This is a genomic window from Leucothrix mucor DSM 2157 (assembly GCF_000419525.1).
In the GTDB taxonomy this organism is placed as follows: domain Bacteria; phylum Pseudomonadota; class Gammaproteobacteria; order Thiotrichales; family Thiotrichaceae; genus Leucothrix; species Leucothrix mucor.
In genome coordinates, this window is the sequence record NZ_ATTE01000001.1 from 1,841,129 (window position 1) to 1,898,799 (window position 57,671).

General features: G+C 46.7%; 48 protein-coding genes (2 of these 48 running past the window's edge). 21 read left to right on the forward strand and 27 right to left on the reverse strand.

Features of this window, described 5'->3' with window-relative positions; translation table 11 throughout:
* Positions 1 to 370 carry the 3' end of a peptidase gene (locus LEUMU_RS25170; RefSeq protein ID WP_022951803.1) on the forward strand. It extends 1,100 nt beyond the left edge of the window, so the window shows 370 of its 1,470 coding nt (coding positions 1,101–1,470); its start codon lies off the left edge, out of view; the stop codon is at positions 368 to 370.
* 108 nt (positions 371 to 478) lie between these two features.
* Here LEUMU_RS25170 and LEUMU_RS25175 read toward each other — a convergent pair whose 3' ends face one another.
* The 3 genes from LEUMU_RS25175 to LEUMU_RS0108215 form a co-directional block, all read right to left on the reverse strand.
* The gene (locus LEUMU_RS25175; RefSeq protein WP_022951804.1) at positions 479 to 4,699 is read right to left on the reverse strand and encodes an MFS transporter; all 4,221 of its coding nucleotides are present in this window, start codon (positions 4,697 to 4,699) and stop codon (positions 479 to 481) included.
* 90 nt (positions 4,700 to 4,789) lie between these two features.
* Positions 4,790 to 5,515, reverse strand: a complete 726-nt coding sequence (locus LEUMU_RS0108210; RefSeq protein WP_022951805.1) for a response regulator transcription factor — start codon at positions 5,513 to 5,515, stop codon at positions 4,790 to 4,792.
* A gap of 22 nt (positions 5,516 to 5,537) precedes the next feature.
* Positions 5,538 to 7,967 carry a cache domain-containing protein gene (locus tag LEUMU_RS0108215; protein WP_022951806.1) on the reverse strand — a complete coding sequence of 810 codons (2,430 nt, stop codon included), beginning with the start codon at positions 7,965 to 7,967 and terminating at the stop codon, positions 5,538 to 5,540.
* A 170-nt stretch (positions 7,968 to 8,137) separates the two neighbouring features.
* On the opposite strand from LEUMU_RS0108215, the gene LEUMU_RS0108220 reads away from it, so the two are divergent.
* Positions 8,138 to 9,763, forward strand: a complete 1,626-nt coding sequence (locus LEUMU_RS0108220; RefSeq protein ID WP_022951807.1) for an acyl-CoA synthetase — start codon at positions 8,138 to 8,140, stop codon at positions 9,761 to 9,763.
* 78 nt (positions 9,764 to 9,841) lie between these two features.
* On the opposite strand, the gene LEUMU_RS0108225 is transcribed toward LEUMU_RS0108220, so the two are convergent.
* The 3 genes from LEUMU_RS0108225 to LEUMU_RS0108235 all read right to left on the reverse strand — a co-directional run bounded on the left by LEUMU_RS0108225 (position 9,842) and on the right by LEUMU_RS0108235 (position 12,018).
* The gene (locus tag LEUMU_RS0108225) at positions 9,842 to 10,339 is read right to left on the reverse strand and encodes a hypothetical protein (protein ID WP_022951808.1); all 498 of its coding nucleotides are present in this window, start codon (positions 10,337 to 10,339) and stop codon (positions 9,842 to 9,844) included.
* Between the two features lie 309 nt (positions 10,340 to 10,648).
* Positions 10,649 to 11,521: a fumarylacetoacetate hydrolase family protein gene (locus tag LEUMU_RS0108230; protein ID WP_022951809.1), complete on the reverse strand. Its 873-nt coding sequence runs from the start codon at positions 11,519 to 11,521 to the stop codon at positions 10,649 to 10,651.
* A 20-nt stretch (positions 11,522 to 11,541) separates the two neighbouring features.
* Entirely contained in the window at positions 11,542 to 12,018 is a 477-nt protein-coding gene (locus LEUMU_RS0108235) for a hypothetical protein (protein ID WP_022951810.1), read from the reverse strand.
* 220 nt (positions 12,019 to 12,238) lie between these two features.
* Here LEUMU_RS0108235 and LEUMU_RS25180 point away from each other — a divergent pair, with 220 nt between their 5' ends.
* Positions 12,239 to 12,820: a GlcG/HbpS family heme-binding protein gene (locus LEUMU_RS25180; RefSeq protein WP_022951811.1), complete on the forward strand. Its 582-nt coding sequence runs from the start codon at positions 12,239 to 12,241 to the stop codon at positions 12,818 to 12,820.
* Positions 12,821 to 12,835: 15 nt separating this feature from the next.
* Here the strand turns inward: LEUMU_RS25180 and LEUMU_RS0108245 are convergent, their stop codons facing one another.
* The 3 genes from LEUMU_RS0108245 to LEUMU_RS0108255 all read right to left on the reverse strand — a co-directional run bounded on the left by LEUMU_RS0108245 (position 12,836) and on the right by LEUMU_RS0108255 (position 15,518).
* Positions 12,836 to 13,174 (reverse strand): hypothetical protein, encoded by a 339-nt coding sequence (locus tag LEUMU_RS0108245; RefSeq protein WP_157474289.1) that lies wholly within the window; start codon positions 13,172 to 13,174, stop codon positions 12,836 to 12,838.
* 249 nt (positions 13,175 to 13,423) lie between these two features.
* Positions 13,424 to 14,389: a hypothetical protein gene (locus LEUMU_RS0108250; protein ID WP_022951813.1), complete on the reverse strand. Its 966-nt coding sequence runs from the start codon at positions 14,387 to 14,389 to the stop codon at positions 13,424 to 13,426.
* A 169-nt stretch (positions 14,390 to 14,558) separates the two neighbouring features.
* Positions 14,559 to 15,518 (reverse strand): MBL fold metallo-hydrolase, encoded by a 960-nt coding sequence (locus tag LEUMU_RS0108255; RefSeq protein ID WP_022951814.1) that lies wholly within the window; start codon positions 15,516 to 15,518, stop codon positions 14,559 to 14,561.
* 93 nt (positions 15,519 to 15,611) lie between these two features.
* Here LEUMU_RS0108255 and LEUMU_RS0108260 point away from each other — a divergent pair, with 93 nt between their 5' ends.
* Both LEUMU_RS0108260 and ppsA read left to right on the forward strand, forming a co-directional pair.
* Complete coding sequence (locus LEUMU_RS0108260; protein ID WP_022951815.1) at positions 15,612 to 16,430, forward strand: pyruvate, water dikinase regulatory protein; 819 nt, start codon at positions 15,612 to 15,614, stop codon at positions 16,428 to 16,430.
* A 109-nt stretch (positions 16,431 to 16,539) separates the two neighbouring features.
* Positions 16,540 to 18,912 carry a phosphoenolpyruvate synthase gene (ppsA, locus tag LEUMU_RS0108265; RefSeq protein ID WP_022951816.1) on the forward strand — a complete coding sequence of 791 codons (2,373 nt, stop codon included), beginning with the start codon at positions 16,540 to 16,542 and terminating at the stop codon, positions 18,910 to 18,912.
* Between the two features lie 10 nt (positions 18,913 to 18,922).
* On the opposite strand, the gene aat is transcribed toward ppsA, so the two are convergent.
* Both aat and trxB read right to left on the reverse strand, forming a co-directional pair.
* Positions 18,923 to 19,666 (reverse strand): leucyl/phenylalanyl-tRNA--protein transferase, encoded by a 744-nt coding sequence (gene aat, locus LEUMU_RS0108270; protein WP_022951817.1) that lies wholly within the window; start codon positions 19,664 to 19,666, stop codon positions 18,923 to 18,925.
* Between the two features lie 17 nt (positions 19,667 to 19,683).
* Entirely contained in the window at positions 19,684 to 20,643 is a 960-nt protein-coding gene (gene trxB / locus LEUMU_RS0108275) for a thioredoxin-disulfide reductase (RefSeq protein WP_022951818.1), read from the reverse strand.
* Positions 20,644 to 20,860: 217 nt separating this feature from the next.
* Here trxB and LEUMU_RS28535 point away from each other — a divergent pair, with 217 nt between their 5' ends.
* Together LEUMU_RS28535 and lolA are read left to right on the forward strand one after the other, a co-directional pair.
* Positions 20,861 to 23,632 carry a DNA translocase FtsK gene (locus tag LEUMU_RS28535; protein WP_022951819.1) on the forward strand — a complete coding sequence of 924 codons (2,772 nt, stop codon included), beginning with the start codon at positions 20,861 to 20,863 and terminating at the stop codon, positions 23,630 to 23,632.
* Positions 23,633 to 23,640: 8 nt separating this feature from the next.
* Positions 23,641 to 24,267: an outer membrane lipoprotein periplasmic chaperone LolA gene (gene lolA / locus LEUMU_RS0108285; RefSeq protein WP_022951820.1), complete on the forward strand. Its 627-nt coding sequence runs from the start codon at positions 23,641 to 23,643 to the stop codon at positions 24,265 to 24,267.
* A 78-nt stretch (positions 24,268 to 24,345) separates the two neighbouring features.
* On the opposite strand, the gene LEUMU_RS0108290 is transcribed toward lolA, so the two are convergent.
* On the reverse strand, positions 24,346 to 25,638 hold the full coding sequence (locus LEUMU_RS0108290) for a pyridoxal phosphate-dependent aminotransferase (RefSeq protein WP_022951821.1): 1,293 nt from the start codon (positions 25,636 to 25,638) through the stop codon (positions 24,346 to 24,348).
* A 194-nt stretch (positions 25,639 to 25,832) separates the two neighbouring features.
* Here LEUMU_RS0108290 and apbC point away from each other — a divergent pair, with 194 nt between their 5' ends.
* The 5 genes from apbC (at position 25,833) to LEUMU_RS0108315 (ending at position 30,173) form a co-directional block, all read left to right on the forward strand.
* A complete protein-coding gene (apbC, locus tag LEUMU_RS0108295; RefSeq protein WP_022951822.1) occupies positions 25,833 to 26,918 on the forward strand; it encodes an iron-sulfur cluster carrier protein ApbC in 1,086 nt (361 codons plus the stop codon).
* A gap of 71 nt (positions 26,919 to 26,989) precedes the next feature.
* Positions 26,990 to 27,448 (forward strand): LEA/WHy family protein, encoded by a 459-nt coding sequence (locus LEUMU_RS0108300; protein ID WP_022951823.1) that lies wholly within the window; start codon positions 26,990 to 26,992, stop codon positions 27,446 to 27,448.
* Between the two features lie 3 nt (positions 27,449 to 27,451).
* A complete protein-coding gene (dcd, locus tag LEUMU_RS0108305; RefSeq protein WP_022951824.1) occupies positions 27,452 to 28,018 on the forward strand; it encodes a dCTP deaminase in 567 nt (188 codons plus the stop codon).
* A 40-nt stretch (positions 28,019 to 28,058) separates the two neighbouring features.
* Positions 28,059 to 28,442, forward strand: a complete 384-nt coding sequence (locus LEUMU_RS0108310; protein WP_022951825.1) for a DUF6394 family protein — start codon at positions 28,059 to 28,061, stop codon at positions 28,440 to 28,442.
* 15 nt (positions 28,443 to 28,457) lie between these two features.
* Positions 28,458 to 30,173 carry a potassium channel family protein gene (locus tag LEUMU_RS0108315; protein ID WP_022951826.1) on the forward strand — a complete coding sequence of 572 codons (1,716 nt, stop codon included), beginning with the start codon at positions 28,458 to 28,460 and terminating at the stop codon, positions 30,171 to 30,173.
* 25 nt (positions 30,174 to 30,198) lie between these two features.
* Here LEUMU_RS0108315 and LEUMU_RS0108320 read toward each other — a convergent pair whose 3' ends face one another.
* Both LEUMU_RS0108320 and LEUMU_RS25185 read right to left on the reverse strand, forming a co-directional pair.
* Positions 30,199 to 30,861, reverse strand: coding sequence for a hypothetical protein (locus tag LEUMU_RS0108320; protein ID WP_022951827.1), 663 nt, complete (start codon positions 30,859 to 30,861; stop codon positions 30,199 to 30,201).
* 211 nt (positions 30,862 to 31,072) lie between these two features.
* A complete protein-coding gene (locus LEUMU_RS25185; RefSeq protein ID WP_022951828.1) occupies positions 31,073 to 34,612 on the reverse strand; it encodes an Rne/Rng family ribonuclease in 3,540 nt (1,179 codons plus the stop codon).
* A 563-nt stretch (positions 34,613 to 35,175) separates the two neighbouring features.
* Between LEUMU_RS25185 and LEUMU_RS25190 the strand changes: the two genes are divergently transcribed.
* Positions 35,176 to 36,147, forward strand: a complete 972-nt coding sequence (locus LEUMU_RS25190) for an RluA family pseudouridine synthase (RefSeq protein ID WP_022951829.1) — start codon at positions 35,176 to 35,178, stop codon at positions 36,145 to 36,147.
* 7 nt (positions 36,148 to 36,154) lie between these two features.
* Positions 36,155 to 37,123 carry a S49 family peptidase gene (locus LEUMU_RS0108335; RefSeq protein WP_022951830.1) on the forward strand — a complete coding sequence of 323 codons (969 nt, stop codon included), beginning with the start codon at positions 36,155 to 36,157 and terminating at the stop codon, positions 37,121 to 37,123.
* 1,029 nt (positions 37,124 to 38,152) lie between these two features.
* Here the strand turns inward: LEUMU_RS0108335 and LEUMU_RS0108340 are convergent.
* The 8 genes from LEUMU_RS0108340 to fabD form a co-directional block, all read right to left on the reverse strand.
* A complete protein-coding gene (locus LEUMU_RS0108340) occupies positions 38,153 to 38,512 on the reverse strand; it encodes a PilZ domain-containing protein (RefSeq protein WP_022951831.1) in 360 nt (119 codons plus the stop codon).
* 39 nt (positions 38,513 to 38,551) lie between these two features.
* The gene (holB, locus tag LEUMU_RS25195; RefSeq protein ID WP_022951832.1) at positions 38,552 to 39,523 is read right to left on the reverse strand and encodes a DNA polymerase III subunit delta'; all 972 of its coding nucleotides are present in this window, start codon (positions 39,521 to 39,523) and stop codon (positions 38,552 to 38,554) included.
* A complete protein-coding gene (gene tmk, locus LEUMU_RS0108350) occupies positions 39,520 to 40,164 on the reverse strand; it encodes a dTMP kinase (protein ID WP_022951833.1) in 645 nt (214 codons plus the stop codon). The genes holB and tmk overlap by 4 nt, the downstream gene beginning before the upstream one ends.
* Positions 40,161 to 41,192: an endolytic transglycosylase MltG gene (mltG, locus tag LEUMU_RS0108355; RefSeq protein WP_022951834.1), complete on the reverse strand. Its 1,032-nt coding sequence runs from the start codon at positions 41,190 to 41,192 to the stop codon at positions 40,161 to 40,163. The genes tmk and mltG overlap by 4 nt, the downstream gene beginning before the upstream one ends.
* Positions 41,193 to 41,223: 31 nt before the next feature.
* Complete coding sequence (fabF, locus tag LEUMU_RS0108360) at positions 41,224 to 42,468, reverse strand: beta-ketoacyl-ACP synthase II (protein ID WP_022951835.1); 1,245 nt, start codon at positions 42,466 to 42,468, stop codon at positions 41,224 to 41,226.
* 128 nt (positions 42,469 to 42,596) lie between these two features.
* Positions 42,597 to 42,833 (reverse strand): acyl carrier protein, encoded by a 237-nt coding sequence (gene acpP / locus LEUMU_RS0108365; RefSeq protein ID WP_022951836.1) that lies wholly within the window; start codon positions 42,831 to 42,833, stop codon positions 42,597 to 42,599.
* 86 nt (positions 42,834 to 42,919) lie between these two features.
* The gene (fabG, locus tag LEUMU_RS0108370) at positions 42,920 to 43,675 is read right to left on the reverse strand and encodes a 3-oxoacyl-ACP reductase FabG (protein WP_022951837.1); all 756 of its coding nucleotides are present in this window, start codon (positions 43,673 to 43,675) and stop codon (positions 42,920 to 42,922) included.
* A gap of 3 nt (positions 43,676 to 43,678) precedes the next feature.
* Positions 43,679 to 44,614, reverse strand: a complete 936-nt coding sequence (gene fabD / locus LEUMU_RS0108375; RefSeq protein WP_022951838.1) for an ACP S-malonyltransferase — start codon at positions 44,612 to 44,614, stop codon at positions 43,679 to 43,681.
* Positions 44,615 to 44,846: 232 nt separating this feature from the next.
* Here fabD and infA point away from each other — a divergent pair, with 232 nt between their 5' ends.
* Entirely contained in the window at positions 44,847 to 45,065 is a 219-nt protein-coding gene (infA, locus tag LEUMU_RS0108380) for a translation initiation factor IF-1 (RefSeq protein ID WP_022951839.1), read from the forward strand.
* A gap of 102 nt (positions 45,066 to 45,167) precedes the next feature.
* On the opposite strand, the gene clpA is transcribed toward infA, so the two are convergent.
* Genes clpA through icd form a run of 3 tightly spaced genes read right to left on the reverse strand, consistent with a single transcriptional unit; the run spans position 45,168 to position 49,080 of the window.
* On the reverse strand, positions 45,168 to 47,465 hold the full coding sequence (gene clpA, locus LEUMU_RS0108385; protein ID WP_022951840.1) for an ATP-dependent Clp protease ATP-binding subunit ClpA: 2,298 nt from the start codon (positions 47,463 to 47,465) through the stop codon (positions 45,168 to 45,170).
* 11 nt (positions 47,466 to 47,476) lie between these two features.
* Positions 47,477 to 47,797 carry an ATP-dependent Clp protease adapter ClpS gene (gene clpS, locus LEUMU_RS0108390; protein WP_022951841.1) on the reverse strand — a complete coding sequence of 107 codons (321 nt, stop codon included), beginning with the start codon at positions 47,795 to 47,797 and terminating at the stop codon, positions 47,477 to 47,479.
* 26 nt (positions 47,798 to 47,823) lie between these two features.
* A complete protein-coding gene (gene icd / locus LEUMU_RS0108395; protein ID WP_022951842.1) occupies positions 47,824 to 49,080 on the reverse strand; it encodes an NADP-dependent isocitrate dehydrogenase in 1,257 nt (418 codons plus the stop codon).
* Between the two features lie 214 nt (positions 49,081 to 49,294).
* On the opposite strand from icd, the gene LEUMU_RS0108400 reads away from it, so the two are divergent.
* The gene (locus tag LEUMU_RS0108400) at positions 49,295 to 50,287 is read left to right on the forward strand and encodes an adenosine kinase (RefSeq protein WP_022951843.1); all 993 of its coding nucleotides are present in this window, start codon (positions 49,295 to 49,297) and stop codon (positions 50,285 to 50,287) included.
* A 20-nt stretch (positions 50,288 to 50,307) separates the two neighbouring features.
* Positions 50,308 to 52,341, forward strand: coding sequence for a methionine--tRNA ligase (gene metG / locus LEUMU_RS0108405; RefSeq protein WP_022951844.1), 2,034 nt, complete (start codon positions 50,308 to 50,310; stop codon positions 52,339 to 52,341).
* A 19-nt stretch (positions 52,342 to 52,360) separates the two neighbouring features.
* Here the strand turns inward: metG and LEUMU_RS25200 are convergent, their stop codons facing one another.
* Together LEUMU_RS25200 and LEUMU_RS0108415 are read right to left on the reverse strand one after the other, a co-directional pair.
* Positions 52,361 to 52,990 carry a DUF4124 domain-containing protein gene (locus tag LEUMU_RS25200; RefSeq protein ID WP_022951845.1) on the reverse strand — a complete coding sequence of 210 codons (630 nt, stop codon included), beginning with the start codon at positions 52,988 to 52,990 and terminating at the stop codon, positions 52,361 to 52,363.
* Between the two features lie 36 nt (positions 52,991 to 53,026).
* Positions 53,027 to 53,644 carry a DUF4124 domain-containing protein gene (locus tag LEUMU_RS0108415; RefSeq protein WP_022951846.1) on the reverse strand — a complete coding sequence of 206 codons (618 nt, stop codon included), beginning with the start codon at positions 53,642 to 53,644 and terminating at the stop codon, positions 53,027 to 53,029.
* Between the two features lie 103 nt (positions 53,645 to 53,747).
* On the opposite strand from LEUMU_RS0108415, the gene uvrB reads away from it, so the two are divergent.
* The 4 genes from uvrB to trpE all read left to right on the forward strand — a co-directional run.
* Positions 53,748 to 55,757, forward strand: coding sequence for an excinuclease ABC subunit UvrB (gene uvrB, locus LEUMU_RS0108420; protein WP_022951847.1), 2,010 nt, complete (start codon positions 53,748 to 53,750; stop codon positions 55,755 to 55,757).
* A gap of 146 nt (positions 55,758 to 55,903) precedes the next feature.
* Complete coding sequence (locus LEUMU_RS27850) at positions 55,904 to 56,494, forward strand: outer membrane beta-barrel protein (protein ID WP_022951848.1); 591 nt, start codon at positions 55,904 to 55,906, stop codon at positions 56,492 to 56,494.
* Positions 56,495 to 56,616: 122 nt separating this feature from the next.
* The gene (rpe, locus tag LEUMU_RS0108430; RefSeq protein ID WP_022951849.1) at positions 56,617 to 57,315 is read left to right on the forward strand and encodes a ribulose-phosphate 3-epimerase; all 699 of its coding nucleotides are present in this window, start codon (positions 56,617 to 56,619) and stop codon (positions 57,313 to 57,315) included.
* 160 nt (positions 57,316 to 57,475) lie between these two features.
* Positions 57,476 to 57,671: the 5' end (the start) of an anthranilate synthase component I gene (gene trpE / locus LEUMU_RS0108435; RefSeq protein WP_022951850.1), read on the forward strand. Its footprint extends 1,286 nt past the window's final position; the window shows 196 of its 1,482 coding nt (coding positions 1–196); it begins with the start codon at positions 57,476 to 57,478; its stop codon lies off the right edge, out of view.

A 57,671-nucleotide genomic window follows, 5' to 3' on the forward strand; every position in this document is an offset into this window, starting at 1 on the left:
TACCAGCAGCTTGGTGGGTATTCAAATGGAGCTGTCGTATGTGGTGGAAACCAGTCCTTCGCAAAATGAGGAGGATGACCCAAGTCGCGACTCGATTGATACGGTTGGATATCTTTATGATTTGGAATTGGATGCCAGCGGTAAGGTGATTGGTGGCGAGTGGTATATGAACCCGCATCCTGATTTTTTATGGACGCCGCCCAAAGGTGCCCGCGCCGAAACTCGCTATGATTATTTAGCGACGGGAAAATGGAAAAAAGGCAAGAAGGTACCTAAGCAATGGCGGGAGGCGGCTAAGCAAGCGTCATCGTCAGATAGCGCGCCATTGGCGGCGATTGTTGAGCGTTTGATTGATTTATCGCGAGCTTAAGTTAAGAACATTTTGGGCTGTGTGGTTTCAGTCCTTGCAAGTAAAAAGGCAGTACAAACCGAAATCTGTACTGCCTTTTTTATGGCTCGTATTAATGAGCTTTACGACTTACTCAGATTCTGAGCCAGGCGTGGGTTTGACAGGCTCAGCCTTAGCGCTACTAGCCTCAACAGCTTCAACGGGCTTACTCGTTTCAGGCTGTGCAGCGGCTTTTTTCCGGCCAAACCAACCACCCGATCCAGAGCTCGGTGCTTTAGGTGGGCGGCTCATCCACACGCCACCCACATTCATAGACTGCCAGCCCCAGCGTAACCAACCCAGTACTGAGATCGCCAGCCACAAAGCCCAAGCCAACATCAGGCCGCGATACAACCACAAAGGCACACTCAGCAGCGATGGCTGCGGCAAGATTGCATCGGCTCGATCCTGATACCAATTCAAGTTGTATGACGAGGAGAAGTTGCCCACAATCTGCATATCCGGACTACCCAGCAAGCCATTAGCCACCGCTGCCATCAACACCAATAAGGCCACCAGCGTTAAGCCAGCCAAACCCACTTGCATGGCATTAAACTGCGCATAGTCTAGCGACTTATTGAGTTTTGCCCGCAGCGCAATTGCGAATAACCAAGCAATCACCAGAACCATTAAGAAGGTTTCAGTTTGGCTCAGACCAATACCCAGCAAGAACCACTGCCACGTTTTTAGTGGTGTAAGTTTAGAAGCGGCCAAGGCAAATGACACAATCAATAAAGCCAGTAACACACCCCAGAACAAAATAGCAGGCCCCATGGTTGGGCCATCCACCCAAAGTACCCAGCGGTCAGCAGGCAAGCCAATTTCAAAACGCGCATTCACGCTGGGCAAGCCCAAGTCAATTGCTGGAAACTCATAGCTGGCTCCTAGCGCTTCGGCCTCGCGCCATTCCACCACCACGGTTTGTTTGCCGGGCTTTAGGCTTAGGCTCAGTGCATTCTCGGTACTTTGAATTCGCTGCGCCACGCCATCAATTTTAACCTGCTGTAACTCGGCGGTTTCAGGCAGTTTGATGGTATGCAGTACGCCACGACTACTCAGAATATTCAGCGTTAGCGTCACATCAGTCGCCCGTTTTCCCGTGGTGATCTTGGTATTGCTGGATAGCAAGGTTACGGTTTGCCCAGCCCCCCCTTCAGGTCGGGTCATGGCCAGATTCAATGTTTCACCAGGCCACGGATACCACACAGGAATCGTCTGACTCGCTTGATTAAGATATTGATTCACCGGAATCCCGTTACTTTCAAGGTGCCAAACCGGACTGGTCGCCACTTGCCAAGTTTCCAGAAAGTCAGAACTGGAAGTGGCCTTTAACACCAACTGCTCGCTAGCGGTTAAACGTGATGACCAGCTAGCCTGACGCTGCTGCGCATTCAAATTAATTTTGATGTGCTGATCTTTAATCGTGAGCTGCTCACTCATTGGTTGCTCATTGGCTAGCAACGGAATGCTCAAACTCAGCGGCGTATTAAGCGGTGCCAATCGAGTAACCGTGGTTTCAACCGTCCAATCCAGCCCAATATTTAAATGACGCTCGATTTTGACAAAAGCCGGCAGAATGCTTTGCTCTTGCTCCTGAAGCGCTTTGTCATCTTTACTTAAGATGCGATTGATCTGCAACTGTGACTCGGTGCTGCCGTTGTCTTTCACGCCATCCAGCGTCCACCCCTTATCGCTACTTTGCCAGCTCACAGAGTGAGGTTTAAGTGGTAGAGGCAGCGGCACGCTATTGCGTTTTGGCAGCGGACCACTTAATATCAAGTCACTTTGCCCCTGCGGAATCGCGACCCACAATTGCTGCGAGGCATCCCGTTGAATCGCCAGTGCAGGCTCGCCATTTAATATAATGCGCTGACTCAGCCAAGTATCCTGACTGCCGGGTAGCGGAATCGCGGTATCAATAACAGCATGTACCCGTAAGCGTGCTTGTAGCGCATTATCGGCAATCGAAATTTGCATTTGCTCGATCTGCGCGCATTCCGGTAAGCAGTCCGGCGTACGAGTCAGCCGCTCTTTAAGCTCCGCTAACATTGCAGGATCAGGAATGGTTTCAGCCTGTACTGGCTCATGACTACTGAGCAGTATCGGCAATAACAACACAGCCAACACCGTTGCCACACCACGCTTAAACCACTGCTTAGGATTCCAGCTAAAGCCTTTACTTAAGCTCAGTAAGCGCCATGAAAGCCCCAGTAATAATGCAATTCCAGCAAACTTCATCAGCATATTCATCCACGGATTAATCAGTAATAAGTAGCTGGTTTCGTCGGCTTTTACCGGACCTGACCACTCAAAATATACGCGTTGATAGCCACGCCAGTCAGGTAAACCTGGGCCGGTTTGGATCATGCTATTCGGGTCAATGGCTTGTAGGTCTGCCGGGCTTTTCATTTTAGGAGCAGGGCGCTGAACCATACCGGTGGCATAGCTGCTATCCGACATTTTCTTGAGCACACGTGATTGCACCATCGGCGCTTGAACCGCCATCGTATTTTCTGCTTGCTCCATCATCACCATATCGTTTTCACTGTCCAGATTACTGAGCATTGATGTGGAGGGTGATAACATCGCGAAACGATTATCGAGCTGCGGATATAAACCGGTGCGAATGGTGTCGACGGTATAAGGCAACATAAATAGCACCAACGCCAGCAAACTCATCCAGCGATAGCCATTCATAGTGCGCTTAAACCAGCTATCGGGCAGTACTTTTAATAGTGCAATGGCGGCTAATAAATTTAGCCAGATATAACGTGGCGCATTAGGCTCATGCCAAGTCAGCACTAAAGTCAGCAGCGCAAAGCCACCCCAAAAGCCGCCGTACAAATAGGCAACCGACAGCGCAATAATTAGCACCAGAAAGAAGTCTAACAAGCTCCACTGCGTGACCCAACTATTGGGCAAATTATCTGCGCCACTGGTGGATAGCAAACGCCAGCCGGGTGGAATGTGTAAGGTCGTGCTGACCTTCTGCAAATCATGCTGCCAACCACTCACCGGTGGCTCAGAGCGGGAACCGGTAAAGCGACTTTCTGCATTTAAATTGATTTGATCGCGACGAATTTCAACGCCTGATTCTCCGGCTGTTGCTTCGCGGGTAATGAATTGATCTTGCCCATCAATACTGACGCGTCCCAGCTCAATTTCGGGCCGTACATTTAAGCGTGATTGTTGCTGTGCGGTGCCGCTGAGTGTGTCTTTGAAGGTATAACCTTTGCCATCGTAGTCCAGCCACATTTCACGCTTTAGGGCGAGCGTATCACGCCCAACTTGAGTGGCTCCACGATGCATTACATCCAGCGATAAAGTTTTTTCAGGCATTAGCAAATAAGCGGGCAACGACTTCCAGTTGCGAGGCAATTGCGTTTGGTTAGGATCAATACTATTCACACCAGTCACTTGCACCTGACGCATTTTAGGGTCAGCCTGAAAGACCCAAACTTCCTGATCTGGCCAAGGTTGTTGGCGCAGTGGCGAGGTAAATTCAGTGATGTCGCTTGGTGCACGGCCTGTTACTTCCAAAGTCCATTCACCAGGGCGTAGCTGCACTTGCAGTTGTTTTTTGCCTTGTTTGTTTTCAATACGCGCGGGTAGCTTGCTACTAATGCTTAGGGCGGTAAAGCCATCTAACAGGACTGGCGACAAGGTGGTGTTACGTTGCTTGCCGGATACCCGTAATTTGATCTGGGTAACTACCTGAATAGGGTGGCTGTCGATGATTTTGCGAAAGACCTGAATATCCAGATTATCTTCACTCAGCACCTCGCCACTGCCTTGCGTTAGCCAGAGCTGGCCTTGCTGATTAAACTGCGGCTGTTGAATGAGTTTGCCATTGAGCTGCAGCTCAATTAAGCCAGACTCTGGTGCGACGGGTAGGGACTTTGGAAGTTTGTTCCAGCGAAATAAACCACGTACCCGATGCGTGCCAGCGCTGAGTTTGACATAAGGCATGCCTTTAACCGATTGCACCAGTAATTCGCCTTGGTCAGATTGCACATTCTGCGGCCAGTAGTCGCCATCTCCCGGCAAACGAATCAGCATTTCTTCATACACCTGCCATTGCTGGCTAAAGGTGCCACCATTATCACTGAGCAGAAGCTGTAATTGAGAAGGCCAGCTACAGGTTCGATTCGCCTGATTATATTGATAAGGGCAGTCCAGCTGCTTAGCATCCTGCAGCACCCAGCCAACCCATGGCTTGAGTGGCTCGGGGACTTGTTCTGGGCTGAGAGGGTCTGCCTGCGACGCCAAGGGCAGCAGCAGGCAAAGCGACAATAGAATCCGTTTTAACATGGCACACCTGTTATTGTGTTTATTGATGATTTAAGTGTATGCGAGTGAGCTGGGCTTTATGTAAAAACTTTGTAAAACGAGAGTTTGGGCTTAATGAGACGCCCACTGCACCTCGCTGGTAAACATATAGCCTGCGCCATACACCGTTTTAATGAATTTGGGTGATTTTGGGTTTGGCTCGATTTTTTTACGGATGCGCGACATACGCACATCAATGCAGCGATCAAAGGCATTCGTGCGGGCATTCATTAACTGATCGCGGGAAAGGATCTGGCGAGGGGCTTGTAGTAATGACAGCAGAAGTTCAGCTTCGGCGGCACTGAGTAACTCAGTCCGACCATCGTTATTGCTCAAAGTCAGGGTCGCCACATCAAAACACCAATCATCAAAATGGGCTTGTCGCGATAGGTTATTGGTGACCGAGCTTTCATGGCTGGAAGCTTTTTCAATGCGACGGATAATGCTATTGACCCGTGCGATCAGTTCGCGTGGCTCGAAGGGTTTGCTAATGTAGTCATCGGCCCCCAACTCTAACCCTAAGACTTTATCGGGCAAGCTGCCGCGCCCTGAAAGAATAATCACGCCCGTCTGGCAGTTATCCATTAATTCACGCACCAACTGCAATCCATCCATATCCGGCAGGCCAAGATCTACAATGCATAAGTCTGGTACTTCGCGGGCAATCGCCGCACGCGCCGTCGCACCGGTCTGAAAGGCTTGCGTCGAATAGCCATAAGCGGCCAGTTGCGTCTGCAATAGCTCGCAAATCGCGACCTCATCATCGACGATGTAGATCAAGTGATGCTTGTTTGACACATTTCCTCCCTGAGTTTCTAAGCTATGGTCTGGCGGCTAGCAAGGCCTCGCACAAAGCTTGTTTGTCGAACGGTTTTCGTAGCAGCGGGAACTCCCGATGCTGGTCACTACTTAATTGATCCGTGTAGCCGCTAATTAATAGAATAGTACGATCTGCCTGTTGTTGGTAGAACTGTTCTGCTAATTTCGGACCTTCTGTCACCCCGGCAAGACGAATATCCGAGACTAAAATATCCAAGTTCGGCAAATTATCAATTAAATCACGCGCCTCGGCTGCGGTCGTTGCTTCCAGCACCTGTAAATCCAGACTGATTAATTGCTCACGCACCACGCGCCGGACTTCATCATTATCTTCAATTAATAATAGCAGTTTACCTGCTAAAGATGAGATATCACCGAGCCGTTCTGGCTTTTCAGACGTTTCCAATACTGCCGTCACAGCAGGTAGTAACAAGCTAATACTCGCACCACCTTCAGGCGGGCTATGAATCCCGATATAGCCATTAGACTGTTTCACAAAGCCATACACCATACTTAGGCCAAGGCCGGAGTTATCCGAATCCTGCTTGGTGGTGAAGAATGGCTCAAAAGCTTTTTTACTGGAATCCGCGCTAAAGCCGCAGCCGGTATCGCTTACGACAATTTCAATGTAGTCACCTGCAGATACGGTTTCATCATAGCCATCAAGCGGCTCTACCAATGTGCGCTCTGCTGACTCAATGCGTAACTGGCCACCTTTCGGCATGGCATCGCGGGCGTTAAGGGCCATATTGATCAATGCACTTTCCATGTGTGCGGGATCGACATTGACCTTTTTATCGGTGGGCGCTGCTTGGTAGTCCAGCTGGATGGAGGAAGATAAGGAGCCTCGTAATAGGGTGCAGGTCTCGCTTAGTAATTGCTGCACATCAAGGGTAACTGGTTGCAAAGGTTGTTTGCGGGAAAACGCCAAAAGCCGATGAGTAATATCAGAGCCGCGCCTAGAAGCTTGAATCGCTGGCTCCAAAAACGCATTCAGTCCCTTATTTTCAGGATAGCGCTCCTGCATTAACAACAAATTGCCCTGAATAATGGAGAGTAGATTATTAAAATCATGCGCTAAGCCGCCCGCTAATTGTCCCACCGCATTCATGCGCTGTGCATGGGCATGGGCTTCCAGCAACTCATCACTTCGTTGCTTAACTTGCGAGTCCAGCGTTTCGATATTGTGCTCCAGTCGCTGTACCATGCCATCAAAACTGCTGGCTAGCGTGCCGACTTCATCATCACCACTTAAGCCACTGCGCGCCGATAGATCACCATCCTGGACTTGCTGTGCGGTGCTGGCTAATTGTTCCAATGGTCGCGTGATGCGATTCACAAAAAACAGCGCAAACAGCAGCGAGCCAAGTAGCGTTAAGACCGCGAGCATCATCAATCGATTGGCGAGTAATTCAGAGCTACTGCGTAATTCGTCCAAATAGATAGAAGAGCAAATATACCAGTCAAATCCCGGAAGATAGCGTACTAATGAGAGCTTTTCATAACTATAGTTATCGGGGTCTTCCGGCTTATCCCAGAGATAAGTCAGCTCTTTTCCAGTATCTGCCAGCGCCATTAATTCATCAGCAATTGAGCTATTGGTGAGTGGATTTTTCAAGCTATTAAACTGCACACCATCCAAGTTTGAATTAGGATGAATCAGCATTTTTTTCTGTGAATCAAAAATATACAGGTAGCCGGTTTTAGCCAGCGTAATATCTTGTAGCGCGGTGCGCAAATCAGACAACACCTTCTCTTTGCGCTGTAACACCTCTTTTTCTAAATCATCCAAATACACGCCGGAGCCAACCACAATCCCCCAGTCCGGATAGCTTTTTACAAAGGCCACTTTATCCAACACATCGGTTTTCGATAAGCGATGCCAGCGATAGGGGTAGAAGCCTTCGCCATCCTGCGAGACCTTTTGCACAATATCATTGAGAAATGAGGCTTCCGTATCTGCCAAAATCGCAGTGGAAGGGTTTCCATGAAAACGGGAATCGGGATGCGATAACAACTTGCCATCAAAACTGGCGACCCAGATGTAATCATTATTGCCATACCTGAAATCACGCAGAGATTCGAATATTTGCTGACGTACTTCGGCATCGGGCACGCTATTTTTCTTAGCATCCTGAAAGCGGCTGCGAATAAAGGACTCGGTGAGCGATACAGCGACCCGCAATTCCTGCTGATGGCTATCCAGCACTTGGGTTCGGTATTCCTCAACATTGCTGTACATGCTACTGGCTAACTCAACCACATTATCCAAAATTAAACGGCTGGAATGGCGTTCAATTTCAAATACTTGCTGTTTAATCAGCGGCACCGAAAACAAGTAGATCACACTAAAGGTGGCTACGGTTATTGCCAATAAGGTTAGCAGGAAGCGTCGGGAGAGCTTTGAGGTTACGGCTCGAACTAAGGCCAATCAGTCACTCCTTGGTTACAATTCGATACAATTGGGAAATGATAGCGCAATGATCAGGGAATACTATCCTGCCACAGCCGACCCATAAGTCAAATTATGATGTGCTGATTTTACGGGGTTAACCTATTATCAGTTAGCTTGAGCATTGCAAAGAGAGAGGAGAGAAGTCGATGGTTTCACATACGATCTACGAACAGGGATTAGAACAGGTTCCTGCCAATTTTGAGGCGCTTAGTCCCTTAACGTTTTTGGAACGCGCCGCCTCGGTCTATCCATATAAAACGGCGGTCGTGTATAACGATGTGCGTCGTAACTGGCAGGATACATATACTCGCTGTCGCCGTCTGGCCAGCGCTTTACAGCGTCGTGGTGTGAAAAAAGGTGAGACTGTTTCCATTATCTGCCCGAATATCCCTGAGCATTTTGAAGCTCACTTTGCTATTCCCATGCTAGGCGCAGTCCTCAACTCCATTAACACTCGTTTGGACGCCAGCGCAGTCGCTTTCATTTTAGAGCATGCCGAAGCTAAGGTGCTGTTTACCGATCCTGAAATGACAGAGATCACCAAGCAAGCCGTCAAAATGCTGGGCCGCAAAATCCTAGTCATTGATATTGATGATCCTTCTTTTGAAGGTGGCGAGCTACTCGGCGAGCTAACTTATGAAGAGTTACTGGCAGAAGGCGATCCTGACTTTGAATGGCATACACCTGAAAATGAGTGGAATGCCATCAGCTTAAACTACACCTCCGGTACCACGGGCAATCCAAAAGGTGTGGTCTATCACCATCGCGGCGCTTATTTAAATGCGGTGAGCAATGTCATGTCATGGGGCATGCCCAACCACGCTAAGTACCTATGGACGCTACCGATGTTCCATTGTAATGGCTGGTGCTTCCCTTGGACGATTGCAGCAATTGCTGGTGTGAATGTCTGCTTACGCCATGTACGTGCTGATGAGATTATCAGTCTGATTAAATCGGAACAGGTTGATCACTTCTGCGGTGCACCGATTGTATTAGGCATGATTAATGCACTACCTGAATCTGATAAAGCTGGTATTGACCATGCGGTTAAAGTAATGACTGCCGGCGCTCCACCACCAGCTTCTGTGATTCAGGATATGGAAGCGATGGGTTTTGTGGTGACACATGTTTATGGTTTGACAGAGACTTATGGTCCTTGCGTAGTCTGCGAGTGGAATAATGAATGGGATGATCAAACGCCAGAACAAAAAGCCAAACTGAAATCGCGCCAAGGGGTGCGAGTACCCATGCAAGCAGGCTTGATGGTTGCCGATCCGGATACATTAGTCCCTGTACCCAGAGATGGTAAAACCATGGGTGAAGTCTTCTTGCGCGGCAATATTGTAATGAAAGGCTACCTGAAAAACCCATCAACCACTGAAGAGTCTTTTGATGGTGGCTGGTTCCATTCCGGCGATTTAGCCGTTTGGCATGATGATGCTTATATCGAACTAAAAGATCGTTCCAAAGACATTATCATTTCTGGTGGAGAGAATATTTCCAGCATTGAAGTGGAAGACGTGCTGTATCGTCATCCTGCTGTCGAAGATGTTGCGGTTGTTGCGAAAAAGGATGAGAAGTGGGGCGAAGTACCCTGTGCCTTTATCAAGCTCAAAGCAGATAAGCAAGTCACTCATGAAGAGCTTACTGAGTACTGCCGCAATAACTTAGCGCGCTTTAAAGTGCCTAAGCAGTTTATTTTTGGTGATTTGCCTCGGACTTCAACTGGCAAGATTCAGAAGTTCGTATTACGCGAATGGGCTGATGCTTAAATAAGAAATTAAGAAATAGGGCAGTTGTTTAGCCATGCAGTTTAGGTTTAGCCGATTGCATGGCTTTTTTGTGCCTGACTACCAGTCGATGGTAAACGTCATATAGTAGCTGTCTTGATTATTCAGCGGATAGAGCATGCGATAGCTGTGTCCGGTGTTGCCGATGAAGTCTGTTTGCTGGATTTTGGTATTGCGGTTATTGAGTGCAACATCCTGGAAGATTCGACGGTTGGTCTCTTTAAGACCATACAGCTTAATCAGCTGTGACATGATTTGGCTCTGGGAGAACAACACGCGACCATTACGCTTTAGCAGCACGTCGGTTGTGCAATCATGATTTTGTGGCGTGACCGCGTAATCAACACTTCCAACAAATATCTCATAAGCATCTTCAAACTGCGGATTTCGAAATTTACCCGACCGTTCAAGATTTTTCTCAGCCGAAGCAGCATTACGATCTTTAAAAGCGTAGCAATACTTATGGAAGATATTAACGAAGTCAGTGCCGCCTGAGCCTTGGTCGGCAGAGGCAACCAATGAAGTCAGGAGCAATACGATGGTATATAACACTTTCATTACCGATTTTTCCTGAGTAAGAGGTAGCACGTTTTGAAGGCTCGACACGGGGTTTGCATTTTATGGATAAACCAATAAATTTGCACTGAGTTTGCCACTCAGGTGCATTGTAATTTCTTATAGATTGGTACAGATTCGACTAATATAGTTCATTTAAGAAGCAACTTCATCTTAAAAAACCCAGCGCTCTATGACAAATAGTCAAAACCGTTTAATTTATATTCAAACATTAGTTATATATAAACGCGCCAAGTTCATATGAAGTTTTGATATAAATGAACTGCTTTTCAGCTGCTAGTCTCTGTGCAATTAAACGACTGGATTCCGCAAAATGCCAATCGATTCAATTTCACACTCAACCACATCACCAGACCTTAAAAACTCAGGTGGCTTACGGGCAAAGCCAACGCCATCAGGGGTTCCGGTGGCGATTACATCACCAGCTTCCAGCGTCATACTGCGAGACAGTATGGACACAATCGAGGGAATGTCGAAAATCATTTGTGCCGTGGAACCGGCTTGTTTTTCAACGCCATTCACCCGACAGGTCAACGCCAGCGCTTGTGGATCGGCAATCTCATCTGAGGTGACCATTACTGGCCCCATTGGGCAGCCGCCATCGATACTTTTGCCAATATAGAACTGCTTATGCGCAAACTGTAAATCGCGGGCGCTAATGTCATTAACGATGGTATAAGCAAAAATATGCTCATGCACTTTATCGAGTGGGATTTTTTTACCAGTTTTACCAATGATAATCGCCAGCTCAACTTCCCAGTCCAGCTGTTCGCTCACTTCAGGATCATCTGGAATCGGGCTATCCGGCCCAATTACACAGGCATTGGATTTAGTGAATACGATGGGTGCAGTTGGTTTTTTGGCATTGCGCCCGGCAAAATCTGCAGCTTCGGCAATGTGATCAAAGTAGTTTAGCCCCATGCAAATAATATTTTTGTTAGGGCGTGGCAGCGGGGCGAGCAGGGTGATGTCGTCAACCTGCATATCCGCACTCAGCTCAAGCGCGGATAACAGGCTATCACGCTGCGGGTGTGCAATTAAGGTCTGCAAACTACGCCATTCATCACCAGTATTTTCAGCAACCAGAGCAGGCAAATAATAATGCCCCTCTCGCTCGATAAAAACATAGTGTTCATTGTGATGAAGACAAGTTCCCAGACGCATAATTGCTCCCTAAATTTGAATTAACGCACTTTCTTAACCGACAGGCGATCTGCATTGCCAGAAGCATAGCGATGAGCCGGCTTAATGCTTTTGGTGAGTGTATCAATAATTTCGTTGCTAAGCTTCAATGTTTCCATCGCGGCATCTTGGTTAGCCTGCATCAATTGCACTGGGATATGCATCAAGTCTAATGGCTGAGTCACTGGCTTAATTTGGGAATAACGCGCCGTGCTGTCAGTCGCCGTTTTCAGGATGCTCTGATTAATTTTATTCAGGCCCTTCCAGAGTACTTCAGCGCCTTGACCAGCTGCATCCACTTTTTCCATCGTCATAGTATGTGCTTCTTTTTGCTGCCAATTACTAGAAGCAGCGCCGTGCTGCATAAAAGCAGTGCGGTAAGCGATGGTTTGCGCCGATACTGAGCCAAGGTTAGCAACAGCCATTCCTAAGTCAGTCATTTTTTGAAGTGTTTTTAGGCTTTCAAAGAAAACTTGCATAATGTGTATTTCCTGTTCACGATTTATCTGGTAATCGTTTGTTAGTGTAGCGGTACGCCTTTAGTGAGTAAGACTATAACTGAAATGCGAATAGGTCGCTTCAATTATTTTTGTGCAATGCAGCATTTTTATTAAACGACTGATTTTTACAGATAATATGAACCCGCTCAGCCACACAGAGACTAACGGGTTTAGGGCCTTCTACGGGGAAAACAAATAAATGAATTACAAGAAAAGTCTCATTATTGCCGCTTTAGCGAGCACCATGCTGCCTGTGATGGCGCAGGACGATAGTACAACTAAGAATAATGTTCGGGTTGACCAATTAAGCTTGGCTTCTGCCGTACAAGCCGCTCAGGTTAGCATTAATACTTGTCGGGAAGCAGGGGCTAAAGTCAGCGCTGCAGTGGTTGATCGCAATGGCCTGACACAGGTTATCTTAAGAGATACCTTTTCAAGCCCGATCTCAGTCGAACTAAGCCGTAAAAAAGCCTTTACTGCGGCTAACTTCTCTAAAAACACCACACAACTGGCTAACTTATCTGATACTGCGGTAGGCCGTACTGATGGGGTATTAATGTCTGCTGGTGGGGTATTGATCAAGCTGGATGATACTATTTACGGTGCGATCGGAGTGAGTGGCGCAGAGACTGGCGCAATTGATGACAACTGCGCCAAAGCCGGTGCCAAAGCTATCACCGATGCAATTACGGCTGACAAAGCCTTGGCGTTAGAGCTAGAAGCTGCGAAAGAAAAAGAGACCGGCGAGAAAGCCGCTGAAGGCGAGACTCAAAAGCCTTAAGTGAAACGGTAAATCTTAAGCATCATCCATGACTGCGTGGCTGGTAATCCGGTTTCGCAGTAGGCGATTGATATGATTGCGCGCCTCCTCCAGCATTTCAAACAACACTCTTAGCTCGTCGCCATCCAATTCGCCATCCTCAGCCAAGGTGTGTTCTATCGCCACAATGGTTTGCTGCTGTTCTTTGAGCTTCTCTGCTTCTCTAGGGGTAATGCGTCCGTGGCGGATGCCTTGCTCAATCGATATCGCTTGCTGACTTTGAACGGTGCTGACAGTTTGCTCGGTAATGTATACCTGATCATCAGCAAACACAGAAGCACTTAACTGCGCCATGGCGACAAGCAGGATACTCACAAATAGATAATATTTCCTCACAACGCTCTCCTAACAATAATTCCTAAGTGCTCAATAATTTGCCCGCTTTGGGACACTTCAAAGTGTGCAAAAGTTCCTCATTAATGAGAAAATACACCTTGTTTGATGTTTATATTGATTGATACTAGGTTATTTTAGGACAGTAAGGAATAAAAAATGCGGAATAAAGTTAATTATTCCGCAAATTATTATTTGTATCGAGATTTTTTTATTTATTCAGTGCTAAATTCACTTTTTATCGTAGCTATGCTGCGAGTGCTTGCCATGAGATTGTCCATGCTTTGACTGCTGCTGACCTTTCCAGGCCATATGATGTGCAGCCTGTTGACGCTTAGCTTGACGATGTCCGGAATGACTCCGCTCACCACCATTGCCACCGACTTTGTAGTTACCGTACGACTTTCCCGTATGATTATACTGCTTCGCTTGCTGGTGTTTAGCCTGCTGATACTTCGCTTGCAGGTGTTGCACAACGGCTTTCTGACGTGGGTAATGCTTGGTATGAACTTGCTTTACCGGCTTAGAAACTCTGTGAAAACTAGAGCGACTTCCGTGATCACCACCATTACCGCCGCCAACACTCACTGAAATATAAGAGTTAGTAGGCGTGTAGGTGGTACGTGGTGGCGCATAATAAACCGGTGCCTGATAAACAACAGGGGCTGGCGCTTGGTAATAAACCACTGGCTGTACATACGTTGGTTGTACATATTGCTGTTGAACAACTGGCGCAGTGTAGCGAACGACTTGCTTAACTGGCGCAGCAGGGCGTACATAACGCGCCGCTTGTTGTGCTTGTAATTTTGCTTGTCTGGCACGAGCCTGAGCGGCCTGCTGGCGTGCTTGTTGAGCGCGCTGCGCGGCTAAACGTTGCAATTGTATCTGTCGGGCTTTCTGAGCGGCAATTTGCTGCTGCTTTTGAAGTGCCTGAGCACGACGCTGCTGATTGATGCGCTGCTGGTTCGCTAAAGCCTTTTGCTGTCTGGCACGCTGCTGCTGTAAGTAGCGCGCTTGATTAGGGTTATGAGCGGCAGGCTGTTGTACGATACGCGGAACGGTATAAGCCTGATTGTGAGTATGTCCTATAGCACGCCCTTGGGGGGAATCGGGTGCACAAATGACATGACTAAATGCTGAGGTCGAGGCAAGCAAAGCCACCGTGCTTACACTCAGAATAGTCAGGGGTTTAAGCATTTTATTATCTCCATGATTGTTGTCGCTTTGTATCCATTTACGGCAGCACATCCTGTGCCGCTCACTCTCTGTGACGCTTGGGGTGCTTACAAGTTCAAGCTTGGATAAAATTGATACAACTTATTGATAATAAAATGCTATTTGTTATTTTTTATACAAAATTAATGCTCTATTTTTGCGCTTTAAGCGACAACCAAACATCTAAACCCTGAGCATTGAGTTTGCTATCCATGGCAATCACCTCCAGGAATTTCTCATCCGATTGGGTACCGCCCAAAGCCTGATAGCAGCCCAGCAAATAGTCACGAATTTGCTGGTCGATATGAGCCACCCGATCTTCAGTAACAGACTCTGCTTGTTCTGCAACCGCGACAAACTTATCGATACTGTCATGCAACTGCTTAACCACCGCGTCAGTCGCGACAATGCGGCCAAAGTGAGTTAAATTAAATGCAGCCGGCTTGACTGACAATAATCGCGCAATACTGGCACGCAAGGCATCAGGATCAAATTGCACCGGAGTTGTTGTCGCAAAAATAAAGCGCTCCGAAGTCGTTTCCAGCTGAGGGTAGCCAATACCGAAGGTATCACCAGAGAAAATGGTATTGCTTTTCAAGTCATGTACACAAAAGTGATGACGCGCATGGCCCGGTGTATCGTAAAAACGTAACACGCGCTCTCCGAGGGTGACTTCGAAGTTATCCGGAGCCTCAACGACACGAGCCGCATCAACGGGAATCAGTTCACCATACAGCTCTTCAAACGCCGCTTCGCCATAGACTGCTTTTACGCCAATGCTCAACTTCTCAGGGGAGATCATGTGCCGCGCACCTTTAGGGTGCACCACCAGCTCCGCATTGGGGCAGATTTTCATCAGCTGGCCAACACCGCCCGCATGATCCAAATGAACATGAGTCGGGATCACATATCGGACATTTTCTTCCGTTAGGCCATTTGCCTTCAATACGTCCAAAATATGTGGCACGGTATGAAACGTGCCGGTTTCAATAATGGCGCACTCGTCATTTTCGATCAGTACATATACCGAGGCAATTCCCGGACTCAGGTACTCCGCATCAAGATGTAGAATGCCATCACCAAGTGAATTAAAAATGGGTTGTTTGATCATTATATTTGCTCCTGATTGCTGAAGAATAGTGTTGTCCTATGCTAGGATTACGCGATCATAACAAAGTCTTTTGACCAACCGGAAAGTAATCCTATGCGTTGCGATGTCTACTTTATATCAGAGAGTACCGGTATCACCGCTGATGAACTCGGGAGCAGCCTGCTGTCTCAGTTCCCACAGGTGAGTTTCAAAAAGCGCTATCATCCCTTCATTGACACTATCGAAAAGGCTGATGCATTGGTTCAGAAAATCAATGATCAGGCCGCCTCCGAACCCATGCTACCGCTGGTGTTTGCCACCATGGCCAATAAAGAAATCAATGAAGTCCTTTCCAAAGTAAATGCCCATTACTATGAGCTATTTGATAACTATTTGGATAAAATATCAGCCAATTTAGGCGTAGAAGCGCGCCGCGAGTCAGGCTTGATGCATGGCTTAGTCAATGAATTGCAATATGACGCCCGAATCGATGCGGTGAATTACACCTTGTCGCACGACGACGGGATGATTCTAAAGAGCTTAGATGAGGCCGATATTATTATGGTCGGCGTCTCTCGTTCCGGAAAAACGCCGACCTGTCTCTATCTTGCGCTTAAGTTTGGTATAAAAGCGGCTAACTACCCGTTAACCGAAGATGACTTTGAACGTTACTGCTTCCCCAAAGAGATTCTGGCGCACAAAGAAAAATTGATCGTAACGACCATTAGTCCGCAGCGCTTGCACCATATTAGGGAGAAAAGACGCCCCGGAAGTCGCTACTCGTCGATGTCAACGTGCACCTCCGAAATTAAGATGGCCAGTGACCTTTATGATCGCTATGGTCTGATTCCACTTGACGTGACCTCACAATCAGTCGAAGAATTAGCAACGCAAATTGCACGGATTTATCGCAAGACCATGGGCAATGACTAACGCATTGCTACCAAGCAAGACCCGACCACGGCAGATTCCACCGGTAACTGCCGCGCTCATTTTTCTAATCAAAGGTTTCGTACCTTGCTAATTGTTTAAAAGGTAAATAATGAAGCAGCAGTACATCGTTTGGCTGAACCAGCTTGGCATTAATGACATCGATCACGTGGGAGGCAAAAACGCCTCGCTAGGTGAGATGATCCAGAATCTTAGTAATCTTGGTGTGAAAGTACCGGGTGGTTTTGCGACGACCTCGCATGCATACAGGGAGTTTTTGGAGCATGAAGGCTTAGGAGATCGTATCAACGCCGTTCTGGAAACGCTGGATGTTGATAACATCGCAGAGCTGAGCAAAGCCGGCAGCCAGATTCGCGAATGGATTATGAGTATTCCATTACAGGAAGGGTTTGAGCAAAGCATTAACGAAGCTTATGTCAAACTTGAGCAGGAATATGGTGAGGAAGTGACGTGGGCCGTGCGCTCATCCGCAACCGCCGAAGATTTGCCCGATGCCTCGTTCGCAGGCCAGCAAGAAACCTTCTTAAATGTACATGGACTAGAATCGATAAAACTGGCGATTCGCCGCGTATTTGCGTCTTTGTTTACCGACCGTGCGATTGCTTACCGCGTGCATCAGGGATTTGATCACAGCTTGGTTGCGTTGTCTGCCGGTATCCAAAAAATGGTCCGCTCTGATATCGCAGCCAGTGGCGTTATGTTTACGCTGGATACCGAGTCAGGCTTCGATAAAGTAGTACTAATCACTGGTAGCTATGGCTTGGGTGAAATGGTCGTGCAGGGTGCGGTTAACCCGGATGAGTTTTACGTTCACAAGCAAACGCTCGAAGCGGGAAGACCGGCGGTATTACGTAGAACACTGGGCAGCAAGCTGATTCAGATGACTTACTCTGAAGCCGGTGCTGAAGACCCCGTTAAAATTATCGATAACGATCCAGAGAAAAGCCGTCGCTTCTGCATTAACGATGCACAAGTCGAAGAGCTCGCTCGTCAAGCCATGACCATCGAAAAACATTATGGCCGCCCAATGGATATTGAGTGGGCACTGGATGGTAATGATGGTGAGCTGTACATTGTACAAGCGCGCCCTGAAACTGTTCAGAGTCAATCTGGCAATGTGATGGAACGCTATGACCTTAAAGGCAAAGCAACACCCATTATCGAAGGTCGCTCTATCGGCTCTAAGATTGGTTCAGGCACTGCCAAAGTCATTCTAAGTATTGATGACATGGATCACATCAAGCCTGGCGATGTACTGATTACTGACATGACGGACCCTGATTGGGAGCCGATCATGAAGCGTGCCTCTGCGATTGTGACTAACCGTGGCGGACGTACTTGCCATGCAGCAATCATTGCTCGTGAATTAGGCGTGCCCGCAGTGGTTGGTTGTGGCGATGCAACCTCGCTAATCAGCGATGGCACGGAAGTCACCGTGTCTTGTGCCGAAGGTGATACCGGCTATGTATACCCCGGTATTATTCCGTTTGAAGTGACGCGCACTGAGTTGCAGGATATGCCAGAGTTGCCGCTTAAAGTGATGATGAACGTCGGTAACCCAGACCGTGCCTTTGACTTCTGTCAGGTTCCAAATCACGGTGTTGGCTTGGCTCGCATGGAATTCATTATCAACAATATGATTGGTATTCATCCACGCGCTTTGCTAGAGCTAGATAAACAATCTGAAGCCTTACAAACAATTATTAAGAAACGTACGGATGCTTATGAAAGCCCTGAAGAATTCTTCATTAATAAGATCGTAGAAGGTGTTTCCAGCATTGCGGCAGCATTCCACCCTAAACCTGTTATTTTGCGTATGTCCGACTTTAAGTCGAATGAGTATGCCAACTTAATTGCGGGTGAAGCGTACGAGCCACACGAAGAAAATCCAATGATTGGCTTCCGTGGTGCGGCCCGTTATATCGACCCGGAATTCCGTCGCTGCTTTGAAATGGAGTGCGAAGCCATTAAGCGCGTGCGTAATGTCATGGGACTGACCAATGTTGAAGTCATGATTCCATTCGTACGTACCTTGAAAGAAGCAAAAGGCGTGACTGAATTGCTGGCAGAGAATGGTCTGGCTCGTGGTGATAATGGCTTACGTCATATTATGATGTGTGAGCTGCCATCGAATGCGGTATTGGCTGAAGATTTCCTTGAGTACTTTGACGGATTCTCTATCGGCTCAAATGATATGACTCAGCTAACGCTTGGCTTAGATCGTGATTCTGGCTTAGTGGCAGAAGGCTTTGATGAGCGTGATCCTGCGGTGAAAGCGATGCTGAAGATGGCAATTGAAGCCTGTAAGAAGCAGGGCAAGTATGTCGGCATTTGCGGACAAGGCCCTTCAGATCACGAAGATCTGGCAGAGTGGTTAATGGATCAGGGAATTGATAGTGTCTCCCTGAACCCGGATACCGTGGTAAGCACTTGGCTAGATCTAGCTGAGCACGGCAAAGCGTAATCGTCAGTCGTTAATCGGTTTGGCCTGGCTCCCAGCGAGACAGGTCAACCGATTGATCAAATACCCAGTCTGCCTGCTCAGGCTCGGGCGCTGAGCGCAGGACGGTCATATAATCTTTTCTTGAAATACTCGTCGAGCCCAGACTCAGCAAATGTGAGTTTTCCAGCTGGCAGTCAATCAAGGTATATCCCACATGCTGCGCATACCAAGCTAAGGCGATAAAGGCAATCTTGGATGTATTTGGCTCAGTGCTAAACATCGACTCACCACAAAATACACCGCCGCTGCTAATGCCATACAGGCCACCCACCAGCACATCATCCTTATTATAGACTTCTACCGAATGCGCGACGCCAGCGTCATGTAAGCGGCAATATGCCTGTTGCATTTCGGGAGAGATCCAAGTGCCGGAGCTATACGAGCGCGGTGCTGCGCAAGCGGCGATCACCTGTTTAAAATTATGATCAAAAACAACCTTGTAGCCTTTATTTCTAATCGTCTTTCTAAGGCTTCGACTGAAGTTAACCATCTCTGGAAGCAGCACTGCACGCGGGTCTGGATTCCACCAATAAATTGGCTCCCCCGGATTAAACCAGGGGAAAATCCCAGAGCGGTAAGCATTGATAAGCCTTGGAACTGACAAATCGCCCCCGATGGCAATTAAGCCATTGGGCTCATCCCACGCCATTTCTGCGGGTGGGAAGGGCTCATCATGGGCACCGGGTTCAAGAAATGTCAGCTCTTGAGGCGTCATAGGGCTAGATTTCCGACTCAGGCTTCACCAAGTGCATCAAGATACTTTTCAGCATCCAGTGCAGCCATGCAGCCAGTGCCCGCAGAAGTAATGGCTTGACGGTATACGTGATCCATTACATCGCCAGACGCAAATACACCCGGTACGCTCGTTGCTGTTGCATTACCTGCAGAGCCACTGTTAACCGTAATGTAGCCGCCGTTCATATCCAGCTGACCTTCAAACATTGCCGTGTTTGGCTTGTGACCAATGGCAATGAATACGCCATGGACATCAACCGCTTGGACTTCACCGGTCTTAGTATGCTTTAAGCGCAAGCCGGTCACACCCGCATTGTCACCCGTGACTTCTTCCAGCGTGTGATCCCACATCAATGTGATATTGCCGTTCTTCGCTTTTTCGAACAGCTGGTCTTGCAAAATCTTCTCTGCTTTCAAAAAGTCACGGCGATGTACTAAGATAACTTCTGAAGCAATATTGGATAAGTACAGCGCTTCTTCAACCGCAGTATTACCACCACCGATCACTGCCACTTTTTGCTTACGGTAGAAGAAACCATCACACGTAGCACAAGCGGATACACCACGACCTTTGAACTTCTCTTCAGACTCAAGCCCCAGATACATCGCAGAAGCACCAGTTGAAATAATCAGTGCATCGCAGGTATACGCCCCGGTATCGCCTTTTAACTTAAAGGGGCGCTCGCTGAAGTCTACGCTTTGAATGTGGTCAATAATGATTTCAGTATTAAAGCGTTCCGCGTGCTTCTTCATGCGCTCCATGAGCTCTGGGCCTTGAACGCCATCATTATCACCAGGCCAATTATCCACGTCGGTCGTTGTGGTTAGCTGTCCGCCTTGCTCCATTCCAGTGATTAAAACCGGATTAAGGTTAGCACGGGCTGCGTATACGGCAGCGGTATAACCCGCAGGTCCGGAGCCCAGAATTAATAGGCGGCTGTGTCTTGTTTCTTGCATGGAGGTGATCCTGATTTAGGTATTAATGATTCATATGCTAAGTAATGGGGAGCATAAGGTAAAGCAACTACAGAATAAATATTCTTTTTCTGTGGTTAAAGCCTTATAATCCTTTGGCCTAGGGGGCATGGAACGGCTATCCAAGCACAATCACCGACCAGCATCACACTAAAAATATTAAGCCCGTTCGGGCATTGAAAGCGTCATGGAGTAAGTTTTGGCAGAAAAAGGAATTAAAAATAAATTAAATGCGCAAAAATTAGTGAGTCTGCAACAAACCAGCATTCTTTTCTTTTCAGGACTTAGCGCAGTCATTTTATTAGCCTTAGTATCATTTAACCCGGATGACCCGAGTTTTTTCCAATTTAACAGTGACGCAATTATTCAGAACAAGGCCGGAAGAGCAGGGGCCTATCTTGCAAGTATTTTGATTGGTTTCTTTGGCTATCTGGCTTATTTGATTCCAATTTCTTTATTGTATTTCGGTTTTTTCCTGTTTCGACCACTGCCGAGCCATGGTGGATTAAATACGTGGTTGACTGTAATCGGCGTGTTTCTGGCACTGCTTTGCGGCTGCGGGCTGATCACGCTCCTCTGGCCGGAGAGTACGCTCACCTACAAAGCAGGCGGATTGCTGGGGCTGATGATGGCCAAGGCCATGGTGGCCGTGCTCGGTGACTTTGGCTCAACTGTTTCTTTGTTCTGCGGATTCTTTGCGGGCTTAACGCTGCTGCTGGATATTTCGTGGTTAAAAGTAATTGATCGCGTTGGCGAAGGGTCACTTTGGCTGTTTGATAGACTGATCGGCGAGCCAGAAAGTGGCGCAAGTGGAAAATCGTCAAAGCCGAAAAAGCCATTAATTCCTAATTTGTTTAAAAAAGGCCCCGACAAGCCCGCTGGAAAAGCGCCCAAATCAGCACCTAAAACCAAGAGCAAAGGGCCGAGCACTGCGCCTACTGAAGAAGCCTATGATGATTACGACGATGAAGTCGACATGGCCGCACAACCGGCAGCAAAAGCTAAAACCAGCGCCAAGCAAAAATCAGCTAGCTGGGTATCCGGCTTAACCGAGAAAGGCTCTGGCGTACTGGCTAAACTGAAAAAGCCAACAACCAAGAAAAGCGCCGATACTTTGGATGCTTTTGAAGGTCTTGATGATTACGACGAGATTGACGAGCAAGACATTCCCGTTGTGCGTGAAGTCGTCTCTGGTGGTGGTGCTCGTAATGCTCCCGCTCCGCAAGCAGCAGCACCTGCGCCAACCGCTGCACCAGCAGAAACACTCAGCATTCCCGATAATATGATCGGTGCCGCTCCGCAAAAGCCAGCAGCACCGGCTGAAGTGCCTGTGGCAGAAGAGGAATACAGCGACTTAACACCGGTTGCATTGCCACAAGCGGCCAAAACACAAGCGCCAGAGCCAGCCAGACAAGTGCCTAAAGTTGCACAAGCACCGAGGAAGCCAGCGCCTAAGTCATACCATGGCGATAAGTTAGGGTTATTACCGCCGCTTGATATGCTGGAGCCAGCACCTAAAAACCAGGATAAATTCTCCGACGAACAACTGGACGCTCTGGCTGAAAATATCCAAAGCACCTTATCTGACTACGGCATACATGGGGTTGAGGTTGTTGACCGCTTCCCAGGACCGGTAGTTACCCGTTTTGAATTGGACTTACCACCAGGTACAAAGGTTAGCCGCATCTCTGGCTTGGGCAAAGATATTGCCCGTAGCATGCGTGTACCCAGTATTCGTATCGTTGAAGTCATTCCGGGTAAGACGACCATCGGACTTGAAATTCCGAATGATACCCGTGAGTTAGTCGCAATTAGTGAGATTTTAAATGCACCAATATTCCAGAATGCGAAGTCGCCGCTAACACTCGCCATGGGTAAAACCATTGCTGGAAACCCTGCGATTGCTGATCTGGCTAAAATGCCTCACGTGCTAGTTGCGGGTACCACCGGTTCTGGTAAGTCGGTTGCGGTTAACGCAATGATTATGAGTTTGTTGTACAAATCCACACCGGACAAAGTAAAGCTGATTCTGATCGACCCCAAGATGCTTGAATTGAGTATTTATGAGGGCATTCCTCACTTGCTGACTTCTGTCGTCACCGATATGAAAGATGCGGCCAATGCGCTGCGCTGGTGTGTTGGTGAGATGGAAAAGCGTTATGCCGCCATGTCGTATATGAAGGTACGTAATATCGCTGGCTACAATGCCAAGGTGCAAGAAGCCATTGACCGTGGCGAGCCGATTACAGATCCAAGCTTTGACCCAACCCAACATATTGATACAAGGCCATCCACTTTGGAACCTTATCCGTATATCGTGGTGGTTATCGACGAATTTGCTGACATGATTATGGTGGTCGGTAAAAAAGTTGAAGAGCTAATTGCACGTTTGGCACAAAAAGCCCGTGCTTCTGGTATCCATCTGATTTTGGCGACCCAGCGTCCGTCTGTTGATGTCATCACCGGCTTGATTAAAGCCAATATCCCATCGCGAATTGCGTTTCAGGTATCGACCAAGATCGACTCCCGAACCATTCTGGACCAGGGTGGTGCAGAACAGCTACTGGGTAATGGTGACATGCTTTACATGCCACCGGGAACGGGTTTGCCGCAACGTATACATGGCGCCTTTGTGAGCGATGAAGAAGTTGAAGAAGTGGTCAATTATCTTAAAGAACACGGGGAACCCCAATACCTGGACGATGTCCTAAAGGATACAGGCGGAGCAAGTGCCCCAATCCCCGGACTGGAGCCCTTGAGCGATTCTGAAGGTGATGATCTGTATGATCAGGCGGTTGGCGTCGTGACGGAATCACGTCGCGCATCAATCTCTTACTTACAGCGTCGCTTGAAAATCGGATACAACCGCGCAGCCTCGATGATCGAGGCGATGGAAGATGCCGGTGTCGTAAGTGAAGTACAATCGAATGGAACACGCGAAGTACTTGCGCCACCTCCCGTTAAAGACTGAGGTTATACATGAGAAATAAATTTTTAGTTGCCGCACTGCTGGCTGCCAGTATTGGTCAAGCTGCCTATGCTGACACAGCCCGTGAACGTTTAGACTCTTTTTTCACTGACGTAAAGAGCCTGAAAGGTAGCTTTACTCAGCAAGTGTTTGATAAGAAGGGTGTTGTTACCCAAAACTCTAGCGGTGATTTGTACTTAAGCCGCCCAGGTCGTTTCCGCTGGGTTTATAAAAAGCCAGAGCCACAGGAAATGATTGGTGATGGTAAGAATGTCTGGATCTACGATAAAGATCTGGAGCAGGTTACTGTTAAGCCAGTTAACCAAGCGGTATCAAACACGCCAATCGCTATCCTGACGCGCCTTGACCCACCGGGTTCACAGTTTAACGTTCAGGAAATTCAGGGCGGTTCTGGTTTGGATTGGCACCAGTTGGTTCCTAAGCAAGCAAGCCGTGATTTCAAATACATTCAACTGGGCTTGGATACTGCAGGCAACCTTAAGCGTATGGTGCTGTTTGATCAATTGGGTCAGCGCACTGAGATCACTTTAAATGCACAGAATAATGTGCCCATCAGCGGTAGCACATTCTACTTCAGCCCACCACGTGGTGTTGATGTGATCGGCAAGCCTCAGTAATCGCTTAGCCAGAATCAAAAAAGCCACCCAGCAATTAAGGTGGCTTTTTTATGCCTGCTGTTTACGAGCTAGTAGCCTTTATTTGGCGTAATAAGCACTGACTGCGTTTCCAATTTTCTCCAAGGTATTAGTAAATACCTCGTCGTCTTCCTGCAATAGCGTCATCCGAAAGCCGTTTAAGTTAGAGCCAAAACCGCTCAATGGCACGACGCAAACACCTTCAGAAGCCATTAATTCATAGCTAAACTGAAAATCTTCCGCGACTTCCTTCTCCGATAACAACTTATCGATAAACAAACGGGACGCTTTAGTCGTTGCACTCAGCTTGGAACGGGGAAGATCTAAAAGTTCTACCACAAGATAAAACACACCGCCCGGCATAGTGACACGCAGTTGCGGGAAGGTATTAAAATATTCCACCGCTTGCTTAGCCCGGCGTTGATACTTTTCAATACGCGCTCGAATACTGACTTTAAACTCTGGCGCATCATACAAATGTGGCAATATCATCTGCGGCAGAGTGGTTGAACAAACCTCTAGCATTTTTGCCAGCAAGATCATGCGAATAAAGTCTTGGAACTGTGCATCTTTCTCGGCATTGTAGACTTCGATCCAGCCACAGCGAGAACCCGGCCAAGGCACATCTTTACTGATGCCTTTCATGCTAATACCGGGCACATCACCGATAATTTCATGCAGCAAGGTATTCTCAACGCCATCAAAGGTCATCGCATGATAGATTTCGTCAAAAATCAGGAAGCAGTCATGATCTTTGGCGATTTTTACGATGCTTTCCAAGGTTTCACGGTTAAAGACACGACCCGTTGGGTTATTGGGGTTGATTACCAAAATGGCCACAACGTGATCGTTGTACTTCACCTTATTCTCAATTTCTTCAAGATTCGGTTCCCAATTATTTTCAGGATCTAGCTTGTAAGAAATGAATGAGCAACCTGCATGCATTGCCTCAGCGGTAGCATGGGATGGATAAGTCGGTGAGGGCACCAAGATACGTGCTTCCCGGGGCAGGTTATTGATAACCTTATTAATTGCCTCACCTAAGCCATTGAAAAACAAGATATCGTCAACCGTACAGATTTTCTCATTCGAGAAATTTTCAAGGATATACTGACGCGCCGGTAAGTAACCACGGGTGTCAGTATAGGCAAAGGCCTGATCAGTAGTGGCATTCTCTCTGACAATCTCTTTGATCCAATCCGGCACGCTTTCGCCTGCTGTAATCGGGTCGCCGATGTTTTCCCAGATCATATTCAAATTACCCAGCTTTTCCAGCTGTTTGCCGATAGTCACCACTTCACGAATTGGATAATTCAGAAGCTTGTTATCAGCACGTAGCAGATTCTGTCGCACGGATTGCAGTCTCACTATTTAGAAGAGCTGTCTATCTTAGCAAACGCAATTCAATCTGTGCGCCGTATTTAGCCTATCTAATTAGATATATTGACTGTACTGATGCAATCTCCCTAAAGATTCTGGAGTTTTTGTCTGCACACGCGTAGTGTAGACTCTCCTTAAAATTTGACCCTACTACCGGAGACATCAATATGAGTGAGCTTTCAAAAGCGGCTATCGAAGCGCAATTAAATACTGTGCAAGATCGCTACCTGGAAAAAGATATTGTCAGCAGCAATGCTGTCAAATCCATAGAGCTGACTGATGATAAAATTCTGGTACGCATCGAGTTGGGCTATCCTGCTGGCGACTACCGCAACGAATTAAAGAAGCAGGTTGAAGAGGCACTAGCAGGCTTTAACACTGCACTCGATATCAGCATTGAGCAAAAGATTGAGGCGCATGCCGTTCAGAAGAGCCTGAAGCGCATTTCTGGCATCAAGAACATTATTGCGGTGGCGTCTGGTAAAGGTGGCGTGGGCAAATCCACAACCTCAGCGAACCTCGCATTAGCACTGGCTAGCGATGGCGCACAGGTTGGTATTTTGGATGCGGATATTTACGGCCCAAGCCAGCCACGCATGCTGGGCATGTCTGGCACACCAGAGTCTAAAGATGGCACGACGCTAGAGCCCATGCAAAACCATGGTCTGAAGGCAATGTCGATTGGCTTTTTGGTAGAAGAAGATACCCCAATGATTTGGCGTGGCCCTATGGTGACCCAAGCGCTAGAGCAGCTACTGAAAGATACCAACTGGGGGGATCTGGATTATCTTATCGTTGATTTACCACCAGGAACTGGTGATACACAGCTAACTTTATCGCAGAAAATTCCAGTGAGTGGTGCCGTGATTGTAACCACACCTCAGGATATTGCCTTGCTGGATGCGCGTAAGGGCTTGGCGATGTTTGAAAAGGTTGAAGTGCCGGTTCTGGGTATCGTTGAAAACATGAGCATTCATATCTGTAGTGAATGCGGCCATGCTGAGCATATTTTTGGACAGGGCGGCGGTGAGCGCATGTCTGAGGAATACAAGGTTGACTTCCTAGGTTCATTGCCACTGGATATTCATATTCGTGAGCAAGCGGATAATGGTAATCCGACAGTCATTGCTGACCCTGATGGAAAAGTGGCAGGCATGTATCGTGATATTTCACGCCGCATGGCTTCTCGCCTAGCTGAGCAATCTAAAGATTATTCCAGCAAATTCCCGAATATCGTGATTCAAAACACCTAAATTACTCTACCGATTGTCACAAAAACGCCGCGCCTATTTATTGCGCGGCGTTTTTGTTTTAATATGCCCGAATGACTAAAATAACATCAAAAATATTCACCTTCATTACAACACTTTTTCTAATTACCGCCTGCAGTAACAGCAGCGGCATTAAAGGCGTTGCCGAGCCACCAACCGTTAGTGTGCAAAACGTCAGCCTAGAGCGATTAACGTGGCAGGGCGGCGAAGCCAACTTCACACTCAACGTGACTAATCCGAATGCTTACCCATTACCACTCAGTGGTTTTGATTACGGCTTATCACTAAATGGCGTTGAAGTTGCCAATGGCAATCAAGAGCAGAAAATGATGCTCAATGCGCGCCAAACTCAGCAAGTAAACGTACCTTTAAAGCTCAGTTTTGTTAATATTGCCAGTGTGTTGCCAGGTCTTATGCGACAAGGCACAATACAATACCAACTGGCGGGTTCAGTGCATTTATCGCTACTGAATATCCCGTTCAGTCGTTCAGGCATGACCCAATTGAGATAAAATATGAGTATCAAAGCCGATCGCTGGATTCGTAAAATGGCCATGGAGCAGGGCATGATTGAGCCTTTTGCCGAATCCCAAGTCCGGATGAACAATGATCAGCGCATTATTTCTTACGGCACCTCTAGCTACGGATATGACGTTCGCTGCGCAGATGAGTTTAAGATTTTCACCAATATTAACTCTGCCGTTGTGGACCCAAAAGCGTTTGATGAAAACAGTTTTGTAGATATTAAATCGGATGTTTGCATTATTCCACCTAACTCATTTGCACTGGCACGCACGGTTGAATATTTTCGCATTCCACGCAGTGTATTAACCATCTGTTTGGGTAAATCAACTTATGCTCGCTGCGGTATCATCGTTAATGTGACGCCATTAGAGCCTGAGTGGGAAGGGCATGTAACATTGGAGTTTTCCAACACGACCACCTTACCTGCGAAGATTTATGCCAATGAAGGCATCGCCCAAATGCTGTTTTTTGAATCCGATGAGATTTGTGAGACATCGTACCTCGACCGTGGCGGAAAATATCAGGGACAAACTGGCGTTACACTGCCAAAAACCTGATTGCTAACCAAGTAGAAGCTTACAATTACAGGGGTGCCTGATGAGAACTGAAAAGGTAGTATTTGCATTTTTTATTGTCCTGGCGCTGACCTTAAATTTCGGCTTCTTCTTGGGCGATATAGATAACCCTGCGCATCATCACGTCTACGAGTTATTTGCCGCCATCGTGGTTAGCTTGATCGCGACGGTACTAAAGTTTGGTGATCGTACCCATTTGGGTTCCGTATTTTTAGCCACTAGCTTGGTGGCTGACTTACAACTGGTGTGTGCGGCCATTATTTGGGGCATTCACGCGCAGATCATTAATCCTGAAATGACTGCTGACACCTTATCAACGATCGTATCACTCAGTGGTGGCGCTTTATTGGCGAACCTGATCTCAGTGGTACTGCTAGTTGTTGAAACCGTAAACCTTCGCCGTTAGGCGGGCACTTATCCCATGTCAAACCTGATCTATATATTGCTGCGACGCTTACGGTCGCCATTGATCACGTTGATATTGGTGTATGCCATTTCAATGCTGGGATATGTACTAATTCCCGGCGAAGATGGTAACCATGACCCCTATCAAATGACGTTTTTTGATGCGTTCTATTTTGTTAGTTTCATGGGTACCACCATCGGTTTTGGCGAAATCCCTTACGAATTTACTCAGGCCCAGCGTTATTGGACGCTGGTTTGTTTGTATGGCACGGTGATTAGCTGGTTATATGGTATCGGCTCCTTGCTAGCTGTATTCCAGGACCCCGCGTTTCGCCAGCAAACCAAACTCAATCGATTTAAACGCAGCGTACAGCGAATCAGGGAGCCGTTTTACCTGATCTGTGGCTATGGTGAAACGGGTCGTCAGCTGGTGCAGGTGTTAGCAGAAGATGGCATTTTATCGGTCGTGCTAGACCCCGATGAGGGGCCAATCAATGACCTTGAAGTTAATGACCTACCGCTGTCGCCACTTTGGTTAAAAGCAGACGCTTCCGACGCTCAAATACTGGAGCATGCTGGTATCAACCACCGATTCTGCTCTGGTATTATCTCTCTGGCCAATGATGACCGCGTTAATTTAACCATTGCTATCGTCGCCCAACTCTTAAATAAAAATGTCCGCTTGATTGCTCGGGCAGACACTAAAGAAGCCGAATCCAATATCCTGTCATTTGGCGCCAACGAGGTTATCAACCCCTTCGAAACCTTCGCCTCCAGACTGGCAATGGCGATGCAGTCTCCCGGCCTACATTTAATCTATGAATGGACGACTGGCCCCAGAAATGTACGTACCAATGAATTAATACTACCTAAACCCGGAAATTGGATTATCTGTGGCTTTGGGCGTTTTGGTCGCTCTGCATACCAATATATGGATGACATCGAGAGCAATAATATCTGCGTTATTGAGCCTGATCGTAGCCGTCGTGACGTACCTTCAGGTGCGATTACCGGACGCCCAACGGAAGCAGCGACCTTACGCAAAGCCGGAATTGATGAAGCTGTTGGTATTATCGTAGGCACCGGCAATGACCCAGATAATCTTTCGGTGCTGATGACCGCTAGGGAATTGAACCCGAATATTTTCAGGGTCGCGCACCAAAATGAAGAAAAGAATCGCCCGATCTTTGAAGCCGCCAAGTTAGATTTGGTCATGCAGCGCGGTAATTTGATTTCAAATAAGATTTTTGCCTTGTTACGCACACCATTGCTTGGTGATTTCTTAAGGATTGTGAGTCGCTTTAAGAGAGAGCGTGCCAATTTACTGGCTAGCCGCATGATCGCGGTAATGGGTAATGAATACCCAGAGCTTTGGGAGCTTGAGATCAATCGCAAGCAAACTCCCGCACTGGTCGACCGCTTACAGCATTCTCAAATTGTGGTGGGGGACTTATTAAGGCACCCAGAAGATCGCGAACAGCACATAGAAGCACTAATGCTATTTCTTAAGCGTGGAGAGGGAAATGTTATTCTCCCGGAAAATAATCGTATCGTGCACGAGGGCGATCGCTTCTTAATGTGTGGTAACAAAATAGCGCATCACAATATTCAGATCATTACACGTAATGCAAAGTATCTGGAATACGCCTTAACCGGTGAGCGACTGCCCGATAGCTGGGTATGGCAAAAGATCTCTGCCTACAGTCATAAAAAATCCCAAAAGAAGGCATAAACAAGAGCCGATCAGAAAGCCTTGTTTATTTCACCAGTCTACTTAGATCGAACTTATCAGCAGGGTCTGCTGGCACTTCATCATCTAATAACTCATCTGGCAGGCGGTGCTCCGGAATCTCGTAGCCTTGCTGGTTCTGCCAGTTGCGAATCAACGAGAACTGCTTTACCGGTGGCTTCTTAGATAATAGATGCGTGTAGTGCTTGATGCTTTTTTGGTCGGCTAAGTACATGACCGCCTTCATCCATGCATGATCAAAGCCTAGCGTCTTAATATTAAACTTGCGGATGTACTTCTTGCCATCAACGCTGCCAGATACAACAAAATAAGGCGTGTAAATAACGGAGGTGTAGACCTTTTTACGCCCTGGGCGCACTTTCTTAGCTCTGGATTCTCGGCGCTTGATATGGCGCACAAATTTCATTTTGATGCCAGAGACACCGGTCACATAAGCAGAGTTTTGGGGGCGCTCGACCTTCATGCGGTCGCGCTGGCTCTTTTCGAGCATTGCCTCAAACTCCCACTCGGCTAGTAGTTTCTTAGCCTCTTTGTGGACAGCTTCGATCTGCTTGTCTTTGATTCCTAACCAGCGCTGACGGTTCTTTTTCTCGCTGGCAAAATACCGCGTAACACGAAATCCTCTGAATCCAGAAGGGTGTGCGGTTTCAGTATGGTCATATATCGGCATTGGCGTATTCAGAATTAGGTTAAATCACATATTTTCAGACGAAAATATCTCAATCATGGGTCAATTATCTCATGCTTTTGATCACAAAAAAATATGGGTTTTGTTATAAGTATATTATGTATTTCTAATAGTGGAACACTTTGGCCTAGACAATAAAAAGGCCAACACTAAGTTGGCCTTTAATACTTATCTAACTATGTAGCATCAAAGCCTACTTTGGTTCATCCTGAGTAGATGGAGCTTCAGGAGCACTCTCAACCAATTCAACTGGCTTAACTAATGCCGTAGCTGCAGACTCTACCTCAGCCACTGCAACCGCACTTGAGCTAACCACTTTCTTACTGGTCTTAATTACCGACTTCGGAATTTCCGGAACGATCGGAACAATCTTCTCCACAGACTCAGCAACTGCTTCAACTACAGGTTTCGGCTTAGGAGCAGTTTGTGCGCTAGCTGAACGACGTGTTGTTTTTGTCGTTGTTACCGGAGCAACAGGAGCCGCTGGAACAACTGGAGTAACAGGCTTAGGTGCAACCGCAACTGGCTGCTCATCAACCACGGGCGACTTAGGCGCACTTTCAACAGTAGGTGACTCCGCAACTTTACTTTCACTAGCCTCTGCCTTAGGCGCCTCAGTGGCACTTGGCTTATTAGACTTACTACTTGAACGACGAGTCTTACGTGTTGAGGTTGTTGTCTTAGCGGGAGCCTCAGTTGCTTCTAGCTTAGGCGCAGCCTCAACGGACTTTTCTGCCTTCACTGGCTCAGGACTTGCAGCTTCAGCTTTTGGAGTAGTCGGCTCAACTAATGTCAGTTCCGCTTGGGCACTAGCATTAGGCTTAGTAGCAACATCGGAGCTAGTCTTGGCTTCACTTGTTTTAGCGGCAACATCAGAGCCCGCTTTAGCTTCATCAGCCTTAGGAGCAGAGTCAGTACTTGCCTTGCTATCATCCGCTTTAGCCTCAACAACAGAGCTCACCTTTGCTTCATCTACCTTAGAGGCAGAATCGGTGCTAACCTTAACTTCATCCGCCTTAGGGCTTGAAGTCGCTTCAGCAACGCTATCCTTTGCCGAACTCTCTGCTGTTGCTTTATTAGCCTCTGCTTTAGAGTCAGTTATTTGGTTCGCGCTATTGGTATCTGTCGTAGCACTAGTATCAGCATTAACAGAAGCATCTGTAGACGTATTCTCACTCGTTTGATCCTGTGCTTCAGTCTTAGCCTTAGAGTAGCTACGAGGCTTACGACTTCTAGAACGTGATCTTGTTTTAGTTGGCTTGCTGGTGGTTTCAGTAGCTTCCTCTGGAGCAGCATTGGTATCAGTAGAATCTGCAACGACAACAGCAGATGCAGCAGCAACTTTTGCAGCATCGGCACTATCAGTTGCAGTAGCTTCAGCGGGAGCCTCTACTGACTCAACCTGCTTATTCGCAGAAGAGGTCACAGGCTTGTTAATATCCACTTTCTCAGAATTCGACTTTCTAGAGCCTGACGTGTTCGACTCTTTAGCGGATGACTTATTATCATCACCTGAGCGATCCAATGGAATAGTAATTTCCAAAGGTGTCTGCTCGCTTTGAGCCTGATCAACCACAGTAGAAGTCTCCTTAGGTGCTCTACGTGACTTACCACGTGAACGTGAGCTCTTCTTCTTTTCCGTCTTCTCCGGAGTTACAGACTCTTGACCTTTGGCTACATCAGCATCAACCGCTGCGGTAGTTTGAGTGTCTTTACGGTGATCCGTATTACTCTGCTTATCATTGCCTTTATTATCAGCATTATTTGATGACTTGTTACGATTACTCTGGCGTGGCTTCTTAGAAGAGCTAGAAGATGAGCTTTTAGCTGAGTCATCATTGCCCGCAACATCGCGCTTAGCATTGCGGCTATCCTTATTATCTACTGCATCATCATTAGATTTGGATGAAGAAGAGCGATCTTTAGTCTTATTGCGTGACTGCTGTGAACGACTATTCGTATTGTTGCTAGATCGACTATTTTTTCTATCCGTCGATGTTGAACGACTCTCACTTGGCTTTCTGACCGGCTTCGGCTGGTCCGCCTCAGCGTCTTTAGTCGCACCAAACAACGTCGCGATAATACGAGTAATCAGGCCTGGCTTATTGCTACCCGTTGGGGTTGGTGTAGCTGGGTGAACCTGAGACACAATTGGCTGCGCCTGAGCTTGTACAGTCGGCTCAGTGTGACCAGCGTGACCATCAGCAGATGTATCCGCTTGCTTCATACGCAAATACGTCTTAGGAAGGTCTTCAACATCTTCTTCCTTAAGGCGAGTAATTTCGTAATGCGGTGTTTCAAGATTTGGATTCGGGATAATCGTCATTTGAATACCATGACGTTCCTGAATATCATTCAACGGCTTACGCTTCTCGTTTAACAAGAAGGTCGCGACTGCAACAGGCGTTTCCGCAACAACTTGAACCGTCAGATCCTTCATTGCTTCTTCTTCCATCAAACGCATAATGGACAGTGCTAATGATTCAACGCCACGGATGGTGCCTTCACCACTACAACGTGGGCAGATAATCTGGCTAGACTCACCCAAAGAAGGACGCAGACGTTGGCGAGACATTTCCAACAAGCCAAAGCGTGAAATACGACCGACCTGAACGCGTGCACGGTCCATCTTAAGTGCGTCACGCAAGCGGCGTTCAACTTCACGCTGGTTACGGTTAGGGAGCATATCAATGAAGTCGATAACAACCAATCCACCCAAATCACGCAAACGTAATTGACGGGCAACCTCATCGGCTGCTTCAAGATTGGTATTCAGCGCAGTTTCTTCGATACCCTGGCCACGAGTCGCACGAGCCGAGTTAACATCGATAGAGATCAATGCTTCCGTATGATCGATTACAATCGCACCACCAGAAGGCAAGTTAACCTGGCGATGGAACGCTGAGTCAATTTGATTTTCTACTTGATAGCGGCTGAATAGTGGCACGGTATCCGTGTACATTTTCAGCTTGCGCAAATTCTGAGGCATTACTGCAGAAATAAAATCATGCGCTTGCTGATAGACACGTTCGTTGTCGATCAGGATCTCGCCGATATCATTTCGGAAGTAATCGCGAAGTGCGCGAATGATGACGTTACTTTCTTGATACAACAGAACTGGCGCAGGGTGCTGAGCATTAGCATCTGAAATCGCCTGCCACAGTGTCTTAAGATATTCCATATCCCAAGTCAGCTCATCAAGCTCACGACCAACACCTGCAGTACGCACAATTGCGCCCATGCCTTCAGGAATATCTAACTGAGAGAGGATGTCGCGAATCTTGTGACGATCATCTCCTTCGATACGACGGGATACACCACCAGCGCGAGGGTTGTTAGGCATCAGAACTAAGTAACGACCAGCAAGGCTGATATGAGTCGTTAGTGCGGCACCTTTATTACCACGCTCTTCCTTATCAACCTGAACTAGTAGCTCTTGGCCTTCTTTAAGAACAGCACGGATATTCGGGCGGCCTTCGATTTTCTTGCCGTTAGTATTCCAGTAATCTTTTGAGATTTCCTTGAATGGCAGGAAGCCGTGGCGGTCAGCGCCGTAGTTGACGAATGCAGCCTCTAAGCTAGGCTCGAGACGGGTAATAATACCCTTGTAAATATTGGATTTTTTCTGTGTACGATTGGGATGTTCAATATCAAGATCATAAAGATACTGACCATCAACCATTGCCACACGAATCTCTTCGGACTGCGTAGCGTTAATTACTATTCTTTTCATGTAAGTTGTGGGCTTCCTGTTATTGGAATAACAGTCCACTAAGCCATGTGTCTTGTTACTCTCGCAGTAACAACACTGTATCCGTTTCCCTAAACGCTGGGTTTCCGGCAGGGCAACACGTCGTTCGATCGGGCTTGATTATGGTTATCTCCCGGCGTTCGTAGGTGTAGCGCTGATTTAAAAGACCACACGGATAATCGTGGGGCTTTTGAATTCTTGTTCAACTAACGATAATTATCATCAGTACTGGCAAAGGAACTGTTATCAAGATGGCGAAATCGCTGCATCTTTGTCCAGTTTTAATCTGTCTGTTTGACTTAATGTCCAGACAACATGGTAGAGGCTCGTCGGTAGAAAAACGAGCGTCCGAGTATTAGCTTTGGATAGGGATTGCAATGAATTACGAAAGTCAATTGATTTTGTAATCAGCAGCCCCGATCCTGCATCTCATTGAAATACCCGCTGAATATAACAACTTTGTTACACTGCAGCAATACATATATCATGCATATACCATCTTTATAAGTCAGGTAATTTGCAACATTTAAAGGTATTATCTTCGCATGTCACAGATAACAGATTATAGCCAGGTTAGCTTCATAACCGTCACCGAAGCCAGTGCAGGGCAGCGCATAGATAATTTTTTATTGAAGGAGCTTAAATTCCTTCCTAAAACAGCGATCTACAAGCTATTACGCAAGGGTGAGATTAGGGTTGATAAAAAGCGAATTAAGCCTACCAAAAAATTGGTACTAGGTGAGATTTTGCGTATTGCGCCAATTAGAGATGTGCCAGAGGAGACTGAAGTTCAACAAGCGGGCTCCAGGCTAGTTGCGCAGATTGAGGCTTCAATTATCTTAGAAGATGATGACCTCATTATTATCAATAAACCCTCCGGCATTGCGGTGCATGGTGGTACGGATAATTTGCATGGGGTTATTGAAGTAATTCGTCAGTTGCGACCTGATCTTGCTTACATTGAACTGGTGCATCGAATTGACAAAGAAACCAGTGGCTTACTGCTACTAGCTAAGAATCGACAAACGCTACTGGACCTGCACGAAGCGTTTAAAACAGACGGCATTAGTAAGCATTACCAAGCACTCGTTTTCGGCAATTGGCGAGGAGGGGAACGACGCATTTCAAACCATTTACAGCGAACCGAAGGCAAAGGGCCTCAGAAAATGCGGGTATCGGATAATGAAGAAGGCAAACTCTCCGAAAGTGTCTTTAGTCCCTTAGCGCAGTTTGAGAATAACAGTCTACTGAGTGTTAAATTGCTTACTGGCCGAATGCATCAAATCCGCACCCAATTAGCTGAGCTTGAGCTGCCTATTGTTGGCGACAGCAAGTACGGTGACTTCACTCTAAACCGAGAGTTTGCTCGAACTAATAAACTTAAACGGTTGTTTTTACATGCTTATCGCGTTGAGTTTAAGTTGAAACATTCAGGAAAAGTGTATCGACAGGAAATATCACTAGCGGATGACCTGCAAACTGCTTTAAACCATCTAAATAACAACATTAAGACCTAATTTACTTATGAATTCTACCAATGAACAAGCTATTGATGCACTTAAACAAGTTGCTCTAGCAGGTATTCAGGAACAGCGCCGAGCACGTCGCTGGAATATACTATTTCGCTTTATTTTCATATTGATAGCCATATCTTTTATTATGATTTCTGCGGGTATTCTGGGCAGTATTAGCCAACTAAGCAGTGGAACATCAGGTACATCCGCTGATGGCGATGCCTACGTTGCGCAAGTTAGCGTGACTGGGACGATTATGGATGGTCAGGCCGCCAGTGCTTCAAATCTGATTGATGCATTACAGGATGCTTTTGAAGATAAAGACGCGAAAGGTGTGATTATTCGCTGCAATAGCCCAGGCGGAAGCCCAGTTCAATCGAGCCATATTTATAATGAAATTATGCGCTTAAGAGGTTTATATCCAGAAAAACCTGTCTATGCCGTTGCTGAGGATGTTTGCGCCTCAGGTGGATATTACATAGTCGCCGCAGCACAGAAAATATTTGCTAATGAGTCGAGCTTAGTGGGCTCGATCGGCGTTCGGATGGATAGCTTTGGTTTTGTGGAAATCATGAATAAATTGGGGATTGAAAGCCGTCAGATTACAGCGGGTGAGAACAAAGCCTTGTTAGATCCGTTTAAGCCACAACAGGCTTCGGATATTCAATATTTAGAGAAGTTACTAGCGAATACCCATCAACACTTTATTGATGCCGTAAAAGCAGGGCGTGGTGATCGGATTGATGCGGAGAAGAATCCAGACTTATTCAGCGGATTGTTTTGGAGTGGAGACCAAGCTAAAGACATAGGGCTTGTGGATGGATTTGGCTCGGTGCAAAGTGTTGCGCGTGAGGAACTGGATGCAGAGTCGATTGTAGATTTTACATTGAAAGATGACATCTTTGAGCGACTGTCAAAACGCCTTGGGGCAAGCGTGAAGTCGACATTGGTTGGCATGCAGGAAACGGTATTACGCTGAGCGAATTTTGTTAAGCGGCACAGAGTTAATTGAAATGATTTTGTGCCGCTTGATTTTGGATTAACTTTAAGAAAAGACTTTTAGATTCGGCACCCGTAGTTAGATGCATGAATCACCAACAATAGTATTTTGACCCAGCCGAATAATTGCATCACAGAACGGATTGAGGCATGGGTCGAAGAGGAACAGAGTTACGGTAGAGTATGAGCAAAGGGCAAGTCAGGTTATCCGATGCAAACACCATATTTAACATAATATTAATTATGCGTAGTTTTATTATTGCCGATACAACCCAAACTAGGTCATCAAATCGACTAGAAAATCCTAAACTCTGACTTACGCATGCATCAGCTAGTCAAATCTCAAATCTCAAATCTCAAATCTCAAATCTCAAATCTCAAATCTCAAATCTAGTATGCCTAAGAAACTAAAACGACGAGCTTTGAATTGTAAAAAAACTGTCTTGATCTTGGTTCAGTTATTGATACCGAAAAAATGATGAACTAGCATGGGTATGGGCCAATACTGGAGAACAGAAAACACTGAAGAGAAATGAACAAAGCGTGAGAGATTCACTGTGAGCAGTATCAAGCAGGTGAAATCAAAAAAATACAAAAGTACAGCTCAAAAAGATCATAGCTATATAGAACGGAACTATCGGAAGAAGGATACGAGAACAAAGAAGAATGCTCGCACCCTCTTCTTTATTTGGCTGTTTTTTGATCTTTTTAAGACAAAAAACTAATCGCTATTCGCTCAGAATAAAGATTCTGAGCCATAAATTCAAAACTAAACGCTTTTTAAGCTAGTTTTTAAAGCGCTCACAATGCTAAATAGCCGTCACTTTCGCTAAAAACACCCCTAAAAATCACCTCTCCCCTGTTTTTATGGGTGTTTCGATGTAAAATTAAACAAAATAAGGCCGATTCTAAGCGATTTTCAGCAAAAACATGCAATTTCACTTTAGTGCAAAACAACGGCAAAACGGAAAATTAATTTTCCTGTGAATTCTGGCACTTCCACTGAGGCTTAGTAAGTATGATAAACCGATGGCTTGGCCGCCAAATCCCCTAGAATCGACTCCAGCGCCATGCGAACATTATCCTTAGTGCGACCACTAAACTGAACACCAACGCCGCCCTGTGTGCTCATAGCTTGATTTGGAGACACCCAGACAACCTTAGCTGGAACAGCATACTTTTTTGCTTCAGACATAATCTTAAGCGACAAAATAACCTCATCACCTAAGTTAAAGCGCTTATCCGTGATCGCATATATACCGCCACCTTTAATAAATGGCATGTAGTTTGCGTGCAAGGCAGTTTTGTCTTTGATTGAAACGTTGATGACATTGCGAACCGCCTCTTCTTGCTGGCTGTCAATTTCCATGATTTATTTTCCGATCTTATTGTTATTATTAGTAAAGCTCTAACGATTCAAAGCTTCTTTCTGCCACAACAGTAGCATATTTTCGGTGTACAACAGAGCATTTAACGATGTGTGGGCATGCTTTTTCAACTCCAGCATACTATCACGAAGTCGCCATAGGTCATTGTTTTTAAGTGACATATGCTTCCTCAGATGAGGGCTAATTGCATCAGTGACACCTTCGGCACCCGAAAAAACACTGCGAATCATCGACTCAATCCACTGCAGCTGCCAATCCAATAACTCGCCTTTGTCACTCTTCTCCCAACGCTTTGCGACGCTGATAAGTGAATGACGCCCCTGAAGCAGCTTAAGAATATCAGTAGCAAACTGCTTTCGTTCGGCAAGCTTCTCACCACTATCCAAAGCCTTTGCCAACAAAGGACGCCCGCCGGAGGCTAGGAGTAACTCACCAATTGGATGCGTTAAATCCTGCGACTCAAGCCAATCAGTTGCTTGCAGGGTGGTTGGCTGTGGGAGTTGTATAATTTGACAACGGCTACGGATGGTCGGGATCAGCTGTGAGAAATTAGAACTCACCAGCAACATCACCGTGTTCTTAGGTGGCTCTTCAAGTGTTTTCAGTAAGCTATTGGCGGCATTAGTATTTAAGCGCTCTACGGGATAGATAAACACCACCCGGCTCTCTTGGTAACTGCGGCTTAGATACACAAACTCATTTAATCGACGAATCTGATCAACAACAATCTGCGTTTTTTTCTCTTCTAAGAGTACGGAGCTGTAATCCGGGTGAGAACTTGCTTCGAATAAATGACAGCTTTTACAGTGTCCACAGGCGAAGTCATCAGCACCATGTGCATTCTCACACATTAACGCTTTTGCCAGCCCTAACGCAAAGTCACGCTTGCCACAATACTCTGGTCCCGCCAACAATAAAGCATGTGGCATATGGTCGCGAGCACGCGCACGTGACAATGCATTCCAGGCATCTTGCTGCCATGGATAAATCATTCGAAATTCGTATCTTTAAGTAATTGTGATGTGGTCATTTTCAACTGATCTCTGACTTGCTCAAGAGATTGAGAGGCATCTAATACCTTAAATCGTGTCGGCTCTGCCGCTGCCCGAGCTAAGTAACAATCTCGAATTCGCTGAAAAAACAATACCGCCTCTTGCTCAAAGCGATCAGCTGCACCACGAGACTTCGCACGAGATAAGCCAATTTCAACCGGTAGATCAAACAAGAAAGTCTGATCCGGCTTGCGGCCACCTAAAACCCAGGATTCAAGCTCTGCAATCCGAGCCATATCAATGCCACGCCCCCCGCCTTGATAAGCAAAGCTGGCATCTGTAAAACGATCACATAAAACCCACTGGCCTTCATTTAAAGCCGGCAAAATCTTATGTTGATAATGCTCAGCACGAGATGCAAACATTAGTAACAACTCAGTATCCGAATGCATTGCCGGCAGATCAGGGTTTAACAGAATCTCACGAATTCGCTCGCCAACTTCCGTCCCACCGGGCTCACGAGTGACTAAAACAGTTTTCCCGCTAGTTTCAAGCATCTCCTTCACATACTGCAGATTACTGCTCTTCCCTGCTCCTTCCGTTCCCTCAAAGCTCAGAAATAAGCCACGTGGATGACTCATTTATCCCCCTGATAAGCTTTAGCATTTCCGTTGAGCTGATATTTTACAACGGCTCTGCGATGTTCTTTATAACTATTTGAAAAATGCGAGGTTCCATCACCACGTGCGACAAAATAAAGCGCTTTTGTCGCTTCAGGATGTAGCACTGCCCTGATCGCTTCAGCACTTGGCGTTGCAATCGGCGTCGGCGTTAACCCTTTACGTGTATAGGTGTTATAAGGTGTATCACGTCTAAGGTCGGATTTTCGAATATTGCCTTCAAAGCGCTCACCCATGCCATAAATAACACTGGGGTCTGTTTGCAGCATCATCCCTATTTTCAAGCGATTTTGAAATACAGCGGCAATCAATGGCCGCTCTTCAGGCACGCCGGTTTCTTTCTCAACGATGGATGCCAGAATCAAGGCCTGATAAGGAGTTTTAAGCGGAATACCGGCTTCACGCTGCTCCCATTCCTTATTAAGGAATGACTTCATTGCCTGATGGCTACGTTTTAAAAACTCAAGATCGGTTGTGCCACGCGGATAGTTATAGGTATCCGGGAAGAACCACCCTTCAGGGCTTTTCTCTTCAGAGCCAATCCGCTGCATAATATTAGCGTAGTCATCATCGGTAAGTGTTTGAACCAAGTTCTCATCGGCTTTAACAGAGGCGACTAAGTCCTTATAAACAAAGCCTTCAATGATACGACTGCTATAGCTGATTGTTTTTCCAGACACAAAATGATCAAGCACATCTTGCGCGCTCATGCCGGGTTTAATAGCAAACTCGCCCGCTTTAATTTTTGTATCTTGTTTGGTGATTTTTGCCAACAGCTGAAACTGCCATGCTGGCTTAACGATGCCTTGCTGCTCCAGATCCCTGGCAACTTGGCGAATACTACTGCCTTTAGCAATCTCAAAACGCTTAGGTGCTGTCTCTGGAACGGTCTGCTTTATGAATTGCTCATACTGCAGATAACCATAGCCACCGGCAGCTAGGGCCGAAAACAACAGAATTATAAATAACCACTTGAATGCTGCTTTCATCACTCACCCTAACTGCCCGTTTAATGGGCTATTATATTTTTTTGAAAATCAATGTGCCGTTCGTCCCACCAAAACCGAAGGAATTGCTCATTGCAATTTCAACTTTGGCATCACGCGCTGTATTTGGAACATAATCCAAATCACACGCTGGATCAGGATCATCCATATTGATGGTTGGTGGTAAAATTTGATCACGGATAGCCAATACACTGAATACCGCTTCGATACCGCCTGCCGCTCCCAGCAAATGACCTGTCATAGACTTAGTCGAGCTGATTGCAACGTTCTTCGCGTGATTACCCATGGCCAATTTCAGCGCCATTGTTTCAGCAACGTCACCTGCAGGTGTGGATGTACCGTGCGCATTGATGTAATCAATATCTTCAGGGTTCAAACCAGCATCTTTCAGAGCGTTACGCATGCAACGTGCTGCGCCTTCGCCATTCTGTGATGGTGAAGTCATGTGGTAAGCATCACTGCTCATACCAAAACCGACTAATTCACAGTAGATTTCTGCGCCACGAGCTTTAGCGTATTCGTACTCTTCAAGTACCAAAATACCAGCACCATCACCCAGTACGAACCCATCACGTCCAGAATCCCATGGACGGCTTGCCGCTTCAGGGTCATCGTTACGAGTTGACAGTGCACGAGCTGCAGCGAAGCCACCGATACCCAATGGCGTTGTAGCCATTTCCGCACCACCTGCCAGCATTACGTCTGCATCGCCATAAGCGATCATGCGCGCTGCATCACCAATACTGTGAGTTGCCGTCGCACAAGCAGAAACCGGAGACATATTATGGTTCTTTAAGCCGTGCATAATCGACAGATTACCGGCAACCATGTTTACAATACTACTTGGTACAAAAAACGGTGAAATCTTACGTGGTCCGCCATTCATGTACGCTTCAAAATTCTTTTCGATGGTACTAATACCACCGATACCAGAACCAACGATCACACCAATGCCTTCGGCATTATCTTCAGTCACAACAATGCCTGAATCGTGCAATGCATCAGTACCAGCGCCAATACCGTAATGGATAAAAGGATCCATTTTGCGTTGGTCTTTAGGTTTAATATATTTGCTCGCGTCAAAATCTGTTACGTTTCCAGCGATTCGCACGCTGAATTCACTCGCATCAAATAAATCGGGGCTGATTTTATTGATACCGCTTTTGCCTTCGGTGATATTTTTCCAAGCTGTTCCGATGGTGGAACCAACCGGAGATACGATACCAAGACCGGTAACTACTACTCGACGTTTAGACACGATGATTTTTCCTTCACTATTTGATGTTACTGACAGGACAACATCAGCAATTAAATAATTTGCGATTCTTTATAGTACAAAGACCGCAGTTTAAGCGGGTTAAACTGCGGTCTCAACGAATCCTGGGTTTAACCCTGATGCGATTTTACGTAATCAATTGCAAGCTGGACTGTTGTAATCTTCTCAGCTTCTTCATCAGGAATTTCGGTACCGAACTCTTCTTCGAGTGCCATAACCAGCTCTACGGTATCCAGTGAATCCGCGCCAAGGTCATCAACGAAAGATGCAGCATTTGTTACTTCTGCTTCGTCAACACCTAACTGTTCTACAACAACATTTTTGACGCGCTGTTCAATATCACTCATGATATTTTGTCCTCAATTAAAAAAAACACAATATGCATACTATTATAATAAAAATCAAGTACACAAGCTATAAAGCAATGGCGGCTTTACGCCATATGCATGCCACCATTAACGTGCAAGGTTTCACCGGTCACGTAGGTGCCCATGTCCGATGCTAAAAACAATACGGCATTCGCAATATCTTCAGGCTTACCCAAACTCCCCAGTGGAATCTGTGATGCCATCGCATTGCGCTGCTCTTCGGCTAAGGCCTTCGTCATATCAGTATCAATGAACCCCGGCGCAACCACATTAACGGTAATACCGCGTGAACCCACTTCGCGAGCTAATGACTTTGAAAAACCAACAATTCCAGCTTTTGCTGCAGCGTAGTTACACTGCCCTGGATTGCCCGTTGCTCCAACTACCGAAGCAATTGAAATAATACGGCCATGTCGTGCTTTCATCATGCCACGCAAGCAAGCCTTGCTAAGGCGGAATACTGAACTTAGATTGGTATTGATAATATCATCCCACTCATCATCCTTCATTCGCATCAGCAAATTATCACGCGTAATCCCTGCATTATTCACTAAAACCTGAATTGGGCCAAACTCTGCGACCGTTTCTTTCATCAGAATTTCAATGGATGCGGAATCTCCTACATTTAACACCTTTCCGCAACCTTTAATGCCATTTTCAGCAAAATAAGCGCTAATAGCTGCAGCACCGCTTTCCGAAGTCGCTGTTCCTACAACAGTAGCGCCTGCTTTACCAAGCTTTTCAGCAATTGCACGTCCAATTCCGCGACTTGCGCCAGTGACTAACACGACATTACCATCCAGTAAGCTGTCAAAATTCATGAATTATTCCTTGGTTGCAGCCAGTGCTTTTTCTAATGAGGCTGTGTCGTTAATGGTCAGGTTACCCAGCTTACGATTGATTCTGCGGTTCAGGCCAAATAATACTTTGCCCGGTCCAAATTCAATTATGGTGTCAGCGCCAGCAGATTCAAGCGCATTAATGGTATCTACCCAGCGGACCGGCTGATACAGCTGATCGGCGACAGATTGGCGAATCGCATCTGGCGTATCGCAGCTAGAAGCAGAGACATTATGAAGAACAGGGATATTTGCTGCATTAAAGCTGGCCGTTGCCAGTGACTGCGCCATGATCTGAGAGGTTTCTTTAAGCAGACTACAGTGGGAAGGTACGCTCATGGCTAATTTAACCACGCGCTTAGCGCCCATTTCGGTTAACACTGCCATGGCTCGCTCAACCGCTTCATTATCACCACCAATAACGGTTTGCTCTGGCGAGTTAAAGTTTACCGCTTCAACTACCTGACCGTTTGCGGCCTTCGCACAGCCTTCAACAACAGCCTCAGGGCTTAAACCAAGAATTGCCGCCATGCCGCCAGTCCCTTCCGGAACCGCTTGTTGCATCAAACTGGCACGCTTACCGACCAGTGCGACCGCTGTTGGGAAATCAATAATGCCCGAAGCAACCAAAGCACTGTATTCACCGAGACTGTGGCCCGCCATCGCTAACGGCATAGCGCCGCCCTGCTGGTTCCAAATCCGCCAAACAGCCACGCCGGCTGTTAGCATCAGCGGCTGAGTAATCTCAGTCTGACTTAACAATTCCTCCGGACCATCCGTCACAATTTGCCACAGATTCTTGCCTAGTACTTCTGACGCTTCATCGAAGGTTTCCTGAACCAACGTAAAAGAGCCCGCTAAATCATTCATCATCCCTAAAGACTGGGAGCCCTGACCAGGGAAGACTGCCGCAAAATTCATTAATACTACCTGCCACTAAAAAAACTGTTTGCGATAATACAGACCTGAAAACAATATATCCAACATCTGAATCAATACGATTTGTAAGTAGCCTTATAATACATCATTTTGAACTTAATTTTGCCAGCAGGAATATAAATAAATGGCCATTTAGGGAAAAATGACTTGTTTAATCAATCAGGTGGTGGATAATACTGCGCTTCTATACAGATAGTAATTATTACTGGAACACATGGCTAAAGAAGAAAATATTGAAATGGAAGGCACGGTTGTTGAAACTTTGCCGAATACAACCTTCAGAGTTGAGCTTGAGAACGGACATGTGGTTAACGCACACATTTCTGGTCGGATGCGCAAAAACTACATCCGCATCCTAACGGGAGACAAAGTCACCGTTCAGCTAACGCCTTACGACTTGACCAAAGGCAGAATCACCTACCGTAGCAAGTAGGTAACAACACCTTTCGCTTCTGAGAGGAATGCCCAAATACTAAAAAGCCCGGTAACAACATGTTATTACCGGGCTTTTCTGTGGGCGCTTACCTGAGGTTAATCAGGCAACCACCTCTTTCTCGTCATCATAGTCCAGAACCAATCCATCATCCTGAGCCGTAATTCTTACAGTGCCGCCTTTTGACAGACGACCAAATAGAATTTCATCAGCCAGCGGACGCTTGATATTTTCCTGAATAACACGCTCCATCGGACGTGCACCCATCTTAACATCGTAGCCCTTCTCAGCTAACCAACGCTTAGCCTTGTCATCAACAACCAGCGTCACACGCTTCTCGTTCAATTGAGCTTCCAGACGAATCAGGAACTTATCAACGATTGACGTAATCACACCTTCAGGCAACGGTCTGAACTGAACAACCGCATCCAAACGATTGCGGAACTCAGGTGTAAAGGCATTTTCGATCGCCTTAGTAGTATCCAGTGAGTGATCCTGACGCGTGAAGCCCATTGAGCTACGGCTAATATCCTGTGCACCAGCGTTACTGGTCATAATCAGAATAACATTCCGGAAATCAATCTCCCGACCGTTACTGTCCGTCAGCTTACCGTTATCCATTACCTGCAATAACAAGTTGAACACATCCGGATGTGCCTTTTCAACTTCATCCAATAACAATACCGCATGTGGGTTCTTATTAACGGCATCCGTCAGTAAGCCACCTTCGTCATAGCCAACATACCCTGGAGGTGCACCGATCAAACGAGACACAGTATGTCTTTCCATGTACTCAGACATATCAAAGCGCAATAACTTAATACCTAAGTGCTCAGACAGCTGCTTGGTCACTTCAGTCTTACCAACACCCGTCGGGCCTGCAAACAAGAAAGAACCAATTGGCTTCGCATCATCACGCAAACCAGAACGAGCCATTTTAATCGCCGTAACGATTTGCTTGATTGCTTCATCCTGACCAAACACAACACGCTTAAGATCAGTATCCAGCGACTTCAGCACTTCCATATCAGAACTTGAAACAGCCTTAGGTGGAATACGTGCAATTTTTGCCACGATCGCCTCGATATCAGACACGTTAATTGTCTTCTTACGAGTTGCTTTTGGCTGTAGTTGACGATTTGCGCCAGCCTCATCAATCACATCAATCGCCTTATCGGGCAAGCGACGGTCAGTGATGTAACGCGCAGATAATTCAACCGCTGTTTCCAGTGCTGGCATGGTGTATTTCACATCATGATGCTCTTCAAAGCGCGACTTCAACCCCTTAAGGATTTTAATCGTCTCTGGCACTGACGGTTCATTCACATCAATTTTCTGGAAGCGACGAGCTAAAGCACGATCCTTCTCAAAAATACTGTGATATTCCTGATACGTTGTAGAGCCCATGCACTTCAGCTCACCTGATGCCAATACTGGCTTAATCAGGTTAGAAGCATCCATTGTGCCGCCAGAAGTCGCACCCGCACCAATGATGATATGAATCTCATCAATAAACAGTACCGCATGCTCCTCATCGCGAATCTGATTCAATACAGCTTTCAGGCGCTTCTCAAAATCACCACGATACTTAGTACCGGCAACCAATGCGCCTAAATCTAATGAATAGATTGTGGCATCAGCCAATACTTCTGGAACATCCTCATCAACGATGCGCTTAGCAAGGCCTTCTGCGATGGCTGTTTTACCAACACCTGCTTCGCCAACTAACAAAGGATTATTCTTACGGCGGCGACAAAGCACCTGAACCGTACGCTCAATCTCTTCTTCACGGCCAATTAATGGATCTATTTTTCCATCAATCGCCATTTGATTCAGATTACGTGCGAATCGCTCAAGCGGGCTGGACTTTGACTCATCCTCACCAAACTCATGCTCTTCTTCATTCGCTCTTGGCTCTGCGGAGGACTCATCGTCATCCGTCGACAGACTATCAAAAGAGATATCTTCACCTTTTTGAATGCCATGAGAAATATAATTCACCAAATCCAAGCGTGACATATCCTGACGGGCTAAATAATAGACCGCATGGGATTCTGTCTCGCCAAAGATTGCCACCAGAATACTATCTCCGGTCACTTCTTCTTTGGCAGATGCCTGGACATGGTATACAGCACGTTGTAATACGCGCTGAAAACCAATGGTCGGACGCGTCTCGCGAACATCGTCCTCGACCAAAATAGGCGTGCTTTCTTCAATATGCCCTTCCAGCTCTTGCTGCAACTGGGGGATATTAATACCGCACGCCCGTAGCGTGTCAGCTGCGGAGGGATTCCTTGTCATCGCTAATAAAAGATGCTCCACCGTTACAAACTCGTGGTGCTTCTCATTGGCTTCCCTGAACAGGCTGTTGATAGAATACTCAACTTCCGGACTTAACATGTCTTATCTCCTTAGGCCTCTTCCATGGTACATAACAAGGGGTGCTGTGACTTGCGCGCATACTCGTTCACCGTGACAACTTTGGTCTCTGCGATCTCTCGGGTAAAGACACCGCAGATCCCTTTGCCCTTTTGGTGCACGTTTAGCATAACGCGAGTGGCGGATTCATGATCCAGATTAAAGAACACCATTAGTACCTCGACAACGAATTCCATTGGAGTGAAATCGTCGTTCATTAGTATAACGCTATAACGTTTTGGTTCTTTGACTTCTGGGCGGGATTCCTCTACCGCCAAACCAGAATCGTCGTCTATCTCATGCTTGTTCGCCATATTACTCGCCAACCCTCCGGCATCTGTTACATATTTTCGATGATGCGATCACCGAACTCTGCAGTTGTCTGTACAACGGCATCATCCATTTCGTTCGCAAAATCGAAGGTTACTGTTTTTGCTGATATAGCACCAGAAATACCTTTAACCACAAGGTCAGCCGCTTCCAACCAGCCCATGTGACGCAGCATCATCTCTGCAGACAAAATAATAGAACCAGGGTTCGCCTTATTTTGACCGGCAATCATTGGTGCAGTTCCGTGTGTTGCTTCAAACACAGCAATGTCATCTGATAAGTTAGCACCTGGTGCAATACCGATACCACCAACCTGTGCTGCCAGCGCATCCGACACAAAGTCACCATTCAGGTTCAATGTCGCAACCACTGAGTAGTTCTCAGGGTAAAGCAGGATGTTCTGTAAGAATGCATCAGCAATCACATCATTCAGGATAATGTCTTCGCCTGTCTTCGGGTTCTTGAATGACAACCATGGACCACCATCCAACTCAGTTGCGCCAAACTCTTTACGAGCCAGATCGATACCCCATTGCTTGAAGCCACCTTCAGTGAACTTCATGATATTACCTTTGTGCACAATCGTCACAACCTTGCGGTTATTATCGATCGCATACTGCAATGCTTTACGCACTAAGCGCTCAGTACCTTCGCGAGATACTGGCTTAATGCCGATACCGCTGGTCTCAGGGAAACGAATCTTGGTGACGCCCATTTCGTTTTGCAGGAAGTCGATCATCTTCTTAACTTCAGGTGATCCTGCTTCCCACTCGATACCCGCATAGATATCTTCTGAGTTCTCACGGAAAATAACCATATCCGTTTTTTCAGGCTCTTTAACTGGGCTTGGTGTACCGGTGTAATAACGAACCGGACGCAGGCACGTGTACAGATCCAACGTCTGGCGTAGTGTTACGTTCAATGAGCGCATACCACCACCGACTGGTGTAGTCAGCGGGCCTTTAATAGAAACAACGTAGTCTTTAACGACATCAATTGTCTCATCAGGCAACCAAACATCACCACCGTAAAGCGCATTAGCCTTCTCGCCAGCATAGATTTCCATCCACTGGATTTCACGTTTGCTGCCGTAAGCTTTTGCAACGGCCGCATTGATTACTTTTTTCATTACCGGTGTAATGTCCGCACCGATGCCATCACCCTCAACAAAAGGGATTACCGGCATATCCGGTACATTCAAAGAAAAATCTGCGTTAGAAGTGATTTTCTCACCTTTTGCAGGGACGGTAATATGCTGAAAACTCATCATATGCTCCAAAAATATGCTTACTGAATAGTGAATGTTTGCCGAGTAAAAACGGCAGTGGCGCTAGTGTATCAAAAAGCAAGCGGTGTGTTATCGGGTTTATTAATATAGATCGTTTGTTTCTGATTAGACTCAAAGCCAAAACTAATCGTTTATCTGTAACGATAATGCTTTAATATAAGCCCCCAATTTAGAATTTCAATAGAGAGCACACATGAGTTATCACGTTTACGGCATTGGCAACGCGCTGGTTGATATGGAATATGAAGTCACCGAGGACTTTCTTCAACAGCAAAGCATCGAAAAAGGCTTAATGACGTTAATTGATGAAGACCAGCAACAACAACTGCTGGGCGCCATGACAGAAACGTTCGGAATTAAAAAACGGACTGGCGGAGGCTCTGCAGCTAACAGCATCGTAGCGATCAGCCAACTGGGCGGCAAAGGCTTCTACGCCTGCAAAGTCGCTGATGATGAGTCTGGTGAGTTCTATATGAATGACCTTCACGCGGCAGGCGTGACAACTCGCTTGGACCAGGTAAAGCATGAAGGCGTAACGGGCAAGTGCATGGTCATGGTTACCCCGGATGCCGAGCGCACCATGAATACCTTCTTGGGTATCACAACAGACTTCTCGGTAAACGAGCTGCACTTTGATGACCTCAAGCAAGCTGAGTACATCTATATCGAAGGCTACTTGGTTACTTCTGACGTTTCTCGCAATGCGGTACTAGAAGCACGTAAGGTCGCTGCGGAAAATAATGTTAAAACGGCAATGACGTTCTCCGACCCTTCAATGGTGACTTATTTCCGCGATGGCGTTAAAGAAATCATCGGCGATGGCGTTGATATCTTATTCAGCAATGAAGAAGAAGCACTGACCTTTACTGGCAAAGATGATCTGGAAGCAGCAATCACTGAACTGACTGGCTTATGCGAAACGTTAGTGCTCACTAAAGGCGCCAATGGTGCGGAAATCATCTCCGCAAATGGCAGAACACAAGTTGCTGCGGTTAAAACCACTGCGATTGATACCAACGGCGCTGGCGACATGTTCGCAGGAGCATTCCTGTATGGCATCACGCACGGCTTTAGTGATGCAGCGGCTGGTGAATTAGCCAGCGAAGCAGCGTCTATTATCGTGTCCCGCTTTGGCGCACGGATGGAAGCTGAAGAACAACAAGCCCTTATCAAAAAATACTGCTGATCGACCCCGGATATTGAATTATGACTCGTAAAATTCTTGTTACCAGCGCCCTTCCCTATGCTAATGGCCCGATTCACATCGGCCACATGGTGGAATATATCCAAACGGATATCTGGGCTCGCTTTCAACGCCAACGTGGCAATAGCTGTTACTACGTCTGCGCCGACGATGCGCATGGTACACCCATCATGCTACGCGCTCAGCAACAAGGCATTGAGCCGCAAGCACTGATTGATGAAATGAATCAGGAGCACCAAGCTGACTTTGCGGGCTTCAATATCCATTTCGACAACTACCACAGCACGCACTCGGAAGAAAACCGGGTGTTGGCTGAGGGCATTTATCTGGCCGCCAGAGACAAAGGCCATATTGATACTCGCACCATCAAGCAAGCTTATGACCCAGAAGCTGAAATGTTCCTACCGGACCGCTTCATCAAAGGTGACTGCCCTAAGTGCGGCTCATCTGACCAGTACGGCGACAACTGTGAAGTGTGTGGAGCAACCTATTCCACAACGGACCTGAAAAATGCCTACTCAGTAGTAACTGGCGCTGCACCTATCGAAAAGGATAGCGAACATTATTTCTTCAAATTAGGCGATTTCACTGAGTTTTTAGCTAAATGGCTAGACAGCGGCTCGGTACAAAAAGAAGTCGTTAATAAGATGAATGAATGGGTCAGTGATGGCTTAACAGATTGGGATATTTCCCGTGATGCGCCCTACTGGGGCTTCAAAATCCCAGACACAGATAATAAGTATTTTTATGTCTGGCTGGATGCACCGGTTGGCTATTTAGCATCCTTTAAGAACCTATGTGACCGTACTGGTGAAAGCTTTGACGACTACTGGGCGAAAGACTCGACTGCTGAGGTGTATCACTTCATTGGTAAAGATATTGCTTATTTTCACACCCTATTCTGGCCGGCGCAGCTGGAAGTAGCTGGCTACCGCCTTCCGACCGGCGTTCACTGCCACGGCTTCCTGAAAGTCAATGGCGAGAAAATGTCAAAATCTCGCGGCACATTTATTCAGGCACGCGTATTCCTGAATCACTTGCCAGCGGAACAGTTGCGTTATTACTTCGCTTCCAAGCTAAGCAACACCATTGAAGACATCGACCTGAACTTAGAAGATTTTATGCGCCGCGCAAATAGTGATTTGGTGGGTAAGGTAGTCAATATTGCTTCCCGCTGTGCTGGCTTCGTGCATAAGAACTTTGATGGCAAGCTATCGGCGGAATTACCTGATCCAGCGCTATATGCTCAGTTCGCTAGTGCTAGTGAAGAAATTGCTGAAGCCTATGAAAGCCGCCAATACAGCCGCGCAATGCGTCAAGTCATGGCTTTGGCTGATTTAGCAAACCAGTACATTGATGAGAATAAGCCTTGGGTACTAATCAAAGATCCTGAGACCAAAGATCAGGTTCAAGGCGTTTGTACGCAGGGCATCAACATGTTCCGCGCGCTGCTGACTTACCTGAAACCAATCTTGCCAGAGCTTACTGAGAACGCTGAAGTGTTTTTGAATGCAGGCGAGCTGAACTGGGATTCTGTGCAAACTCCATTATTGGATCATCCACTAGCCCCATTCAAGCCGTTGATGACTCGTATTGAGCAGACACAAATTGATGCGATGCTGGAAGAAAACAAACAAGTATTGCTAGCTATGCAAGAAGCGGCGAACAAACCTGCACTGAGTGAGCATTTGGTGAATGATCCGATTAAGCCAGAGATCACTTATGAAGATTTCGACAAGATCGATCTGCGGATCGCTAAAATCGAAAATGCGGAAGCTGTGAAAGGCGCTGATAAGTTATTGTGTTTAACGTTGGATATTGGCGGCGAAAAGCGCCAAGTGTTTGCTGGAATCAAATCTGCTTACAACCCAGAAGACCTGATTGGCAAGTTGACTGTAATGGTGGCTAACTTGGCACCACGCAAAATGCGCTTTGGCATGTCTGAAGGCATGGTGCTGGCAGCAGGATCTGGAGGCAGTGACTTGTTTGTACTGCATCCTGATCAAGGTGCTGAGCCTGGTATGCGCGCGAAGTAAGCAACAGATAAATCGTCGGTCACTTTGATCGTGACCGACGATTTTTAGAGATAACCTTAAACCGTGCCAAATCCTGAGCAAAGGTCACTTCGATTTTACTCCGCTCGATCAGATTCTCGGTGATGGCCTGCTGATAGACATGCAAGTTATCTAAGATGTCTTCAATGCGCATACCAATCCTATTCTTGTCATTTGGATTCACCGTCCGCTCGTGTCGAGCCTCTATCTCCTCCAAAGTCTCAGAAAGCTTCTTGTGGCGTGCTTTCAGAATTTGAATGCTGCCATCAGTCATTTCAAGCTTACTGTTATAGACATTAATCAGCTCTTCTTCAGTGCTGAACATAGAAAGCAGCTGAGTATCCCGCATTTCCTGCAAATCTTCTTCTTGCTTTTGCGCCTTCATTTTTTCCATCAGCGCACGCTCTTCCTCAATCGCTTCTAACTGAGTCCGACGTGCTTCGGCGGATGCAACCCGCTCTTTCATTGTGCCATTTTTATTGAGCTTTACATGGCCAGACTGAGCCATTTCCGGTGGGATCTTATCCGAGTAATGCACTTTACCACTCGCATCTTCCCAACGGTACAGAGCAGCCTGCGATGACAGACTGGATATCAGCAATAAAAATGTAAGTGTATAAGTGATTTTCATTATTATTATTTTATTGTTGAGGCCTCAACAAACCGCTTAACGACTCTGTTTGGCCAGCTTATCAAATCGAATCAAGTTTTCCCGGTATTCGCTAGAGATTACATCACGTTCAGCGCGATTCTCAGTAGCGGCTTTGCGATAATCTGCCAAGCTTCCCTGAGCATTTGTCACTTGCATCAGCAAGTTGTCACGCGTTAACTGATCTTTGGTTGATTTATACTGACGCTTGAGGCTAAGCACTTTTTGAGTCAGGCTTTCATCACGCGCTGACAAAATCCCAAAACTTTGATCGATTAAGGATAATTTCTTATTATAAGCAGAGACAAGCTCGTCACGGCTGGCATAAGTCGCCATTAGCTGCTCATCTTTTTTACGCTGCACTTCTTCTAAAGCCTGAGCTTCAGTCATTTCAGCATGTGCCTCACGCTTTTCCAGCTCTTCTGCGTGCTTTTTACGTAAATCTTCCGCTGAACTCACCTGCTCCGAAGTCAGGCCATTATTGCTTAACGAGGTATGCCCTTTCTGAGCCATTGCGGGAGGAACTTTATCCGAGAAATGTACTTTACCTGCCTCATCAACCCAGCGGTACATACTGGCTTGTGCGGCACTAGAACCTAAGAGAAGGCACAAAGCGATAAGCTTAATTGAAGTCATGATAATCAGGGGTATAATTGTTAGTATTACTAGTCATACTATCATAAGGATTGAGACGGCCATGCGGTTTCCGACGAAAGCATGAGCTGCACCCACTACGCCTATGTCAACACAGTTTAAGCTCCACACAAGCTATCAACCAGCCGGTGACCAACCAACAGCTATTGCCTCATTAGTCGAGGGCCTGAATGATGGCTTGCTGCATCAAACACTGCTAGGCGTAACGGGCTCGGGAAAGACTTTTACCATCGCCAATATTATCGAGCAGACTCAGCGCCCGACCATCTTAATGGCCCACAACAAAACGCTGGCCGCTCAGCTATATGGCGAGATGAAAGAGTTTTTCCCTAATAACTCAGTGGAATATTTCGTCTCTTACTATGACTATTACCAGCCAGAGGCCTATGTACCCGCCTCCGGTGTTTATATCGAAAAAGATGCCTCGATTAATGATCATATCGAGCAAATGCGTTTATCAGCCACCAAGGCCCTTATTGAGCGCAAGGACGTTATTATCGTCGCCACCGTATCGGCGATCTATGGCTTGGGTAATCCGGAATCCTATCTAAAGATGATGCTGCACTTGGATCGTGGTGAACATATCGACCAGCGCAGCGTGTTACGACGATTAGCTGAACTCCAATACACTCGTAATGACCTTGAATTATCGCGCGGTACTTACCGGGTGCGTGGTGAGGTGATCGACGTGCATCCGGCGGATTCTGAAATCGAAGCGGTGCGCATTGAATTGTTTGATGATGAAATTGAGCAACTGAGCTATTTCGACCCGTTAACTGGTGAAGTATTGCGAAAAGTACCCCGCTTAACCATCTACCCGAAAACACACTACGTAACCCCCCGCGATACCTTGCTGGAAGCTGTTGAGAAAATTCGAGATGAATTACGCGAGCGTCTCGAAGTACTAAATACGAATGGTCGTTTGGTGGAAGCCCAACGCCTGCAAGAGCGTACGCTATACGACATTGAAATGATTATGGAAGTTGGCTATTGCTCTGGTATCGAGAACTATTCGCGCTATCTATCCGGAAGACCTGCAGGGGCAGCACCACCGTGTTTATTTGACTACCTTCCACCACACTCCTTAGTTGTTATTGATGAGTCGCATGCCACGGTGCCACAAATCGGGGCTATGTATAAAGGTGACCGCTCGCGTAAAAACAATTTGGTCGAATATGGCTTCAGACTTCCTTCAGCACTTGATAATCGCCCGCTACGCTTTGATGAGTTTGAACGCATTATTCCACAAACCATTCATGTCTCCGCCACACCCGGAGAATATGAAAAGCAACACTCAGATAATGTAGCCGAACAGGTGGTGCGCCCAACGGGATTGATTGACCCAACCGTAGAAATCCGCCCGGTTGCCTCGCAAGTTGATGATGTGATGTCAGAAATCAATATTCGGGCTGCCAAGAACGAGCGGGTATTGATCACTACGCTAACCAAGCGAATGGCAGAAGATCTCACAGACTATCTGATGGAGCATGGCATTAAAGTCCGTTATCTGCACTCCGACATTGATACGGTGGAGCGCGTTGAAATTATCCGAGATTTACGACTGGGTGAGTTTGATGCCCTAGTCGGCATCAACTTATTACGTGAAGGCTTGGATATGCCAGAAGTTAGCTTGGTGGCGATTCTGGATGCCGACAAAGAAGGCTTCCTGCGCTCTGAGCGATCTTTAATCCAAACCATTGGACGAGCCGCGCGTAATATTGAAGGTCGGGCCATTCTATACGCCGATCGCACTACCCGCTCTATGCAAGCCGCACTAGATGAAACCGAGCGCCGTCGTTCTAAGCAGCTAATACACAATAAGCTTAATAATATTACGCCGAAAACCATCGTTAAACGCATTGCTGACATTATGGAAGGCGCTTACAGCCAAGGCCGCTCAACCAAACGTGGACAGCAGCCTCGCAAAGTCGCCGAAGATACCACAGAGTACAAATCACTCACCCCAGACAAGGCGCTTAAGCTGGTTGCTCAGCTAGAAAAGAAGATGTTTGAGCATGCTAAAAATCTGGAATTTGAGGAAGCGGCGAATACTCGTGATGAGATCACCAAGCTCAAGGAGCAAGCGCTAATGTAATACCAGACTAGCGGTGACTCCGCTGGTCGACTGTTTATTTACAGACTCCAAAGGTAGTGGCTACTATTTAATCTCTGGTAAAATCCAGTGCTGGTAAACTGGTAATCAAAAATAAAAAGAACCCCTACAAATTGGAATCCCCGACTATGAAAACTATTAATAAAATCGGTTTAGTCACTGTATTATTCTCTGCGGTTGCAGCTATGCCTGCCCATGCTGAATTCATCGATAACGCGTCTACTAACGGCGGCGAGTTTTTTGAAGATGTATTCTTCGGTGGCGCATTTGGCCAATCTGAAGCAGACGGTTTCTGTGGCACGGCTGAAAGCTGTAATGGCGAAGACACTTCCTGGAAAGTCTACGGTGGCTACAAAATCAATTCAATGCTGGATGCTGAAGTCACGTATCACAGCCTTGGCGATATCAATCGCACAACGTCTGAGTCCACTGAAACAGCTGAAATGTCTGCCCTATCCCTGAGCGGCGTTGGTAAATATCAAATCAATGACTCCGTTGAAGCGCTAGGTAAAGTCGGTATTGCTAGTTGGAGCAGCGACAATTCCGATGGCGATGACAGCGGTTTTGGCATGAGCTATGGCTTCGGCGCTAAAGTCGCGCTAAACGAAAACATGAAAATTCGTGCCGAGTGGGAAAACATCACCGGCGTTACTACCAGCGATGGTCGTGATAGCGATGTGACTACTATGAGTCTGGGTATTGAGATGCAAACCTTCTAAACCCAACTCAACATAAAATGCACAGAGGCAGCCCAAGTGGCTGCCTTTTTTGTTTTCAGCGATGCAATAAACGTCGATTTCGAGTACATTAGCCGTTTCTCAAATATCATCACGGATTTGCCATGGCACGACAAAGCGACAGTATCTCCCCATCCATTCTTTCTGCGGACTTTGCACGACTGGGCGAGGAAGTTGATAACGTACTGCGATCCGGTGCGGATATGGTGCATTTTGATGTAATGGACAACCATTACGTGCCTAACCTGACCATTGGCCCCTTGGTTTGTGAGGCTTTACGCAAGCATGGCGTTACTGCAGACATTGATGTGCATTTAATGGTAAAGCCCGTTGACCGGATTATCCCTGATTTTGCTAATGCGGGTGCCAGCTACATCTCCTTCCACCCTGAAAGCTCCGAGCACATCGACCGCAGCCTGCAACTGATCAAAGATCATGGCTGTAAAGCAGGTTTAGTATTCAATCCGGCTACCTCCCTCGATGTGCTGGAATATGTGATGGATAAAGTTGACCTAATCCTTTTAATGTCAGTTAACCCTGGCTTTGGCGGTCAATCATTTATCCCCTCCACTCTGGTCAAACTGGCACAAGCCAGAAAGCTGATTGATGACTCTGGTTATGATATTCGTTTGGAAGTCGATGGTGGCGTTAAAGCCAACAATATTGCTGAAATTAAAGCAGCAGGTGCGGACACGTTTGTGGCTGGCTCAGCTATTTTCGGCGCGGCCAATAAAGACGATCCGAACCACTACGACTCTATTTGCAAAGCCTTCCGCGAGCAACTGGCACTAGCCAAAATCTGAACTGCTTGATACGTGACATAATGATTGGGAAACGTTAGACTCATGACATACAACAGGAAACCCATAACATGAGATTAAATCTGTACAAACATTGGCGATGGTGAAGCTTCTTTTAGATTAGCTTTTTTACCTATTTAATTGCTTCAACAGGTTTATATTCATGAAAAGAGAGACTTTTCAGTCCTACATCGCGCAGGGCTTTAATCGCATTCCATTAATCCGTGAAGTTCTGGCGGATTTGGACACCCCACTAAGCACCTATCTCAAGCTAGCAGATGGCCAATACAGCTATTTGTTTGAATCTGTTCAGGGCGGTGAAAAATGGGGTCGTTATTCCATTATCGGCTTACCCACTC

Bases quoted from the DNA above. Each gene is read 5' to 3' on its own strand.
- LEUMU_RS25175 (WP_022951804.1), bottom strand. From the start codon at position 4,699: ATGTTAAAACGGATTCTATTGTCGCTTTGCCTGCTGCTGCCCTTGGCG.
- LEUMU_RS0108220 (WP_022951807.1), top strand. From the start codon at position 8,138: ATGGTTTCACATACGATCTACGAACAGGGATTAGAACAGGTTCCTGCC.
- LEUMU_RS0108225 (WP_022951808.1), bottom strand. From the start codon at position 10,339: ATGAAAGTGTTATATACCATCGTATTGCTCCTGACTTCATTGGTTGCC.
- LEUMU_RS0108230 (WP_022951809.1), bottom strand. From the start codon at position 11,521: ATGCGTCTGGGAACTTGTCTTCATCACAATGAACACTATGTTTTTATC.
- LEUMU_RS0108235 (WP_022951810.1), bottom strand. From the start codon at position 12,018: ATGCAAGTTTTCTTTGAAAGCCTAAAAACACTTCAAAAAATGACTGAC.
- LEUMU_RS25180 (WP_022951811.1), top strand. From the start codon at position 12,239: ATGAATTACAAGAAAAGTCTCATTATTGCCGCTTTAGCGAGCACCATG.
- LEUMU_RS0108250 (WP_022951813.1), bottom strand. From the start codon at position 14,389: ATGCTTAAACCCCTGACTATTCTGAGTGTAAGCACGGTGGCTTTGCTT.
- LEUMU_RS0108255 (WP_022951814.1), bottom strand. From the start codon at position 15,518: ATGATCAAACAACCCATTTTTAATTCACTTGGTGATGGCATTCTACAT.
- LEUMU_RS0108260 (WP_022951815.1), top strand. From the start codon at position 15,612: ATGCGTTGCGATGTCTACTTTATATCAGAGAGTACCGGTATCACCGCT.
- ppsA (WP_022951816.1), top strand. From the start codon at position 16,540: ATGAAGCAGCAGTACATCGTTTGGCTGAACCAGCTTGGCATTAATGAC.
- aat (WP_022951817.1), bottom strand. From the start codon at position 19,666: ATGACGCCTCAAGAGCTGACATTTCTTGAACCCGGTGCCCATGATGAG.
- trxB (WP_022951818.1), bottom strand. From the start codon at position 20,643: ATGCAAGAAACAAGACACAGCCGCCTATTAATTCTGGGCTCCGGACCT.
- lolA (WP_022951820.1), top strand. From the start codon at position 23,641: ATGAGAAATAAATTTTTAGTTGCCGCACTGCTGGCTGCCAGTATTGGT.
- apbC (WP_022951822.1), top strand. From the start codon at position 25,833: ATGAGTGAGCTTTCAAAAGCGGCTATCGAAGCGCAATTAAATACTGTG.
- LEUMU_RS0108300 (WP_022951823.1), top strand. From the start codon at position 26,990: ATGACTAAAATAACATCAAAAATATTCACCTTCATTACAACACTTTTT.
- dcd (WP_022951824.1), top strand. From the start codon at position 27,452: ATGAGTATCAAAGCCGATCGCTGGATTCGTAAAATGGCCATGGAGCAG.
- LEUMU_RS0108310 (WP_022951825.1), top strand. From the start codon at position 28,059: ATGAGAACTGAAAAGGTAGTATTTGCATTTTTTATTGTCCTGGCGCTG.
- LEUMU_RS0108315 (WP_022951826.1), top strand. From the start codon at position 28,458: ATGTCAAACCTGATCTATATATTGCTGCGACGCTTACGGTCGCCATTG.
- LEUMU_RS0108320 (WP_022951827.1), bottom strand. From the start codon at position 30,861: ATGCCGATATATGACCATACTGAAACCGCACACCCTTCTGGATTCAGA.
- LEUMU_RS25185 (WP_022951828.1), bottom strand. From the start codon at position 34,612: ATGAAAAGAATAGTAATTAACGCTACGCAGTCCGAAGAGATTCGTGTG.
- LEUMU_RS25190 (WP_022951829.1), top strand. From the start codon at position 35,176: ATGTCACAGATAACAGATTATAGCCAGGTTAGCTTCATAACCGTCACC.
- LEUMU_RS0108335 (WP_022951830.1), top strand. From the start codon at position 36,155: ATGAATTCTACCAATGAACAAGCTATTGATGCACTTAAACAAGTTGCT.
- LEUMU_RS0108340 (WP_022951831.1), bottom strand. From the start codon at position 38,512: ATGGAAATTGACAGCCAGCAAGAAGAGGCGGTTCGCAATGTCATCAAC.
- holB (WP_022951832.1), bottom strand. From the start codon at position 39,523: ATGATTTATCCATGGCAGCAAGATGCCTGGAATGCATTGTCACGTGCG.
- tmk (WP_022951833.1), bottom strand. From the start codon at position 40,164: ATGAGTCATCCACGTGGCTTATTTCTGAGCTTTGAGGGAACGGAAGGA.
- mltG (WP_022951834.1), bottom strand. From the start codon at position 41,192: ATGAAAGCAGCATTCAAGTGGTTATTTATAATTCTGTTGTTTTCGGCC.
- acpP (WP_022951836.1), bottom strand. From the start codon at position 42,833: ATGAGTGATATTGAACAGCGCGTCAAAAATGTTGTTGTAGAACAGTTA.
- fabG (WP_022951837.1), bottom strand. From the start codon at position 43,675: ATGAATTTTGACAGCTTACTGGATGGTAATGTCGTGTTAGTCACTGGC.
- fabD (WP_022951838.1), bottom strand. From the start codon at position 44,614: ATGAATTTTGCGGCAGTCTTCCCTGGTCAGGGCTCCCAGTCTTTAGGG.
- infA (WP_022951839.1), top strand. From the start codon at position 44,847: ATGGCTAAAGAAGAAAATATTGAAATGGAAGGCACGGTTGTTGAAACT.
- clpA (WP_022951840.1), bottom strand. From the start codon at position 47,465: ATGTTAAGTCCGGAAGTTGAGTATTCTATCAACAGCCTGTTCAGGGAA.
- clpS (WP_022951841.1), bottom strand. From the start codon at position 47,797: ATGGCGAACAAGCATGAGATAGACGACGATTCTGGTTTGGCGGTAGAG.
- icd (WP_022951842.1), bottom strand. From the start codon at position 49,080: ATGAGTTTTCAGCATATTACCGTCCCTGCAAAAGGTGAGAAAATCACT.
- LEUMU_RS0108400 (WP_022951843.1), top strand. From the start codon at position 49,295: ATGAGTTATCACGTTTACGGCATTGGCAACGCGCTGGTTGATATGGAA.
- metG (WP_022951844.1), top strand. From the start codon at position 50,308: ATGACTCGTAAAATTCTTGTTACCAGCGCCCTTCCCTATGCTAATGGC.
- LEUMU_RS25200 (WP_022951845.1), bottom strand. From the start codon at position 52,990: ATGAAAATCACTTATACACTTACATTTTTATTGCTGATATCCAGTCTG.
- LEUMU_RS0108415 (WP_022951846.1), bottom strand. From the start codon at position 53,644: ATGACTTCAATTAAGCTTATCGCTTTGTGCCTTCTCTTAGGTTCTAGT.
- uvrB (WP_022951847.1), top strand. From the start codon at position 53,748: ATGTCAACACAGTTTAAGCTCCACACAAGCTATCAACCAGCCGGTGAC.
- LEUMU_RS27850 (WP_022951848.1), top strand. From the start codon at position 55,904: ATGAAAACTATTAATAAAATCGGTTTAGTCACTGTATTATTCTCTGCG.
- rpe (WP_022951849.1), top strand. From the start codon at position 56,617: ATGGCACGACAAAGCGACAGTATCTCCCCATCCATTCTTTCTGCGGAC.